The organism is Sphaerospermopsis sp. LEGE 00249 (assembly GCF_014299995.1).
Taxonomy (GTDB): domain Bacteria; phylum Cyanobacteriota; class Cyanobacteriia; order Cyanobacteriales; family Nostocaceae; genus Sphaerospermopsis; species Sphaerospermopsis kisseleviana.
The window spans coordinates 1-57,671 of the sequence record NZ_JACJUZ010000019.1 but is presented as its reverse complement, the minus strand read 5'-3'; the positions used below and the strand labels follow the sequence as shown (position 1 = coordinate 57,671).

54 protein-coding genes (1 of these 54 running past the window's edge) are annotated in these 57,671 nt (G+C 37.0%); 18 read left to right on the top strand and 36 right to left on the bottom strand.

Annotation, left to right across the window (positions count from 1 at the left end):
- The 17 genes from H5968_RS09105 to H5968_RS09025 form a co-directional block, all read right to left on the bottom strand.
- On the bottom strand, nucleotides 1-360 hold the start of the coding sequence (locus tag H5968_RS09105; protein ID WP_187039685.1) for a PP2C family serine/threonine-protein phosphatase. 1,383 nt of this gene lie to the left of the window's left edge; only the first 360 of its 1,743 coding nucleotides appear in the window; the start codon lies at nucleotides 358-360; its stop codon lies off the left edge, out of view.
- A gap of 148 nt (nucleotides 361-508) precedes the next feature.
- Nucleotides 509-1,087 (bottom strand): FHA domain-containing protein, encoded by a 579-nt coding sequence (locus H5968_RS09100; protein ID WP_187039684.1) that lies wholly within the window; start codon nucleotides 1,085-1,087, stop codon nucleotides 509-511.
- 101 nt (nucleotides 1,088-1,188) lie between these two features.
- Entirely contained in the window at nucleotides 1,189-2,583 is a 1,395-nt protein-coding gene (locus tag H5968_RS09095; protein WP_187039683.1) for a VWA domain-containing protein, read from the bottom strand.
- 79 nt (nucleotides 2,584-2,662) lie between these two features.
- Nucleotides 2,663-3,046, bottom strand: coding sequence for a hypothetical protein (locus tag H5968_RS09090; protein ID WP_187039682.1), 384 nt, complete (start codon nucleotides 3,044-3,046; stop codon nucleotides 2,663-2,665).
- A gap of 10 nt (nucleotides 3,047-3,056) precedes the next feature.
- A complete protein-coding gene (locus H5968_RS09085; protein ID WP_187039681.1) occupies nucleotides 3,057-4,535 on the bottom strand; it encodes a vWA domain-containing protein in 1,479 nt (492 codons plus the stop codon).
- A complete protein-coding gene (locus tag H5968_RS09080; RefSeq protein ID WP_137666797.1) occupies nucleotides 4,532-5,902 on the bottom strand; it encodes a serine hydrolase in 1,371 nt (456 codons plus the stop codon). The genes H5968_RS09085 and H5968_RS09080 overlap by 4 nt, the downstream gene beginning before the upstream one ends.
- Nucleotides 5,899-6,918, bottom strand: a complete 1,020-nt coding sequence (locus H5968_RS09075; RefSeq protein WP_222620619.1) for an ARC6/PARC6 family protein — start codon at nucleotides 6,916-6,918, stop codon at nucleotides 5,899-5,901. The genes H5968_RS09080 and H5968_RS09075 overlap by 4 nt, the downstream gene beginning before the upstream one ends.
- Nucleotides 6,919-7,014: 96 nt before the next feature.
- The gene (locus H5968_RS09070) at nucleotides 7,015-7,824 is read right to left on the bottom strand and encodes a hypothetical protein (RefSeq protein WP_222620618.1); all 810 of its coding nucleotides are present in this window, start codon (nucleotides 7,822-7,824) and stop codon (nucleotides 7,015-7,017) included.
- Between the two features lie 4 nt (nucleotides 7,825-7,828).
- Nucleotides 7,829-8,896 carry a hypothetical protein gene (locus tag H5968_RS09065; protein ID WP_187039679.1) on the bottom strand — a complete coding sequence of 356 codons (1,068 nt, stop codon included), beginning with the start codon at nucleotides 8,894-8,896 and terminating at the stop codon, nucleotides 7,829-7,831.
- 71 nt (nucleotides 8,897-8,967) lie between these two features.
- Complete coding sequence (locus H5968_RS09060) at nucleotides 8,968-10,236, bottom strand: VWA domain-containing protein (RefSeq protein WP_187039678.1); 1,269 nt, start codon at nucleotides 10,234-10,236, stop codon at nucleotides 8,968-8,970.
- A 166-nt stretch (nucleotides 10,237-10,402) separates the two neighbouring features.
- A complete protein-coding gene (locus tag H5968_RS25615; RefSeq protein ID WP_255427090.1) occupies nucleotides 10,403-11,689 on the bottom strand; it encodes a hypothetical protein in 1,287 nt (428 codons plus the stop codon).
- A gap of 91 nt (nucleotides 11,690-11,780) precedes the next feature.
- Nucleotides 11,781-12,011 (bottom strand): hypothetical protein, encoded by a 231-nt coding sequence (locus tag H5968_RS09050; protein ID WP_187039677.1) that lies wholly within the window; start codon nucleotides 12,009-12,011, stop codon nucleotides 11,781-11,783.
- A gap of 189 nt (nucleotides 12,012-12,200) precedes the next feature.
- On the bottom strand, nucleotides 12,201-14,510 hold the full coding sequence (locus H5968_RS09045; RefSeq protein ID WP_187039676.1) for a hypothetical protein: 2,310 nt from the start codon (nucleotides 14,508-14,510) through the stop codon (nucleotides 12,201-12,203).
- Nucleotides 14,511-14,704: 194 nt separating this feature from the next.
- Nucleotides 14,705-15,580, bottom strand: coding sequence for a GTPase domain-containing protein (locus tag H5968_RS09040; protein WP_187039675.1), 876 nt, complete (start codon nucleotides 15,578-15,580; stop codon nucleotides 14,705-14,707).
- A complete protein-coding gene (locus H5968_RS09035) occupies nucleotides 15,573-16,397 on the bottom strand; it encodes a hypothetical protein (protein ID WP_187039674.1) in 825 nt (274 codons plus the stop codon). The genes H5968_RS09040 and H5968_RS09035 overlap by 8 nt, the downstream gene beginning before the upstream one ends.
- 74 nt (nucleotides 16,398-16,471) lie before the next feature.
- Nucleotides 16,472-17,218 carry a hypothetical protein gene (locus H5968_RS09030; RefSeq protein ID WP_187039673.1) on the bottom strand — a complete coding sequence of 249 codons (747 nt, stop codon included), beginning with the start codon at nucleotides 17,216-17,218 and terminating at the stop codon, nucleotides 16,472-16,474.
- A gap of 606 nt (nucleotides 17,219-17,824) precedes the next feature.
- The gene (locus H5968_RS09025; RefSeq protein WP_222620617.1) at nucleotides 17,825-17,992 is read right to left on the bottom strand and encodes a hypothetical protein; all 168 of its coding nucleotides are present in this window, start codon (nucleotides 17,990-17,992) and stop codon (nucleotides 17,825-17,827) included.
- Nucleotides 17,993-18,014: 22 nt separating this feature from the next.
- Between H5968_RS09025 and ilvD the strand changes: the two genes are divergently transcribed.
- Nucleotides 18,015-19,709, top strand: a complete 1,695-nt coding sequence (gene ilvD, locus H5968_RS09020; protein ID WP_187039671.1) for a dihydroxy-acid dehydratase — start codon at nucleotides 18,015-18,017, stop codon at nucleotides 19,707-19,709.
- 288 nt (nucleotides 19,710-19,997) lie between these two features.
- Here ilvD and H5968_RS09015 read toward each other — a convergent pair whose 3' ends face one another.
- The gene (locus H5968_RS09015; protein WP_187039670.1) at nucleotides 19,998-21,167 is read right to left on the bottom strand and encodes an FAD-binding oxidoreductase; all 1,170 of its coding nucleotides are present in this window, start codon (nucleotides 21,165-21,167) and stop codon (nucleotides 19,998-20,000) included.
- A gap of 31 nt (nucleotides 21,168-21,198) precedes the next feature.
- On the opposite strand from H5968_RS09015, the gene H5968_RS09010 reads away from it, so the two are divergent.
- Nucleotides 21,199-21,708, top strand: coding sequence for a GNAT family N-acetyltransferase (locus H5968_RS09010; RefSeq protein ID WP_187039669.1), 510 nt, complete (start codon nucleotides 21,199-21,201; stop codon nucleotides 21,706-21,708).
- A 58-nt stretch (nucleotides 21,709-21,766) separates the two neighbouring features.
- Here H5968_RS09010 and H5968_RS09005 read toward each other — a convergent pair whose 3' ends face one another.
- The 6 genes from H5968_RS09005 to H5968_RS08980 all read right to left on the bottom strand — a co-directional run bounded on the left by H5968_RS09005 (nucleotide 21,767) and on the right by H5968_RS08980 (nucleotide 27,443).
- Nucleotides 21,767-22,867, bottom strand: coding sequence for a hemolysin family protein (locus tag H5968_RS09005; protein WP_096565408.1), 1,101 nt, complete (start codon nucleotides 22,865-22,867; stop codon nucleotides 21,767-21,769).
- Nucleotides 22,868-23,249: 382 nt separating this feature from the next.
- Entirely contained in the window at nucleotides 23,250-24,632 is a 1,383-nt protein-coding gene (locus tag H5968_RS09000; protein WP_187039668.1) for an AtzE family amidohydrolase, read from the bottom strand.
- Nucleotides 24,629-24,817: a DUF4089 domain-containing protein gene (locus tag H5968_RS08995; protein WP_096565405.1), complete on the bottom strand. Its 189-nt coding sequence runs from the start codon at nucleotides 24,815-24,817 to the stop codon at nucleotides 24,629-24,631. Before H5968_RS08995 ends, H5968_RS09000 begins: the two co-directional genes overlap by 4 nt.
- 81 nt (nucleotides 24,818-24,898) lie before the next feature.
- Entirely contained in the window at nucleotides 24,899-25,258 is a 360-nt protein-coding gene (locus H5968_RS08990; RefSeq protein ID WP_137667716.1) for a hypothetical protein, read from the bottom strand.
- A 70-nt stretch (nucleotides 25,259-25,328) separates the two neighbouring features.
- Nucleotides 25,329-25,772, bottom strand: coding sequence for a KGK domain-containing protein (locus tag H5968_RS08985; RefSeq protein WP_187039667.1), 444 nt, complete (start codon nucleotides 25,770-25,772; stop codon nucleotides 25,329-25,331).
- A gap of 192 nt (nucleotides 25,773-25,964) precedes the next feature.
- Complete coding sequence (locus H5968_RS08980; protein WP_187039666.1) at nucleotides 25,965-27,443, bottom strand: thioredoxin-like domain-containing protein; 1,479 nt, start codon at nucleotides 27,441-27,443, stop codon at nucleotides 25,965-25,967.
- 57 nt (nucleotides 27,444-27,500) lie between these two features.
- On the opposite strand from H5968_RS08980, the gene glsA reads away from it, so the two are divergent.
- On the top strand, nucleotides 27,501-28,415 hold the full coding sequence (gene glsA / locus H5968_RS08975; RefSeq protein ID WP_187039665.1) for a glutaminase A: 915 nt from the start codon (nucleotides 27,501-27,503) through the stop codon (nucleotides 28,413-28,415).
- Here the strand turns inward: glsA and H5968_RS08970 are convergent.
- The gene (locus H5968_RS08970; protein ID WP_187039664.1) at nucleotides 28,412-29,956 is read right to left on the bottom strand and encodes a hypothetical protein; all 1,545 of its coding nucleotides are present in this window, start codon (nucleotides 29,954-29,956) and stop codon (nucleotides 28,412-28,414) included. The genes glsA and H5968_RS08970 overlap by 4 nt on opposite strands.
- Nucleotides 29,957-30,578: 622 nt before the next feature.
- Here H5968_RS08970 and psaA point away from each other — a divergent pair.
- The 5 genes from psaA to H5968_RS08945 all read left to right on the top strand — a co-directional run bounded on the left by psaA (nucleotide 30,579) and on the right by H5968_RS08945 (nucleotide 36,818).
- Nucleotides 30,579-32,834, top strand: a complete 2,256-nt coding sequence (psaA, locus tag H5968_RS08965; RefSeq protein WP_137667720.1) for a photosystem I core protein PsaA — start codon at nucleotides 30,579-30,581, stop codon at nucleotides 32,832-32,834.
- A 109-nt stretch (nucleotides 32,835-32,943) separates the two neighbouring features.
- Nucleotides 32,944-35,175, top strand: coding sequence for a photosystem I core protein PsaB (gene psaB / locus H5968_RS08960; protein ID WP_096565394.1), 2,232 nt, complete (start codon nucleotides 32,944-32,946; stop codon nucleotides 35,173-35,175).
- Between the two features lie 215 nt (nucleotides 35,176-35,390).
- A complete protein-coding gene (locus tag H5968_RS08955; protein WP_187039663.1) occupies nucleotides 35,391-35,555 on the top strand; it encodes a hypothetical protein in 165 nt (54 codons plus the stop codon).
- Between the two features lie 64 nt (nucleotides 35,556-35,619).
- Nucleotides 35,620-36,189: an STAS-like domain-containing protein gene (locus H5968_RS08950; RefSeq protein ID WP_370569760.1), complete on the top strand. Its 570-nt coding sequence runs from the start codon at nucleotides 35,620-35,622 to the stop codon at nucleotides 36,187-36,189.
- Nucleotides 36,183-36,818, top strand: coding sequence for a hypothetical protein (locus H5968_RS08945; RefSeq protein ID WP_255427089.1), 636 nt, complete (start codon nucleotides 36,183-36,185; stop codon nucleotides 36,816-36,818). Before H5968_RS08950 ends, H5968_RS08945 begins: the two co-directional genes overlap by 7 nt.
- Before the next feature lie 73 nt (nucleotides 36,819-36,891).
- Here H5968_RS08945 and H5968_RS08940 read toward each other — a convergent pair whose 3' ends face one another.
- Nucleotides 36,892-37,371, bottom strand: coding sequence for a hypothetical protein (locus H5968_RS08940; protein WP_187039696.1), 480 nt, complete (start codon nucleotides 37,369-37,371; stop codon nucleotides 36,892-36,894).
- 184 nt (nucleotides 37,372-37,555) lie between these two features.
- A complete protein-coding gene (locus H5968_RS08935) occupies nucleotides 37,556-37,813 on the bottom strand; it encodes a hypothetical protein (protein WP_187039662.1) in 258 nt (85 codons plus the stop codon).
- A 281-nt stretch (nucleotides 37,814-38,094) separates the two neighbouring features.
- Here H5968_RS08935 and H5968_RS08930 point away from each other — a divergent pair, with 281 nt between their 5' ends.
- The 3 genes from H5968_RS08930 to pyk all read left to right on the top strand — a co-directional run bounded on the left by H5968_RS08930 (nucleotide 38,095) and on the right by pyk (nucleotide 41,338).
- A complete protein-coding gene (locus H5968_RS08930) occupies nucleotides 38,095-38,412 on the top strand; it encodes a hypothetical protein (protein WP_096572548.1) in 318 nt (105 codons plus the stop codon).
- Entirely contained in the window at nucleotides 38,409-38,771 is a 363-nt protein-coding gene (locus H5968_RS08925) for an aspartyl protease (RefSeq protein WP_096565386.1), read from the top strand. Before H5968_RS08930 ends, H5968_RS08925 begins: the two co-directional genes overlap by 4 nt.
- Before the next feature lie 797 nt (nucleotides 38,772-39,568).
- On the top strand, nucleotides 39,569-41,338 hold the full coding sequence (gene pyk, locus H5968_RS08920) for a pyruvate kinase (RefSeq protein WP_187039661.1): 1,770 nt from the start codon (nucleotides 39,569-39,571) through the stop codon (nucleotides 41,336-41,338).
- Nucleotides 41,339-42,052: 714 nt separating this feature from the next.
- Here the strand turns inward: pyk and crtR are convergent.
- From crtR to H5968_RS08895, 5 genes are all read right to left on the bottom strand, one after another.
- The gene (gene crtR, locus H5968_RS08915; RefSeq protein WP_096565382.1) at nucleotides 42,053-42,943 is read right to left on the bottom strand and encodes a beta-carotene hydroxylase; all 891 of its coding nucleotides are present in this window, start codon (nucleotides 42,941-42,943) and stop codon (nucleotides 42,053-42,055) included.
- A 165-nt stretch (nucleotides 42,944-43,108) separates the two neighbouring features.
- The gene (locus H5968_RS08910; RefSeq protein WP_187039660.1) at nucleotides 43,109-43,873 is read right to left on the bottom strand and encodes an energy-coupling factor ABC transporter ATP-binding protein; all 765 of its coding nucleotides are present in this window, start codon (nucleotides 43,871-43,873) and stop codon (nucleotides 43,109-43,111) included.
- A 114-nt stretch (nucleotides 43,874-43,987) separates the two neighbouring features.
- Entirely contained in the window at nucleotides 43,988-44,638 is a 651-nt protein-coding gene (locus H5968_RS08905; protein ID WP_096565378.1) for an energy-coupling factor transporter transmembrane protein EcfT, read from the bottom strand.
- Nucleotides 44,631-45,554, bottom strand: coding sequence for an energy-coupling factor ABC transporter permease (locus H5968_RS08900; RefSeq protein WP_187039659.1), 924 nt, complete (start codon nucleotides 45,552-45,554; stop codon nucleotides 44,631-44,633). Before H5968_RS08900 ends, H5968_RS08905 begins: the two co-directional genes overlap by 8 nt.
- Before the next feature lie 400 nt (nucleotides 45,555-45,954).
- A complete protein-coding gene (locus tag H5968_RS08895) occupies nucleotides 45,955-46,404 on the bottom strand; it encodes an FkbM family methyltransferase (RefSeq protein ID WP_187039658.1) in 450 nt (149 codons plus the stop codon).
- Between the two features lie 500 nt (nucleotides 46,405-46,904).
- Here H5968_RS08895 and H5968_RS08890 point away from each other — a divergent pair, with 500 nt between their 5' ends.
- The 4 genes from H5968_RS08890 to H5968_RS08875 all read left to right on the top strand — a co-directional run bounded on the left by H5968_RS08890 (nucleotide 46,905) and on the right by H5968_RS08875 (nucleotide 50,859).
- Nucleotides 46,905-47,918 carry a multicopper oxidase domain-containing protein gene (locus H5968_RS08890; RefSeq protein WP_187039657.1) on the top strand — a complete coding sequence of 338 codons (1,014 nt, stop codon included), beginning with the start codon at nucleotides 46,905-46,907 and terminating at the stop codon, nucleotides 47,916-47,918.
- A 213-nt stretch (nucleotides 47,919-48,131) separates the two neighbouring features.
- Nucleotides 48,132-49,151, top strand: coding sequence for a helix-hairpin-helix domain-containing protein (locus H5968_RS08885; protein ID WP_187039656.1), 1,020 nt, complete (start codon nucleotides 48,132-48,134; stop codon nucleotides 49,149-49,151).
- Between the two features lie 170 nt (nucleotides 49,152-49,321).
- Entirely contained in the window at nucleotides 49,322-49,756 is a 435-nt protein-coding gene (locus H5968_RS08880) for a bacterioferritin (RefSeq protein ID WP_187039655.1), read from the top strand.
- A 155-nt stretch (nucleotides 49,757-49,911) separates the two neighbouring features.
- Nucleotides 49,912-50,859, top strand: coding sequence for an FTR1 family protein (locus H5968_RS08875; RefSeq protein ID WP_187039654.1), 948 nt, complete (start codon nucleotides 49,912-49,914; stop codon nucleotides 50,857-50,859).
- Nucleotides 50,860-50,975: 116 nt separating this feature from the next.
- On the opposite strand, the gene H5968_RS08870 is transcribed toward H5968_RS08875, so the two are convergent.
- A complete protein-coding gene (locus H5968_RS08870) occupies nucleotides 50,976-51,902 on the bottom strand; it encodes an ABC transporter substrate-binding protein (RefSeq protein WP_255427088.1) in 927 nt (308 codons plus the stop codon).
- A 100-nt stretch (nucleotides 51,903-52,002) separates the two neighbouring features.
- The gene (locus H5968_RS08865; protein WP_187039653.1) at nucleotides 52,003-52,590 is read right to left on the bottom strand and encodes a molybdenum cofactor guanylyltransferase; all 588 of its coding nucleotides are present in this window, start codon (nucleotides 52,588-52,590) and stop codon (nucleotides 52,003-52,005) included.
- Between the two features lie 203 nt (nucleotides 52,591-52,793).
- Between H5968_RS08865 and H5968_RS08860 the strand changes: the two genes are divergently transcribed.
- Nucleotides 52,794-53,150 (top strand): tetratricopeptide repeat protein, encoded by a 357-nt coding sequence (locus tag H5968_RS08860; RefSeq protein WP_096565363.1) that lies wholly within the window; start codon nucleotides 52,794-52,796, stop codon nucleotides 53,148-53,150.
- Between the two features lie 180 nt (nucleotides 53,151-53,330).
- Nucleotides 53,331-53,852, top strand: a complete 522-nt coding sequence (locus H5968_RS08855; protein ID WP_137667677.1) for a DUF29 family protein — start codon at nucleotides 53,331-53,333, stop codon at nucleotides 53,850-53,852.
- 249 nt (nucleotides 53,853-54,101) lie between these two features.
- Here H5968_RS08855 and H5968_RS08850 read toward each other — a convergent pair whose 3' ends face one another.
- Nucleotides 54,102-56,159 (bottom strand): thioredoxin domain-containing protein, encoded by a 2,058-nt coding sequence (locus H5968_RS08850; RefSeq protein ID WP_187039652.1) that lies wholly within the window; start codon nucleotides 56,157-56,159, stop codon nucleotides 54,102-54,104.
- A 137-nt stretch (nucleotides 56,160-56,296) separates the two neighbouring features.
- Nucleotides 56,297-56,452 (bottom strand): hypothetical protein, encoded by a 156-nt coding sequence (locus H5968_RS08845; protein WP_187039651.1) that lies wholly within the window; start codon nucleotides 56,450-56,452, stop codon nucleotides 56,297-56,299.
- A 530-nt stretch (nucleotides 56,453-56,982) separates the two neighbouring features.
- Between H5968_RS08845 and clpP the strand changes: the two genes are divergently transcribed.
- Nucleotides 56,983-57,588, top strand: a complete 606-nt coding sequence (gene clpP / locus H5968_RS08840; RefSeq protein WP_096565355.1) for an ATP-dependent Clp endopeptidase proteolytic subunit ClpP — start codon at nucleotides 56,983-56,985, stop codon at nucleotides 57,586-57,588.
- The last annotated feature ends 83 nt before the right edge of the window (nucleotides 57,589-57,671 follow it).

Sequence of the window (57,671 nt, the reverse complement as noted above, 5' to 3'; positions counted from 1 at the left end):
ATCTGCTAAAGTTTCTGTTTTGAAAATTTCTGATTGTGTATCTATTTCTGTGTTATCAGCAATTGGTAAATGAGAAACTTGAATATTTATAGGATCTTCTATGGTGTGCGCTAGGAGTGGAGAAATTAATTTATAATCTCCTAATTGGTTTCTTAATTCTAATTCTCGGTTGAGGGCGCTGTCAGTTCCACCTATTCTGAGTAACCCTGGTTTTTCAGCATCTATGATGTTAACTTGAAAGTAATCAATCTCAGGTGTGATTTGTCCTAAGTAGGAGATGATTTCTATTTGCAGGTTTTGGATTTGACAACAGATGTTTTCTTGAATTATTAATGGCGATGGATTTGTAATTTCACTCATTTTTTTTCACGCGCCAGACGCAGAGTTACAAAGAGAATAAGAATAAATACCCGATTTTTAGGTTATTAAATTTTGCGGGTATTTAGGTGGTATTTTTAGGGTTTATTTAGTTTTAAGCTGAAAAAGGAAGTTTGATTTTTCATATTTTTCATAAGGTTTGAAATAGAAATCTAACTTTACCAAATGCTATTTCATCACCAGAGTTTAAGGGGGTGGGTATGGTAATTCTGGAACTAAAGCGCGTTTGTCCTTGGGATTTGATAAATATACCATTGGTAGAACCTAAATCTTTGACTTTCCATGTTCCTAGTTCATGATAAATTTCGCCATGATTACGAGATACTGTTTCTCCTCCAAAAAATGTTTCTAAATCTATATCTACTGGTCCAACGTCAGGATCAAATATACCTACTATGGCGTTATTCTCTATGAGAAATTCTGGAATGGGGGCGTTAATTTGTTTGCATATTATTTTAGCATTGGTGGATGTATTTGTAGTGAATGTATTAGTAATTATGGGATAGTTAGGTTGTGGTAGGGGTGGTTGAATGACTGTAGGTGCTACGCTTGGTTCTATGATTGGTGAGGGTTTGATTGGTGAGGGTGTGATTGGTGGGGGTGTGATTGGTGGGGGTATGATGATAGTTTGCAGTTCTGAACCGCAAGCGTTACAAAATTCTGAGTTGTCTGGGTTTTGATCATAGCCACAAGCTGTACAAGTAATCATGGTTTTTTCTCCTGATTTTCAATTATTAATTGTTTTCGTGCAAGGTTTTACAGTCACCCCTAACTTTGAATTAGGAATTATCAATTATCAATTATCAATTACTATGTTCCTGTGAGTTTTCGCATTTCTTCTTCTGATGGCATTTCATTAATATCGTCACCCATTTTCACGGTTTTACCTTTTGCACCCATTTTCACGGTTTTCCGAGTTCCTGGTGAGATTTTTCGGGTTTTACGCAGTTCTGCTTGGGCGTTATTTAAGGATTCTGTCATGTCTGTGTTGCCGATTTTAACTGTCATGCGTCGGGCTGTTTCTAATATCTGTTCGGCTTTTTCTGGGTCTTTTTCTGCTATTCTAGTAGCTTGATCAACTAAGTTAGATATGTTGCATTGTTGTACATAATCCATGACTTCTTTATTAACTTGGGCTACATTTTGTTCTCCGGGAATAAATTGAATAATTAGGTTTTGTGGTGGTAGTTCACCACGGATTTTTTGCCCAGGAATGTCATACGTTAATCCTAGTTGGGCAATACGTACACGAGAAGCAGGGCGGTTATTAATGGTAAATTCTAAAATAAATATGGTTTCGTCATTAGCGATCGCATTTCCCAATGGATAAGGATCTTGATTGAGAGGAAATTCTGCTTGGGTAGGATAAGCACGAACTACGCGGGTTAGTTCTACTCCTTTGACTGTTTTTACTGTTAAGGCTAAATTAGTGATAACTTCTTGTTGGGCTTGGCTATATTCAGCGATGATTTTATGAGGTAAATCTAAAATTGATGTTTCTGTACCTTTGGCAATTCCTGGTACTATATATAGTAATGTTCCTCCTGTAAAATCGCTAAGATGAGTCAGTAAATCTTCGTTAAATTCTTCCCCTACTCCTAAGGCTGTAATTGGTATATTATTAGTGGCTAAATTATTAGCAATTGACCGACATTGATCTTCATCAAATGTTTGTCCATCGGTAAATAATAGGATACGTTTGACTGTCATTTGTTGTTCACTTAACAAATCAAATGCACGCCGTAATCCTAAACCCATGCGTGTACCACCGGAAAATTCTCTCAGGTTGTTAATGGCGGTTTCTAGTTTTTGGACTTCTGTAGCACTGGTTAACCCAATAATTTGGGAAGCATTATCATCAAATTGGACTATGGCAATGCGATCGCTTGTTGTTAATTTTCCTGAATTGACTAATGCTAATAAGGATTCAATCACTATATCTATTTTTGATTTTCCCCCTGTGACTTGTTGATATTGTTTCCCATCTTGTTGATAAGTAATACCTGTAGGTTTGACATCTCCTGCTACTACTTCATACATTGATCCACTGGTGTCAATCACAAAGGTAAATGTGGTAGGTGGGCGACTTGTAGCTACATCTTTAATGGGGCGTAATTTCAACATCACAAATAATTTTTGTGCTGTGCTGTCTGCTGGCATAAATTCCCGATGGGGAGTAATATTAACGTTAATAGCGTTCTGCATTTTTATGTCCTAATTGAATGATTATTGAATGATTATTGAATGATTATTGAATGATTGTTGAATAATTAAATAAACATGATTACACAAAATTCAAAGGTGGTAACATCCCAAATTGTGGTTCTATATCTGATATATCTGGGTTAATAATTTTCGGGGTTTCTTGATTGCCGGTTTCTTGTAATTTGTCAATGTTCTCCTCTATCAATAATCTTAAATTGAGAGTTAGGGAACTAAATCTATAACCCTCTCTAATATCTTCTATCCAGGTTTGAATAATGTTATTAAGTTGGTGATCCTTGATTGCTGATAAGCTGAGATTTTGTAATGTTGTACGGATAGTTTCTTTTATGGTAGGAGTAAAAACCTGTTCTGGTGTATCTTCTTGCATGGGGTTTAAATCTAGGGTGTATTCATACCTTTCGTTGGAGTTTTGGATTTTGAGGTAAAATGTATATTTAACCATTATTAGTTAACTATTGATTAGCGGTTTTATCCTTGACTTCTATGGTAATTTGTCCTAGTTTCCGAGTATCTCCAATCTTTAAATCTTGAGTTGTTTTCTTCATTTTTTTCATCATCGCATATTCTTGATTAAATTCCATAATAATATTTTCTCCTTCTTTGAAGATTTTAGCAGTAATTGGTGTAAATCCATCAGTAGCATTTACAGGAATTTCCACATTTAAAGATGTACCAATTAAAATTGGTTTTGTCCCTAATAAATATGTTGTTTGTTCCGTGGGTGTCCAATGTACCAATAAATATGGTGCTGATGCTAATTGTTTTTGTTCTATCCACGCTATCATTAAACCAATAAAAAATCCCAGGATAGATGCACCGGATAACCGCCCCAAAATATCACCAAAAATACTAGCAGTAATTAAAAAACCACTAGCACCAATTCCCCCGCCAATTGTTCCTCCTATTAAGGCATTTTTGAGGTTTAAATTAGGAACGAAAAATTTTGTACCTCCTCCTACTAACGCTCCTAAAATTACCCAGCCGGCAATTCTACCAACTTCTAATAATGCTATATTAGATAGAGGTGAAAATATTAAAAATAATAATTGTCCTGTTGTACCTGCTATTGTTCCTGCTATTAAACTACCACTGACGGCAATAATTCCTTTTTTTGTTGTTAATAAAGGTAAACGCATATAGCGGTTTTGTCCCATAATTAAAGCTAGGGATATTCCCATTGCTAAAAATGCTGTCCAACCACTCATACGTAATAATAAATCACCAATACTATAGTTTTCTCTAGAATTAGACTCAACTAATTGTTGATAAATTACAGCTTCTGCGTTGCGAAATGCTTGATCAAATTGACCGGAATTAGCATAAAATACTAAAGAGCGATCGCCTGTAATTTGAGTTAAATAATTAATATCCGCGTCTCCAGTAGCGACTGCAATTAATTTTATTCCTGCGTTTCTAGTTGCTAAGGCTGAATTATAAGCAAAATTGGGATCATCTGGTATACCATCGGTAAATAAAATGATATTATTATTGATGTTCTGATTTAATGTAGTTGTTTGTAATTCTCCTAAAGCTGTATCCATACCTTGAGCCATTGGTGTAGAACCTTGTTCTGATAAACTACTAATGGCATTATTTAAAGTATTAATGTCGTTTGTCAGAGGAGTAACAGTTTTAACGTCTATACCAAAATTGACGACTGCTATTTGATCCGTCTGTAAATTACGACGTTCTATAAATTTACTAGCTGCGGTTTTGACTTCTGTTAATTTGCCATCACTCATACTTGAGGATGTGTCAATTAACAAAACTATTGCTTGGGGTTCGTTTTGGGTAGGTGTATCAGATTTAGTTAAGGCTAAAAATGGTTCTCCTAATAAAATTGCTGCTGTCAAACATCCACCAGCGCCGTATATTGCAAATAGTAGAGGTTTGTTGTTTTTTAAGCGATTAAGTAGATTAAAAGTTGTCATGGATTTAATTCAGATATTGTATTGGGACTATTTAGCATTTTTTCGTAAACTAAACGCGAGATTTCTGGAAATAAAGTTTTATCTTGAAAAAAACTTGGGTCATCTCCAAAAACAACTAATATATATTTACATTTTCCATCAGGACTAATTATGATAGCTGCGTCGTTACGAGTTTTAGAGTTCCAGCCCATTTTTGAATAAAACTCAACATCTTCAGGTAGTCCCTGACCCAAAAAACCCTCAATAGCATTAAATTGTTTATTTTTCCAAGCTGCTGGCGCTAAATCTCTTTTCATTAATTTTTTCATTTTTCTACTATATTGTTTAGAAATTGATTTTTCGGTATATATTTCATATAATAATCTTGCTACATCATAAGATGTAGTATAATTGCGAATAGGGTTTGTTTCACTACGACGAATTTGTAAATCTCTGCCTACAGGTCCATCATTTTTTTTATAAGAAGTAGGAAACACTTTTTGGCTGATATTAATTATATAATAACCAGCATCTTGAAAAAATAAGTTCATGGCTAAACGCTTTTGCAGCCAGTCTTGTAACTCTTCATCTGATAGAGATTTACCTGATTCTGTTCCTGAGATTTTATCTACAATCACACTAGAAGATTCGTTATCTGAATCCTGAATCATTTTCTTTACATCTTTATCAGAAATGATTCCTTGTTGTAACTGATTACTGTTGTAATTTCCATACAAATAAACCATCCAAAATAATTTTACTACACTTGCAGTAAATCTAGGTTCTTTTGATAAATACCCAGAATAAGTAGGAAATTCTGGCTGATTTATTTGTAATAAACTAACAGATAGTTTATCACTCGGCAAACCTTTATTTTCTACATAATTTACAATTTGATTAACTATGTTGTCTAGATTTTCATTACTTTTAAATTCTGGAGACTTGACATTATAAACTAGACTAGCATATTTATTTGGTAGATTTTCTAAATTATAATCATCAGGTTGAATCAATCTTGTTTCGTTCAGTCCTATACTTGGTGGTGTAAATTGTATAGTATTTTCCATTATTAATGGAGAAGTAGTTGACATTTGTTCTGTTTTTTCTGTTGTTTTTTCTATTGTTTTTTCTGTTATATTTTCCTTTGATAAAGAAACAGGAATTTGACTCTTACTAAAAGGCACAGAAATCTCATTTTTACCACTAATACTAGGATTAGAAGTAACATCTAGTTGAACTGTAGGTAGAGATTTTTCAGATTGATTCGCAATCAATTTATTAACAATAATTATTAACAAGGAAATAGGTAACAAGAAAAGGAAAATCAACCTTTTCAATAATACTTTTTTATTGACTTTATATTTTTTGATCCGAGTTTTATTATTCATCTTGCTACCTTCCTATAATCATAAATTTTCCAAGTTCCGTTTTCTTTTTCAAAAACGTAGATAAAATTATTAGTGTAAGATCCTGAATTTTGTCTATCAATTCCTCTTTTACCGTATAAATACAGTTCCTCGGATACTCTAACTTTTATGTAAGGTAATTTTCCCGAATTAGAAAAATCAATAACTCTTTGTATTTCTGAAGAATTGTATTTGTAATAAGCATCATTTTCTTCTAACCACGCTACTGGTCCATCAGGTTTAGTTGTAAATGTATGTAGTTTTCCTGTTGCTAATTGATCTACCAAGCTAGTATCAAAAGGAGGTCCAAATATCTGAGGTTTTGCTGCATACCATCTTTGGACTAATTCTAATGCTTCTTCTTGAGAAATATCATGTTGTGGCTGTACAGGTGTAGGAGTATATTCAGGTGTAGGAGTATATTCAGGTGTAGGAGTATATTCAGGTGTAGGAGTATATTCAGGTGTAGGAGTATATTCAGGTGTATTAGCTCTAGTAGTATTAGGTCTAGCAGTATATTTAAGTGTAGGACTAGATTCAGGTGTAGGAGTATATTCAGGTGTAGGAGTAGATACCGCAGTTTCTAAATTTCCTAAACTTATTTTTAAATCAAAAGTTTTTACCCCTTGGGGTGCAGCTACTTGAATAATATATTTACCATTTTTAGGCAATTCTCCACCGTCGATAATTTCATTATTTGGAGTAAACACCCAAAGACAAATATCCGCATCAGTGCTGTAACTTAATTTTTGTCCTGTGGTTGCTGTAAAAGTATATCCAATATGTTTATTAACACTAACTTGACCAGATTTGGTAATTGTACTTTCATCTAATGCAACTGCTTCTACATCTTTTCCACTCAAGGAAACTGTAGGTTTATCACCACAACCAGAGGAGGTAACAACATTATTCTGAAAAATAGAGTTAAGTGGATTTACGTTTGTTTGACAACCAAGGATAGATAGACAGGTACAACACACAATTAACTTTTTGATCATATCATGTAGTTTCCCTAAAATTATTTTTTCAGATAAGTCTCAGATAAGTCTCAGATAAATCTCGGATAAATCTCGGATAAATATTAACTTGGATCATCATGGTTCAGACTTATCATTAATTAGCCAGGTATTATTATTTTCGCTCCATATTAAATAAATACGATTGCGAGTATCTTGAAACTCTCTACCATCGTTCATATAATACCATAACTCAGCATCTATACTAGCAGTATTGTTACTAATGTTTACAATCTCAATGTTACCAATTTTGATTTCTTTAACACTATTCCACCATTTTTGATATTCAGAATAACTACTAGAATAATTTTTAAACTGATCTGATAAATTACTCCATGTTTGACTATACTCGCGGTTGTTTAAAGATAAATAATAATTTCTAATAAAAACAGCAGGATCTTGTCGATTTGAATTTTTTGTCTGTTTTGTTTCTAAGAGACTTGATTGAGTTAATGATATTGGAGTTTCTGCATCTTTTTGTAATTGTAATCCTAAATCAAAAGTAGTTGCACCTTCCATAGCACCAATTTGGATAATATATTTACCATCAACAGGTAAAACAGGATTATTCATTAATTTATTATCTGGTGTATAAACCCAAATACAAATATTCTGATTTGTTTGATAAACTAACTTATTACCAGTTTTACCCATAAAAGTGTAACCAACTGATTTATTAATGCTGACTTGACCAGATTTTGTAATTGTACTTTCATGTAGTACCATAGCTTCTACATCTTTTGCATTCAAAGAAACTTTAGGTTTTTCACTACAACCAGAGGAAGTAGTAAAATCAGGTAAAAAAGAATCATTCTGACAAGCCATGAGTGATGTGATAAAGGTTACAATGGTAGAGTAAATAAATAAGTTTTTTAGGTATATTTTCATATTTTTATGAATTAATTAGCTTAATTTTAGTAACGTACCAATTCTCATTTTCTTGATTCCAAACAAGATAAAATTTTAATCTCACAGGAATTGATTTACCATTTTTCATTTCATAACGACTTCTAAAATTGACAATAGCAGAATCATTATTCTCCGATGCAATACTAACATTATTAACATTGACATAATTAACTTTTGTCCACCATTCAATAAAAGAATCATAACCATTAGGGTGTAATTCTTTGTCTTCTTTAACTTCTGTGGGGTAAATATCCCAAGCTGAATCATACTGTTGATTATTAATCATAGTATAATAGTTCTTTATAGCTTTTGCTGGTGATATTCTATTTGGTATTGTTGATACTGATATTGATTTTTCAGAAATATTTTCTTTTGGTGAGATATTATTAGTTGTTTTTTGTGTCTGAGTTTTTTTGATCTTAGTTGTTGTTACAGGTTTAGGAGAAGATGGTTTTTTGATCTTAGTTGTTGTTACAGGTTTAGGAGAAGATGGTTTTTTGATCTTAGTTGTTGTTACAGGTTTAGGAGAAGATGGTTTTTTGATCTTAGTTGTTGTTACAGGTTTAGGAGAAGATGATAAATTAACAGCTTGGGTATTATCTTCTAGTTGCAATGCTAAATCAAAAGTAGTTGCACCTTCCATAGCAGCAATTTGGATAATATATTTACCATCAACAGGTAAAACAGGATTATTCATTAATTTATTATCTGGTGTATAAACCCAAATACAAATATTTTGATTTGTTTGATAAACTAACTTATTACCTGTTTTCCCTATAAAGGTGTAACCAAGTGATTTATTATTTGTCACCATCCCTGACTCTGTGATGGTTTGAGAATTGAGAGAAACAAGTTTAACATCGTTGGTTTTTAAAACTGTGGTTGGTTGGGTAGAACATCCAGAACTATTCTGAGAATTATTCTGAGAATTATTCTGAGAACTATTCTGAAAAATACCCATTTCATTAAGTGGTTGAATTGGTAAACAACCAGTCAGGAAATAAAAACTCAAAACACTTACATAAAATCTAAGAATTTTCATCAAGTTCATTCCTTTGTATTCCTTAAATGCACTCTTTCAATTCATTCTTTAAATTCATTATTTCAATTCATCATTTCAATTCATCTATTACCTTCTGCTTTGAGATATTTTCCCCAATAGTGAAAAGGAACTATCCCCCCTACAATAACGATAAATAACACCGTTATAACCATCATTAAACGAACTTCCCAAGGAAGCGATCGCCCAAACACAGGCATAATATATTCTACCTGTTTTGAATCCACAGATTTACCTTTTTCAGTTACCCTCACTTTAATATTGTGTTTAGAACCCCGTTCTGCATTGGGTTGGGTATAGGTAATTTCATATTCTCCCAATAAAGCATTTAAAAATAATTGTAAGTTCTCTCCTATTGTTTCTGCATCACCAGAGAACTCCGCAATACCTCCCGTTAAATTGGCAATTTCCGCTAATCTTTTTTGGTCTACAAATTGGGCTTCAGGAACTTTTTTTGTATTGATATCACCACGGGTAGCAGGTCTACCTAATTTATATTTTATACCTAATTCCTGTGGTGTCAATCCATAACCTAAAGTATGTACTGTAATGTTTTCATAACCTTTAAGTAACTTTTTTAAAGCCTCAAAATCAGCGTATTCATTCAGTGCATTATGATAACCATCAGACAAGAGAATTATTGATAGTCTTGGTTGTGGTTGGGAAGAATTTTCTGGCAAGTTAAAACGGGAGTCTTTTTCATTACCTAAAAACTTCACAGCTTTGGTTAAAGGTTCATATAAATCTGTAGATGCACAGGGAGTTAAACCAGATAAATAATCTAGAAGATTTCCTAGTTTAACATCATCGGCTGATAGAAATTTATCTAAAGTTTCTTTATTGACAGGATATTCAGGACAATTATTGCCAGACTTACCAAAAGGAACTATAGAAATTTGTGTATTTCCTCCCCTCTCTCCAGAAATTTTAGTAAATTGCCGAATCGCCTTAATTGCACCAGTGACTTTTTTGATTCCCCTACTATCTACCTGATTCATACTACCACTAAAATCAAGTAAAACTATAATCCAAGCAGGAGGAGGTACACTTTCTTCTGGACTTTTCCAATCTTTAGGTTTAAATTGGACTGTCCGATTATCAACTGTTAATTTAAAATTAGTATCTTGTAAACCCATAACAGGTTTATCATTTTTATCTTTGACCTTAATTCTAACTGTTACTTTATCATTTTTAATTGTAGGACTACCCACAATTTCAGCTTGTTTAACTGCTGCTAAAGTAGGATTAAATGAAGCACCAAGCAACAACAAAAATACAGCTAAAGACTTACCAATAAAACAATTTTTAATCAACTCTTGTGGAACAGGCATCTTGCCTGTAATGCTGGTAATGCCTGTAATTGATATGATTTGTTTACTGATAATTTTTGATTTTCGATGGGCGGGCAGGACCTGTATTGAGCTTGTCGAAGTATGCCCACCCGACAATATTTGATCATCTGGAAATTCTGTTGTAAATTCTGTTTTTACCATGTCTTTAAGCCTGGGGATCTAAAAAGCGGTTATAGTAGACAAAACGATAATATTTCTCTTCATTAATACCATCGACACTTGTTGTATAAAAAGTTAAAACATAATTATGTTTTAAAGGAATACTGCGTCGAGACTTCAACCTAGTTCCATTTACTTCTATCGCATAAAAAAACTGATGATCTGGAATGAGAGTAGCTGTCCTTTTCTCTAGTTTAATATCAGCAACATGGAGCGGTAGACCAGGAATAGAAATATGTGTATTTTCAACAGTGCAGCCTATTCTGATTGTACCATTACCAGGTAACTGAATTGATAAACCTTCTTCAATTTCATCATCATTAATATTGTCAGTTTCTGTGATAAATGATAGGTAAGACTTATCAATCGCAGGATAAGATTGATTGATATTTGGTATTGGTGGATTTTGAGCATCATTTTTAGACTCTACAGACTCTACAGACTCTACAGACTCTACAGATTCTTTAACATCATCCTCAGACTCTACAGACTCTACAGACTCTACAAATTCTTTAACATCATCCTCAGACTCTACAGACTCTACAGACTCTACAGACTCTACAGATTCTTTAACATCATGATTAAATTCTATATATTGTCGAGGAACATCTTTAAATTCCACATATTCAAAACCTCTACCCGCCCGCAAAGCTGCAATATAACTAGGGGAGTTAGTGAGACTAAAAGCAGCACCTAATAAAAGACCTAAAATGCTAAAACCAATGGGATCTTCTATACCTTTAAATTCCGCCGGCATTGTCCCCCAACTTAATCGCATTATTTCAAACAAAACTGCTGCGGTAAAACTCGCACCAATACCAGCAAGAACGCTAGTTTTTAATCTTTGTTGAAAGCGTTTTTTACTTCCCGCTTCTATACTATACCACCGCCAACTTAAACCTTCCGCAATACCTACAGAACTACCAATTAATAACCATCCTAATGTTCTGACTATAGGTGTAGGTACACGAATAATTGGCAAAAAGAGAATTTGGGAAATAATACCAGCGATTAAACCAGAAAGTGTACCTAATCCCAAGGCGATTAATAGGGGTTGTTTGGCAGTTTGCAAACTGCGTTTTGGTCTGGTAGGGTTGCTGATAAATATTTCATTTATCACCATACCAAATGCTAAGGAAATTGCTATACAAGGAAATAAGACAATTTCGGGAAATTGTGATAATAACCCTAAATCTGTGAGGAAAAATTGACCTATATTCCAGCCTAGTAAGGCTGATGTAATGCCGGCTATGATGTAAAGGTAGATTCTCATGGTTGGTGGATCTTTTGATTGCTTAAATATTAATTTTTAGATTAATTTTTAGGGATAAGGGTGTAAATTAAGTTCCTTAATAAAGCGGTAATCACTTTTCCACTTTCCACTCATTTTGTCTTAACTGACGTAACCATTGATTACTATCTTCCATATCTTTTCTATCTTTCCACATTCCGATAAATGGTTCATTTTCTAAATTGATAGAATTATTTTGCTGCACAGGAAACGATGTAGTTATATTTTGAGAGATGATCTTTTTTTCTTCATCACTTAGAGAGTTAATAATTTTAATCAGGGAATCAAGTAATTTAGTATTCATTTTGTTATCCTCTTATTGTCAGTAAGTAAACCCAGAAATGTACAAACTTTGTTCGGAGAGCATTCCGCAGGAAGTGATCGTTTCTCAATGCAGTATTTATATTTTACAACAATAGGGGAGGGTTAGGGTGGGGTAAAAGGGTAACACAAGCGATCGCGCTCATTATTTGTAATCCTTAAAATACCCTCCTTAGTCCCCTCTTGTAAAGGGTTTAGCATTGACTTTGTCTTTAATATCTTCTGTCAATTTTTTATAAAGCTTAGAGTTTTTTACCTGAACAGTTTGGTTATTAGAATTATCGTTCTTAGGCTTAGAACATAAAATCCACAAGAAACATTTAAGTTTTTCACTATTATTAACTGCGATTTTTTGATATGGTATCTTGTTGTTAATTTGATAAATATAAATTGCTCTCACCCATTGCTGTTGAGTCGCTAAGTCTGTTGATTCTTTATCAGGGGATAAATCCGCGTATTGAAGTTTAGGTTCTCCTTCTGATATTGATTTTTCTAAGATTTCCTCTAGCTTGCTTGAGACTTTTTCTTTTATCTGGTTTTTATTTACTGATGTTTGTGTTGATGTTGATGATGTTGTTGTTTGTGTTGCTGTTTGTGTTTGTGTGTTAATTTTTTCCTCAACAACATCATTTACAATCGCTGGAATTAATGTCTTGATTTCATTAAAAGGATAAATGCCACTACCTGTCAATTTGTCATTATTTCGCAATATAACCTGACAGTCTTTGTTCTCTTGAGGATCGTTAAAAGTCTTACTACACAAAGATTTTTCAATATCAGTTGCACTAGTAGAAGATTGCCAAGTTTTTGTACCGATAAACCAACCACTAACTAAGATTACTAGGGAAAGAGGAACAACCAATCCAAGTTTCATATCATACTCCACAATAAAAATAATAAAATCAAAGGCATGATCAATTAAATTCTTTTTTCGTACAAGACTTAAACCAAAAACAACAGATGAAGATCGGCGACGGTATGGTGCATCAGTTACTAGATCAAATAAATCTTTTTTAACTTCTCCCTCTTGGATTTGATAAAAATATGCAGCTAAATCATATTCTTTGAAATTTTCAAATAATTCAGCTAAAGGTTGATATCCTTCAATTTTCCAGTTGCGATATTGAATACTTTTCCAATAGCGTATTAAACCTTCCCAAATTTCCTTTTCACATTTCAAATTATTTTGCCATGAATCATTTTGAGTTTTAATTTGAGTTTTAAGAACAGAATTTGGGTATAAGTTATTAGAATTATAACAATGATCATGAATTAATTGTAAATCATATTTAATATCATTAAAAAATTCCTTTTGAGCATAAACCCAAGCACTACCTTCCATCGCTAACAACCAACTAAGACTATCTACCGATATTTTCTCATCTAATAACTTGGGTAATAGATATTTAATTCCTGCTGATAGTTGTTCTTTAGGGAATGATTTCCGAATAGCTTTTTGCAACTCTAAAGACATCATTTGATTTTCATCAGGTTTTTTACCAGGTTGAATCTTCAACCATGCCAAAAACTGCGGTAAAGTCTCTGGTAAAACCATCGCTCTTATTGTCATCAATCTTACCATTTGCGGACTATAAATTTTTTGCTTGATCGCTTTATCCGCACCTTGACCATTAAATAAATTCTCCCAATATTCATCAGTAACTTCCTCATTTTCTACAGCTTTAACAATTTCCTCCACTGCTTCCGGTTTGACTTGGGAACTATTCATTAAACTGCGAATCCCGGCCTTTAACGCTGCTTCATCAAAATTTACTGCTGAAACAATCTGACTAGCATTGGCAATGGCTCGTGTTAGTCCGTCATAGGCTTTTTGTGATGCTGGTTGAATTATTTGGAAACGTTCCGGTTTTACCAGTGCTTCTACATTAAACGCCCAGGATACAGGTAAACCATTTTTAGATTCATTAGGTTTTCTAATAGCTAAACTGTTAAGAGTATATAAATCAATTTGCCGTTCTACTGGTAAAACTATCGGTTTTTGTTGTGCAAATGGTAAAGATTTATATTCATTTATTTGATCATGATCAGGTTTAGGAGTTTCTCCTGTAAATAAATGAGGACTATCTTTAACATCTAAAGGGTTAAATCTTGGTTTTTGATTTTGTTCCCACCAAGCCAATATATACCGTAAATAACTGTTATCTCCCTTACATAAAAAATAACGATAAAAAGCCGCACTGCGTCCCACTTCATCCTCTCCTCGTGTAACAACAGCGATTACACACCAAGCATCATCACCACTTCCTACTACCCGCCCAATAATTGCCGGTTTTTCACTAGATGCACCTTCAGTTAAAGCAAATTCTTGATTAGCGATCGCCCTTTCTACAACTTGAGGAATAGGGTTAATAGTAGCGTTCATATATTGTCCCGTAAAACCAAGGGACACCCAACCATTATCCCGTTTTTGAATGTGAATACCTGTACTAAATTCGTGGATTTCAATGTTTGGTGAACTCATATTTTTTATCATGTTTTTTATTTTTACCTACAAGGAGAGAGGCTTTGAAATTTTGGTTTTAGTAGGGGCGAAGCATTCGGCTGATAACCTATCGCTAAAACCATTGATATTCTGTCTGAATGCTTCGCCCTTACAATTAATGAATCGGTGTTCTAGGAGAGGGTGAGGGTAAGATCAAAAATGGCTAACTTCTTTCATACATGATCTAATTCTGGATGACGTGAACCTTTAGCCAGCCAATAAATGGGCGCAACTAAACCAAAAGGCCGCCACAGTTTAGGATTTTTAATTACCGCTCTCACTCCTCCTCTACTCCTATTTAATAAGTTAACATTTGGTTCGGGATATTTATTACCTAACATCCCAAAAGCAGAAGCTGTAAAAAATTCTATCTCTCCTCCTCCCATTTGTTGCCAAGCTTGTAATTTGCGGCAAACTTGGGGAAACCGCGCTGATGCTAAAAATCCTGGTTTATCTCGATTTACCCATAAATCAGATTGTTCACATTTATTCAATACTAAGGCAATTCGGCGCTTACTGCCATTGATATCATTCCGATCCAGTGCTAACAACAATTTATCTAAACCATTGGCATATTCTAAGTCTTTACGGCGACTGCTACCATCAACTAAAAACATAATACCATTAGCTTGTAAACAATCTTCTAAATATTCCTCTAACTGGGGATTTTGACTTTGATGTAATAAGTCACTAAAAAATTCTCCTGAATAGTCTCTAGAACTGATATTCAGGTTAAACAATGGAGAACCTATTTTTTTTTCTTTTAGACTTATTTGCAAAGTGCAATTTGTAACCTCTGAAATATTCTCTAACTTATTTGGTTCTAGTTGTAACCCTTGTTCTAAGATATTCTGAGCTTTATTGATCAAGTCTTCTCCACCTTCATCTACAGCAGTTACAGCTTGCACTGGACTGTCAGGATCAGCATTTGGCCACCGTGCTAAGGAAGCCATATATGTGGTTTTTCCAGAAGCGCGATCGCCTATCACTCGTAACACTACACTACTTTGTAATGGGGTCTGATTTTTACTTTTAAATAAATTAAGCATCTTCTTTCATCTTCTTACCTGTACTCAACCAATAAAGAGGGGAAATCATTCCATAGGGAGACCATTGTTCAGGTTCTCTTAAAACAGAATATCTGTTCTGTTTTCCTAATTCTTCTTTGCGATTTGGTCGTGGATCTGTACGGTGTAAAACCCCAAAGGTAGAAATGGCATAAAATTGTAAATTTTTACTGGGAATATTGTCTTTTAAAAATGTCAGGGTGTCTGGAAAATGAATGGCAAATAAATCATTTTCTGGATCTAACCTACCAGGCCACAGTTCCCCTCTTTCACATTTACTCATGGCTACTGCTAACCGTAAATCCTGCAATCTTTCTTGTTTATCCATTAAGTCTATGAACCTTTTGAAAACTCGTTTATAAAATTTATCTGTTCCTTGTTTCCACTCAGTTAACAAAATTAAACACCCTTGAGTATCTTTACTTAAACACTCATTCATAAATTCTTCATGGACTGGATCAGCAGATACAGATTCTAATTCTTTAAAAACTTCTCCTGGATAGTCACGGACAGCTAAATTAATTTTTTCTGGTTTTTGCCATTTTTTCTGGATTTCAATCAAAAATGAGTAAACTTTTAAATCATCAATGGTTGTAACATAGGTCTGAGTAGGCTCTAAAGATGCACCTTCTACAATAATATTTTCTGCCTTATCTGCTAGTTCTTTGGTTTCTTCATTTAATGCTTGAACTTTAAAATTTTTGGCTTTCCAAGCTGCTGTGCTTGGTTTATAAGCCAAAGCTGCTAAATAAGTAGTTTTTCCTGAAGCCTGTGGTCCAATTACGTGAATATTGCCCATATCACACCCTTGTAATGATTTTTCAAATCTTTGTTATCGTTGAATAATATCCATAATATCTACATAATTTACACCTATTTAGCTAAAAAACTACCTAAATAAATCCACGGTAATTCTAGGAGACTCCGATGGTAAATAGATGTAATGAAACACCGCACAGAAGCGCCATCAATACCTTGATTTAATTTTTCTATCTGGGAATAAATCGGACGAAAATATTTTTGTAAAACATAACTATGTCGTTGTTGCCAGTTGAGGGAACTACCATAGGGTTTATAAGCTAGTTTTCCTCCTTCTGTGGATAAATTACAAAATAAATCAGCTTTGTTCATACAAATAGCCAAATGTCTGACTTTTGGACATTGTTGATGGAAAAATGTTACCCATCTCTCAAAACGATTACACCATTGTTTCTGTGTGGGGAACTGTTCTACATCCACACCACTTTGAAAACTCATCCCCCGATGGGGTGGGAGAATAAGTAATAGTCCTTCACTATTGCGAATAGGATCTAAAAATTGAATCCACCGATCAGTATTATCTTTTTGCCAACTTTTTCGCCATACCTCCCCCCCTGTATCAACCCAATTTACTAAAACCTGCTTATTCCCAGATGGTAGCCGCACATTCATATCTAAATAATATTGATATGGTGCTACTGCATCCGTGGGCTTGCCTTGGTAATTTTCATCCAGCAATGACAATCTAAGATTGTCATAGTCGAGATTACTAACTTTGACATATTCACCATCGGGGTTGGCTAACTCTAGTGCTAGGTGAGTCTTGCCTGTTGCGCGATCGCCTATGTATACTACTCCCACACAGATTACTTTGATGACACTATATATATTTGAATCTAATTATACGATAATAGTTGTGACACAGTTTTGAAATGAAGTATATTTTTTTTATTTTTTTTATTTTTTTTATTTTTTTTTGTGTAGCAGTTTGTTAAAAAAGTATAAAGCAGAACTAATAATCTACGAGAAACTAACATCTCTACACTTGTTACATAAGTCATTACATAACTACGTAAAAGGTTTTTTAAGGTTTTTTTAAAGCATCTCACCTTGTAAGGGAGAGGTTTTAATAGGAGTTAATTTATACCTAAAAATTTTTTTTTAACAATTTCTAAAGATTTGTAAACTAAGTAATTTAAAGTGATAAGCTGTTGTTCATTTAATTTGTATAAGTGGAACAGGCATCTTGCCTGTTAAACAAGAGTTCAGAATATTAGGATTATACAATTTAGCTGTGTAACAGCTTATACCATGATTTTAATTACATTACTTCACGGAATAGCACTTTTAAAACATCGTTTAACTATAAAATCTAACTATAAAATCTAACTATAAAATCTAACTATAAGATTTAACTATAAAATTTAACTATAAAATTTAACTATAAAATTTATTTTACACGACTACTTATTTGATACATAAATAATCACCAATGATTAATAAGCCAATCATTAATAAATCAATAACTAAGAAACTAATAACCAATGACCACTTTTTGAGAGAATAAATATCTACAAAATCTACAAAATCTACAGAGTCTACAAAACCCACAAAAATCGCCATAATAGCGATCATGGTACAGAAGGAATCAATAAAAATGGCAGAAAATTTAAGAAGTAAAGTAGTTACTCAAGGGGTGCAGCGATCGCCTAACCGGGCTATGTTACGGGCGGTTGGTTTCCAAGATGAAGATTTTAACAAAGCCATTGTCGGTATTGCCAATGGTTACAGCACCATCACCCCTTGTAATATGGGCATTAACAAACTCGCCCAAAGAGCAGAAATTGGTGTAAAAGAAGCCGGTGCAATGCCCCAGATTTTCGGTACTATTACCATCAGTGATGGCATTTCAATGGGAACAGAAGGAATGAAATATTCCCTAGTTTCCCGGGAAGTCATCGCCGATTCTATCGAAACCGCTTGTAGTGGGCAAAGTATGGATGGTGTGCTGGCCATTGGTGGTTGTGATAAAAATATGCCCGGTGCTATGTTAGCAATGGCACGTATGAACATCCCCGCCATATTTGTATATGGTGGCACAATTAAACCCGGAAAATATGACGGTAAAGACTTAACCGTTGTCAGTTCTTTTGAAGCAGTAGGTCAACACAGCGCCGGTAAAATTGATGAAAATGAACTATTAGCAGTAGAACGTAACGCTTGTCCCGGTGCTGGTTCTTGCGGAGGAATGTTCACAGCTAACACCATGTCCTCAGCCTTTGAAGCAATGGGCATGAGTATACCCTATTCCTCCACCATGGCCGCAGAAGATGAAGAAAAAGCCGAAAGTACCGCCAAATCAGCAGCCGTTTTAGTAGAAGCTATCCGTAAACAAATCTTACCCCGGCAAATTATCACCCGTAAATCTATAGAAAATGCCATTTCTGTGATTATGGCCGTGGGTGGTTCTACCAATGCAGTTTTACATTTTCTGGCGATCGCCCGTGCTGCTGGTGTAGAACTGACATTAGACGACTTTGAAACTATTCGCGGTCGTGTTCCCGTCATCTGTGACTTAAAACCCAGTGGTAGATATGTAGCCACAGACTTACACAAAGCCGGTGGTATTCCCCAAGTCATGAAAATGCTCTTAGTTCATGGCCTGTTACATGGTGACTGTCTTACCATCTCAGGACAAACTGTAGCCGAAGTTTTAGCAGATATCCCTGATGAACCATCACCCGCTCAAGATGTGATCCGTCCTTGGAATAACCCCATGTACGCCCAAGGACACCTAGCTATTCTCAAAGGCAACCTAGCTACTGAAGGTGCAGTTGCCAAAATTACCGGGGTGAAAAAACCAGCCATTACCGGACCTGCGAGAGTATTTGAATCAGAAGAATCTTGTTTAGATGCCATTTTAGCAGGGAAAATCAAAGCTGGGGATGTGGTAATTGTCCGTTATGAAGGACCTAAAGGCGGTCCAGGAATGCGGGAAATGCTCGCTCCCACCTCTGCTATTATTGGTGCAGGTTTAGGTGACTCCGTGGGTTTAATCACCGATGGGCGTTTTTCCGGTGGTACTTACGGGATGGTAGTTGGTCACGTTGCCCCGGAAGCCGCAGTTGGTGGTAATATTGCCTTGGTAGAAGAAGGTGATAGCATTACCATTGACGCTAATGCGCGGTTATTACAGATCAATGTATCTGATGAAGAATTAGCCCGTCGTCGTGCCAACTGGCAACCCCGTCCACCCCGCTATACTAAAGGTGTGTTAGCTAAATATGCTAAACTCGTAGCCTCTAGTAGCGTTGGCGCAGTTACAGATTTAGATTTGTTCGATCATCATTAATTAGGGCTTGCTGAATAAACCTAAAACCTTGATAGATCAAAGGTTAGAGGCTGATAAACACAGAAATTAGTGCAAGGGTTTTGAAGGGTATACCGGAAAAAGTGTGCATTTTTTGGGATTTTAAGAGATGGCAAAGAAATTTTCCAATCTCCTCCTGACTCCTGACTCCTGACTCCTATGCCCTCACGGAAAGACTTTCTCAGCAACCCCTAATTAGACCTGTCCGAAAAAGATGTAGGGACAATTCATGAATTGTCCCTACCATTGAAACAAGAATCCCCGTCCTTTTCAGGCGGGTAGCGTCAACAACTGATCAATAATCTTATCTTCCTGTCCAGATAGAAATTTAGCAAAGCGTTGTGCTAAAGGTGGAACAAAAACAAACGGACTGCTAAAACCAGAGAAAATATGAATATGTTCAAATTCGGGAATAGTACCAATTAAAGGTAATTTATCTTTGCTAAATGCAACTAAACAATGATGCCAAGTTCCTGGTAAATTTCCCAAAGCTGGTAATATGTGCGTGATACTTGTTCGCAACCATTTTTCACTTTCCTCTGAGTTAATTTGTTCATGGGGATCTGTAAGAATACGACTAATTTGACCTAAACGCAAACTACCATCAAGAAACTGGACTGCACCTGCATCTAAAATAGGTGGTACTATTTCACCAGGTTGATCCCATAATTGATCATTTTGAGTTGATGCAATTTCTAATTGAAGGCGTTGTAAAATCGCCGGTGTGACTAAGGTGCGTAACCGCAGATCCACTGATGGAGTTTCAATTATTTCTGCATGAGAAAAATAAATCTTCACAGAAATACCTACTGATTTTAATAATTTTCGGCTCATTCCACCAGTACAAATGGCTATATCAGCACTGTGGAAGGTGTCCGTGGTTGTTTTTACACCTCTAAAACTTTTGTCAGCGACAAAAATATATGTAGGTTCTAATACTTTGGTAAACTGTATTTCTCCCCCCAGACGTAGAAATGCTTGAATGTATGCTTGCCTTAGTTTTTGCGGATGGACATGACCATGTTTGACAGTTAAAGTACCAGAGATAGCATTTTTATTGAGTAATGGTTCTAACTCACAAGCTTCTTGAACACTCAATAGCTGGGGTGGTGTGCTAAGATGAGAATAGGATGCTGCTGCTACCTTTGGTTCAGTATCATTAGCGATAGTTAGTAATAAATCTAATTCTCGGAATTGGATATCAGCATCTAATTCTGGCGCTAGGATTTGATAACGAGCGATCGCTTCTTGACATAGTTGTTGTGTCACAGGTGTTGTACCAGACCAATAAGCAATTCCACCATAACTATAGCGAGTAGCATTTTGTGGTGTTTTGTCTTGTTCTAGCAGCAGTACCGAAAACCCCGTTTTTGCTAATTCATAAGCAAGTGCAGCACCTGTAATTCCTGCACCAACCACAATCCAATCATACACTTTCATAAATAATTACATAAATAATTACAATTTGATTATGAAAATCCGTGCTGAAAATATCCTCGACTATCCAACCATAGCAAAAGTCAACACACTAGCTTTTAGGGGAAAAAAAGAAGCTAAACTTGTGGAATTTATTCGCTCATCTAACGCTTACATATCTGAACTTTCTTTAGTTGCAGAAATTGAAGATCATGTAGTTGGTTATATCATGTTTAGCTATGTTGACTTAGTAACAGCACAAGAACAACTACCAGTATTGAGTTTAGCACCAATGGCGGTTCATCCCCAATTCCAACATCAAGGTATTGGAAAAGCATTACTGAAAACAGGCCTAGAACTAGCAGACAATAGAGGAGAAGCATTAGTTGTAGTTTTGGGATATCCCAAACTTTATCACCCCTTTGGTTTTCAAGCAGCCATAAATTATCAAATAGAATGTCCTTTTAATGTTCCTGAAGACTTTTTTATGGTGAAACCACTCTCAGGTTATGAAGATAAATATCAAGGAAAAGTTATTTATCCTCCGGAAGTTCACAATGTTTAATTCCTGGATGTTAAGTTTTTTTCGCGTAGCTTATTTTGCAAAAATTTGGAATTTTAAATTAATTTGTGTTTCCTATTTTTAGATCATAGTTATCATGTTTTTCTTCAGTTTTTTCTCCAGTATGAAGAGTATTGATAGACTGCAACATTTTTGCTCGTTTCTTCCTGGCAATTTCTTGTAAATCGACCGTTTTATCAGTCTCATCTACAATTTCACCAGTTATTACCTCCAGCACATCTTCCAAAGTAATCACACCAGCAACACATCCATATTCATCTACTACTACTGCAAGATGTTCATGGGATTCTATAAAATTTTTGAGCAGTTTGTCAGCACGAATGATCTCAGGAACAAAGCGCACTTTTCTAGCTAAATCAGCAATTTTTTGTTCACCACTTCCTTCCACCATCGCTGTAAGTAAACTCTGTTTTAAAGCAAATCCCATCACTTGATCAATAGATTCATCAATAACAATAATCCGGGTATGTTGGGAAGCAATAATATCTGCTTTTGCTTCAGCCAAGGTCAAATTACCGCGTATATATGTCAGCATAATTTGGGGTGTCATTAAATCAGATGCTGTCACATCATTTAATCTAAATACCCTCTGAATCATTTCTGCTTCATCACTTTGGATAATACCTTCTTGTTGACCAATATTTGCTAAGAGTTTGATTTCTGCTTCGTTGGTTGTTGGTCTTTTTCTCCCTTGAGAAAATGGTGCAGTGACATTTTCTAAAATCCACACTAAGGGTGTAAAAACCAAAGAAATTCCCGTTACAGGTATGGCTGTGAGTATAGCAATTTGTTCAGAATATCTCTCACCAATTGTCTTGGGTATAATTTCTCCAAAAATAATAATCAGAAAAGTTAATATTCCCGAAAATATACCAAGCCATCTATCTCCTAATACTTGAGTTGCAATACTACCTGTGATAATACTTCCAATAATGTTGAAAATATTATTGAGGATTACTATTGTGGCAATAGGCCGATTCATGTTTTCACGAATCGCTAGAAGTGCAACTGCGGCAGGTTTTTTAAATTCCGCTAATTGTCGCACTCTCAATGTGGGAACAGATAACAGCGCCGTTTCTGTAGCAGAACACAATGCTGAACCTAAAAGCAGTACACAAACAGTAATTACTAGCTGTAACATATAATTTCCCAAGTTTGGGAATAGATAGGGGTTACTGAGAAAGTCTTTCCGTGAGGGCATAGGAGTCAGGAGTCAGGAGTCAGGAGTCAGGAGGAGATTGGAAAATTTCTTTGCCATCTCTTGAAATCCCAAAAAATGCACACTTTTTCCGGTATACCCTTCAAAACTCTTGGACTAATTTCTGTGTTTATCAGCCTCTAACCTTTGATATATCAAGGTTTTAGGTTTATTCAGCAAGCCCTAGATAGATGGTTGGAGTTAGCTAAAAGCTGAATCAGCTAATTAACTCATTTAAGCTTTAATGATTGTAACGCGATTTGGAAATTTCTCAATATAAAAATTTTCACAGATTTTCATAATTTATTTGGCGAAACCTCAGAAGTCAAAATTCATGCAGTAAACCACCAGAAACAATTCCCTGTGCTTCCAAAACTGCTGCAACTCTTAAAATCAAAGCTTCATTATAGGGTGCAGCTATTAATTGTACTCCTAAAGGTAGAGAATTTTTCTCCCTAATTGGTACTGATAAAACAGGTAAACCAATAAAAGACAATGGTTGAGTAAACAACCCTAAATGTGGACGGACAAGAATTTCTTCACCATCTAAAATCATTGTTTGTTGTCCAATTAATGGGGCAGAAATTGGGGTTGTTGGGGCAATAATTATATCTACATTTGCAAATATCTCTCTCACTTGATCTCTATACCATCTTCTAAAACGTTGTGCTTGAATATACCAAGAATTAGGAATTAAAGCACCAGCTAAAAATCTATCTCGCGTTGCTGGATCAAAATCTTGAGGACGGGATTTTAAGTTTTCTAAATGCAGATTTGCACCTTCACAAGCTGTAATTACAAATGCCGCAGCACGAGCTATTTTCGCTTCTGGTATTGTGACATATTCAGTAACATTTAAAGCCTTAGCAACTTTTGCCACTGCTGCTAAAGCTGCTGGTTCTGCTTTTTGGGTAAAATAATCATCGGCGATCGCAATTTTAATCCCAGAAATATCATTATTTATTTGTGGTAAACATAAATCAATCGGACGTTTTGTACAAACCGGATCTTGCTCATCTTCCCCCTGAAGAACATCAAATATTGTCGCAATATCTCTCACAGAAGTTGCAAAATGTCCGATATGATCTAAACTACTAGAAAATAATTTTACACCCGCACGGGATAACCTGCCATAAGTAGGTTTAAAACCAAAAATACCACATAAAGCCGCAGGAACACGAATAGAACCATTCGTATCTGAACCCAAAGAGAAAGGAACTAAACCCGCAGCTACAGCAGCAGCAGAACCTCCCGAAGAACCTCCCGCTATTCGTTGTAGATCATGGGGGTTACAAGTTGTACCATAATGGGCATTTTCTGTCACAAACCCATAAGCATACTCGTCCATATTCAACGCACCAACCAACACTGCACCGGCTTTTTTCAACCTAGCAACTGCGGTTGCATCTTGAATAGCTGGTAAATTTTCAGCATTGATTTTTGCCCCTGCTAAAGTTGTTAAACCAGCTATATCAAATAAATTTTTAACAGCAAAAGGTACACCAGACAATATACCAGGATTTTTACCTTGAGCAATTTCTTGATCTATTTTGGCAGCATCTTTTAAAGCTGTTTCTGTGGTAATTTCAGTAAAACAGTTTAATTCTTTATTTTTGGTGGATATTTTATTTAAGGTTGTTTGGGTAATTTCAACTGCGCTAAATTTACCTGATAAGACATTTTGAGATATATTTACAGCGTCATTCATGGTTCAAAAGTAGTTGCTATTTCTATTTCTTCTGGTAAAGGGAAGTTATTGACTACTTCTGCTATTGATTTGATTCTTTCAAAATTGGCAATCACTCCATCTTTATATTCATTATTAATTGGTAATTCCAATAATAACGACATTTGTTTCACATATTCTAGGGTATTTAAATTTTGATTTTCCATGTTTTTGATACTTAATTTGTGATTTGTTATTAATCTTGTTTTATATCATATTTATTAATACTCCTTTAAATAAATATTGAATTAGCAACAATTAGAGAATTTTACATATGTCAGCAAAATAGTCTGTAATTTTTCTATCCAATCTTCAACTCCTTTATGACAAAATTCCCAATCAGCTAAATCAATCTCCCATGTTTTATCTACAGAATTTTCTATTTGTTGAAGAAATTCTTCATCTTCATATATTTTCTGACAAAACCTAGAATAATCTAACTGATATTTTTCTTGATACTTAATATCTCGGTGACGCAGTTCAGCAATTTTTACAGCAATCTTATCAAGAGTATATTGTTTAAGCGCCAAATCCATTGATTCTTGTAAATCTCCTAATGCGGATAAAACTTCAATGTATTCATCTTTAATTGATACTGTTACCATCATTTTTACCTCATCATTAAGCTATTGAGATAGATTAAATCAAAATGGTGCGTTACGCTGTTGCTAATAAACCCTACGTATTATTTATCATTTTTCTCAGATCATCTAATGGTGATTCAGGTTCTTCTGGTTGATCAGGTGAGAACTCAAGGTAAACATTATCTGGGTTGTTTCTATTAGGTGAAATTGATATATTAATTTGCAATTGTCCGGTTTTCCAACCTTTACCGCCAATTTTTAAGAATTGACAATTACTGATATTAATATGGAAATTAATATCATTAATACCTAACTCATTCTCACCGATAAAAATATTCTTCAATGAATTTATCAACAGATAAGTATCAACTATAAATATTTCTCCAAAGGCATTTTGCTGAGTTTTAGTATTTTCATAGTTCAATTTTAATTGAATTTCTTGCAAAACTAATTCTTTCAATCTATCAACCTTAAATGTATCTTTGTTAATCAGCAATATATCATCATCACAGTCTAAAGGAATAAATTTATGTTTCATGTTCATCAACCTAACAAGTAATATACTAAATCATTAAACTCAATTACATCAATAATAAATATATCATATTTATTATTTAACTAATCATGCCGTAAAAATACGTAACATTGTTTTCAGATAAGATTACATAAAATCATCCATTATCATCTGCGTTCATCTGCGTTCATCTGCGTTTAATTATTGTTTAAATCCTCAAGATGGAAAACACACACCAGACGCACATAAACCAGCAAACTCCATTATTATCACCTCCAAAGTTTCTAAATTTACCCTTCTAATTACATGATTATTTGTATCACAAACATAGAGAAAATCACCAAAAAAACTCAACCCTGAAGGTTCAGAAAAAACCCAACTTTCCCCACCTGATAAAATCGTTTTACACTCCCCATTGCTCAGATTCACTAATTTGATTTTATGATTATATGTATCTGCAATAAAAAGCTGATGATTAAAATATTCTACACCCAAACAATGCTGTAGACGAACCTCCTCACCTATTCCATCTACATCACCAAAACCAAATAACATCCCACTACCGCAAATAGTTCTCACCTTACCATTTTCTGATATTTCCACCCCCCTAATAGAACTTGTTTCACTATCAGCAATAAACAACTCTTCACCATTTGTAGTTATCCCACTAGGTTGAGCAAATGCACATTCTTGAAAATTCCCATCTACACAACCTTCTGCGCCACTACCAGCATAGCTATGAATGGTATTTGTTAATAAATTCATTTCCCAAATTTGATGATTTCCAGACATTGTAATAAAGAGAGAATTTCCGACTTTAACTAGATCCCAAGGTGAATTTAATTCTATTTCCAAGGCTTTACCACCATGAGGATAGATGATATTACTTTGTTTCCCTGTTCCTGCAATAGTTTCTACAATTTGTTTTGGTAAATCAATTTTTCTTAAAAGATGATTTTCTGTATCAGCAATGTAGAGACTTTTAGTGTCACTATCATAAGTCATTCCTTGAGGTGCAGAAAATTCACAACTTTGAAAATTACCATCTTTTACACCCCGTTTACCTGTTCCCATAACCTGAATAAATTCCCCTTGTAAACTACTCATAATTACGCGATGATGTCCAGAGTCAGCAATAAATAAACTGTCTGGTGTAGCTAAAACTTTACCTGGAAAAGCTAAGGGTGTAATTAATGTTTGATGCTGTTTTTCTAAGGTGAATTTTAATGGTTGAATATTAATGTGATTTGGGATTTTACTCAAAATCTGAATGATCATGTTTTCAATCTTTTGAAGATGTCCTTCCCCTGCAAATTGCCCGATCACATATCCTTGTAGATCAATAATAATTAAAGTAGGCCAAGCTTTGATAGTATAATGTTCCCAAACGCGAAAATCACTATCAACTAAAATCGGATGTTCAATGTCATAACGCAATATCGCTTGACGGATATTTTCAATTTCTTTCTCGTTGTCAAATTTCCCAGAGTGAACACCAATCACTGTTAGACTATCTTGATATTTGCGTTCTAAATATTTTAAGTCTGGTAAAATGTGCAAACAGTTAATACAACAGTATGTCCAAAAGTCTAAAATGATAATTCTCCCTCTGAGTGCTTTTAGAGATAAGGGTTTATCTGTATTTAACCAAGGGTAATTTTCTGGTAATTCTGGCGCTCTAACACGAGGAATCATAGTAATTTTAGATTATTGTAGAAGATTATTGTAGATTTTAAGATTGAGATCAGCATTTTGATACAACTCCAAGACATCAATATAAATAATTTATCTCTCTGGGTTCAGCAAGGGAAAAACCAAACAACACAAGGAAGTGTGATGCAACGGATACCCCTTTTAGCTTTAGCTAACCCTAGTTGGGTTGCTGTTCATATCTATTGTCAGTCAGGAGAAAATTACACTTTAGGAGATAACGCTTGTATATTTCCTTTAATGAGTGTCATTAAACCTTTTTCTTTACTATATCTGTTGGAACATTTAGGAACGGCAAATGTTTTAAACTCGGTTGGTGTTGAACCTTCAGCAATGCCTTTTAATTCTTTAGAACAGTTAATAGCTGATCATGGACATCCCCGCAACCCAATGATTAATAGTGGTGCTATTACTTTAGCTGATAAGTTACCAGGTAAAAATGGAAATCATCGCACTCAGTTGTTTTGTCAGTGGTTGAATAAATTAGCCGGTAGTCAACTATATTTAGATGTAGAAATGTTGGCTTCCGTGCGTGCTACTCGTTCTCAGGTAAATGTGGCGATCGCTCAATATCTCTACCAAACTCAACACATTGAAAATATTGAATTGGCTCTTGACACTTATGAACAAATATGCTGTATTTCTGGTACTGTGGAAGATTTAGCGAAATTAGGAAAATTATTAGCCTGTAAAAGTAGTTTTATAAATTCCCAACATCGCCAAATTGTTAACGCTTTAATGTTAACTTGTGGACTATATGAAGCTTCTCCTCAGTATGCAGTCAAAATTGGTTTACCCATGAAATCGGGTATCAGTGGGGCTTTGATAGCAATAGTACCAAATCAAGGAGCTATAGCCAGCTACAGTCCTGCTTTAGATAGTATAGGTAATTCTGTAGCTGGTCTGACTTTGATGGAAACTTTATCCCAAAATTTGCAACTGAGTATTTTTAGTTAATTTTTCTCTTCGGGTTTAATTACATTTCGATTCTTAAAATACTCACTTAATCTGTTTAACCCTGTTTTTTCTGTTGTTTCTGGTTTCAACTCCTCTGTTTCTAATGAGTCAGCGGGTGTTTTACGAATTTCAATTTCTGGAGTAGGAGTTATTTCTACTTTAGGTTCTACCTGTGGTTGAGGAATAGGAGAAACTTCAATTTCTGGAGTAGGAGTTATTTCTACTTTAGGTTCTACCTGTGGTTGAGGAATAGGAGAAACTTCAATTTCTGGAACTGTGGGTTTTTCTACTTTAGGTTCTACCTGGGGTTGAGGAATAGGAGAAACTTCAATTTCTGGAGTAGGAGTTATTTCTACTTTGGGTTCTACCTGGGGTTGAGGAATAGGAGAAACTTCAATTTCTGGAGTAGGAGTTATTTCTACTTTGGGTTCTACCTGGGGTTGAGGAATAGGAGAAACTTCAATTTCTGGAACTGTGGGTTTTTCTACTTTGGGTTCTATCTGTGGTTGAGGTGCTGGTGTTATTTCGACTTTGGGCGTTACAGTAGGTGTAGGTTCAGTAACAGGAATCTCAACTGTGTAATTTGGATCTACAATACCACGCACTTCATCAGCCGTAACTTCCCCTCTTACCATTCTAGAAAGAGTATCTTTACCACCCGGTTGGTAATTAATCACTCTCACTGTACTATTAAAGACATTTTTTACTGGGTTGCCTTGGTTATCAAGAAATTCTAGTTCTATCCAGTTTTTACCAGGTTTAAAGCCTTTGAGGTAGACTGTTTGCCATGTGTCAAAAATAAAACTTTCACCATTAATTGTGCAACGAATACGCCAATCGCTCATTGTGTCTTCAGGATGATCTTCAGCCATAAGATGCAAAGGCGCGTTAGTTAGGTAAAAATCCAACATAATTGGTTCAGCACCATAACTACCATTAGGACGACTATAGGTGAGAAGAGGTAAATTAGGGTCAGGGTTGTTATCGTCGGTTTTAGTAAAGACGTGAAATGTGGCTTGGGCATAAGCACCTTCATTTTTAAAGCTTTCATGCCAAGGACGAGACGCAAATACGCGTAAAGTATGAGTACCTGCGGACAACTCTGGGAATACTAAAGGCTTATTTAAATCGTAAACAGCTATATAAGGTTCATTGTCAAGAATTACGTGCAAATGTGGTCCCAGTTGCCATTTGGGATCTTTAAAAATTGGTAAGTCCTTAACCTGAAAACGGACTGTAACAGTATTATCTTCAATTATCTCATCTGCTGTAGGCGTAAGTATTGTTACTTGTGGTTGATAATTTTCCAAATCTCCTCTTAGTTCTTGTATTAGCTTTGGAGGAGCAGTTTCCGAAAATTTACGATCAACTTGGGCAATTTCAGCAACTGGTTTTTGCTTATCAATAAATACGTCTTGTCCACCAGCTTTATCAGCACAACTACTTAAAACTAAAACCAGTACCAAAGTCAAGAGCCACTTAAAAATAGGTAAACTATTATTTAAGGATTTATTAAGAGCTTGTTTTTGCTTATATTTCATGCTGCTATACCTATGATTTTATTCAGCAAAATTTATTAACTACACTTTACACCCTACACCCCAGATACCATAAACCCAGACTGGGGTATACAGCAAATTGCAGTTTACTTAGTTACAAATTTACATCAAAAAGCCTTACATATCAAAGGTTATGCTGCTGCAAGCTGACTACTGAAAACGGCAAGCTGTTGTAACTTTGTGATTTACAGAAAATTTGGTTCATCTCTTTACATAAAGATGAAAAATATGAAAATTAAGTAATATTTATCACTAAATTTACAGATTTAAATTTCAGCATAAGCAACATATCCAGTTACAACATGATGATTTATAGCTGTATTAGAGATTAACCATAAATTTTAAGAATTGTTATAGTTTGTAAATTTAATAGAAAAAGTATTGACTTTTTTACAATAGCTTTGAATATAAAAAGGCAGATATGACAATAAATCTGGCGATTTTGAATTATTGTTAAAATGTCTCCAACAAAGTACAAGTACAGACTCTATAATTCAACAGAAACAACAAATCCACAGGTCCCCAAAAAACATCTGGGGACAAAGAGTGAAATTCACTCTGTGGTGTACATGATTCCTCATTCCCTATTCACAGAGGAGGTCGAATGACGATTAGTCCTCCGGAGCGAGAGGAGAAAAAAGCAAGAGTCATCGTTGATAACGATCCTGTACCCACCTCATTTGAGAAATGGGCTAAACCAGGACACTTCGACAGAACCTTAGCTAAAGGACCAAAAACCACCACCTGGATTTGGGACCTGCACGCCCTCGCCCATGACTTCGATACACATACAAGCGACTTAGAAGACATTTCTCGCAAAATCTTCTCTGCTCACTTTGGCCACTTGGCTGTAGTGACAATTTGGTTAAGCGGAATGTTATTCCACGGCGCTAAGTTCTCCAACTATGAAGCTTGGCTGGCTGATCCATTAGGAGTCAAGCCCAGCGCCCAAACAGTTTGGCCTATTGTGGGACAAGATATTTTAAACGGTGATATGGGCGGTGGTTTCCACGGCATTCAAATCACCTCTGGCTTGTTCCAAGTATGGCGTGGCTGGGGTATCACTAGCTCTTTCCAACTATACGTAACTGCCATTGGCGGCTTAGTATTAGCGGGCTTGTTCCTGTTCGCTGGTTGGTTCCATTACCACAAACGCGCTCCCAAACTGGAATGGTTCCAGAACGTGGAGTCAATGTTGAATCACCACCTATCAGTATTGCTAGGTTGCGGTTCTTTGGGATGGACAGGTCACTTAATCCATGTGTCCGCACCAGTTAACAAGCTATTAGACGCTGGTGTTGCCATTAAGGACATCCCCTTGCCCCATGAGTTCATTTTGAACAAAGACTTAATCACAGAGTTGTATCCCAGCTTTGCTAGTGGTTTAGCACCTTTCTTCACCTTGAACTGGGGAACTTATGCTGACATTCTGACCTTCAAAGGCGGCTTGAACCCCGTAACAGGCGGTTTGTGGATGACTGATATTGCTCATCACCACTTGGCGATCGCAGTGCTGTTCATCATTGCCGGTCATATGTACCGCACCAACTGGGGTATCGGTCACAGTATCAAAGATATCCTAGAAAACCACAAAGGTCCTTTCACAGGCGAAGGCCACAAAGGACTTTATGAAAACTTGACCACCTCTTGGCACGCTCAGTTGGCTACTAACCTGGCCTTCTTGGGTTCCTTGACAATCATCATCGCGCATCATATGTACGCGATGCCCCCCTATCCTTATTTGGCAACTGACTACGCTACTCAGTTGTGTATCTTCACTCACCATATTTGGATCGGTGGCTTCTTGATTGTGGGTGGTGCTGCTCACGCAGCAATCTTCATGGTGCGTGATTATGATCCCGTTGTGAACCAAAACAACGTATTGGATCGCGTGATTCGTCACCGTGATGCAATCATCTCTCACCTCAACTGGGTTTGTATTTTCCTAGGCTTCCACAGCTTTGGTTTGTACATCCACAACGACACCATGCGTGCCTTGGGTCGTCCCCAAGATATGTTCTCTGATGCTGCAATTCAATTGCAACCAGTGTTTGCTCAGTGGGTACAAAACTTACACCACTTAGCACCAGGAACAACCGCACCTAACGCTCTAGAAGCAGTAAGTTATGTGTTTGGCGGTGGTGTGTTAGCTGTAGGCGGAAAAGTAGCTGCTGCTGCAATTCCTTTAGGTACAGCCGACTTCATGATTCACCACATTCACGCCTTCACCATTCACGTGACTGTGCTGATTCTGCTCAAAGGTGTATTGTACGCTCGCAGTTCTCGTCTAATTCCAGACAAAGCCAACTTAGGCTTCCGCTTCCCTTGCGACGGTCCAGGCCGTGGTGGTACTTGCCAAGTTTCTGGTTGGGACCATGTATTCTTGGGACTGTTCTGGATGTATAACTCCTTGTCAATTGTAATTTTCCACTTCAGCTGGAAAATGCAGTCTGATGTATGGGGTACAGTAGATGATGGTGTGGTAAGTCATATCACAGGTGACAACTTTGCACAAAGTGCTATCACCATCAACGGTTGGTTACGTGACTTCCTGTGGGCGCAAGCTACACAAGTAATCAACTCCTACGGTAGTGAACTGTCCGCTTATGGACTGATGTTCTTAGGCGCTCACTTTGTTTGGGCATTCAGCTTAATGTTCCTGTTCAGTGGTCGTGGCTACTGGCAAGAATTAATTGAGTCCATCGTCTGGGCGCATAATAAACTGAAAGTAGCTCCTACAATTCAACCCCGTGCTTTGAGCATTACTCAAGGTCGGGCAGTAGGTGTAGCTCACTATCTACTCGGAGGAATAGCCACCACCTGGGCATTCTTCCACGCACACATCCTTTCAGTAGGTTAAAAAATTTCAGTGAATATTTTGGGTTTTGGATCAATCTCCAACCCAAAATCCAAAATTTCACTGGTAGCAGTGATAGCAATGGCTAAAGGTCAGAGGAATCATCAACCCTATGGCAACAAAATTTCCAAAATTTAGCCAGGATCTCGCACAGGACCCAACTACGCGGCGCATTTGGTATGCGATCGCCATGGGCAATGACTTTGAGAGCCACGATGGCATGACAGAAGAAAATCTTTACCAAAAGATTTTCGCCACTCACTTCGGTCACTTGGCAATCATTTTCTTGTGGGCTTCCAGCCTCCTGTTCCACGTAGCCTGGCAAGGTAACTTTGAACAGTGGATTAAAGATCCCCTTCATGTCCGTCCTATCGCCCATGCGATTTGGGACCCCCACTTCGGCGCACCAGCAGTTGACGCTTTCACTCAAGCTGGCGCAAGCAATCCTGTAAACATTGCTTACTCCGGTGTTTATCACTGGTGGTACACCATCGGGATGCGGACAAACCAAGAACTGTATGTAGGTTCTTTAGGCTTGTTGCTGTTGGCTGCATTGTTCCTGTTCGCTGGTTGGTTGCACTTACAACCCAAGTTCCGTCCTAGCCTCTCTTGGTTCAAGAGTGCTGAACCCCGTCTGAACCACCACCTGGCTGGTTTGTTCGGTGTTAGCTCCTTAGCTTGGACTGGTCACTTGGTTCACGTTGCTATCCCCGAATCCCGTGGTATCCATGTAGGCTGGGATAACTTCCTGTCCGTTGCTCCCCACCCCGCAGGCTTAACCCCCTTCTTCACTGGTAACTGGGGTGTTTACGCTCAGAACCCTGACACTGCTGGCCATCTTTTTGGTACTTCCACTGGTGCTGGTACTGCGATCCTCACATTCTTGGGCGGTTTCCACCCCCAAACAGAATCCTTGTGGTTGACTGACATGGCTCACCACCACTTGGCGATCGCTGTGATCTTCATCATCGCTGGTCATATGTACCGCACTAACTTCGGAATTGGTCACAGCATCAAAGAAATGCTCAACTCCAAGTCCGGTTTAGTTCCCGGTAGCAAGAGCGAAGGTCAGTTTAACCTGCCCCACCAAGGTCTGTACGACACCATCAACAACTCCTTACACTTCCAATTGTCTTTGGCTTTGGCTGCGTTAGGAACAATTACTTCCTTGGTTGCTCAACATATGTACGCTCTGCCTCCTTATGCTTTCATCGCTAAGGACTACACCACACAGGCAGCACTGTACACCCACCACCAGTACATCGCTGGTTTCTTGATGGTTGGTGCTTTTGCACACGCCGCAATCTTCTGGGTTCGTGACTACGATCCCGAACAAAACAAAGGCAACGTATTAGACCGGATGTTACAGCACAAAGAGGCGATCATCTCTCACCTCAGCTGGGTATCCTTATTCCTTGGTTTCCACACCTTGGGCTTGTACGTTCACAACGATGTAGTAGTTGCTTTCGGTACTCCTGAAAAGCAAATCCTCATCGAACCAGTATTTGCTCAATTCATTCAAGCGGCTCAAGGTAAAGCTCTGTACGGATTGGATGTACTGTTGTCTAACCCCGACAGTATCGCCTACACCGCTTACCCCAACGCTGGTAACGTTTGGCTACCTGGTTGGTTAGATGCTATCAATTCTGGAACAAACTCCCTGTTCTTAACAATTGGTCCTGGCGACTTCTTGGTTCACCACGCTTTCGCCTTGGCTATCCACACCACCACCTTGGTACTTGTTAAAGGTGCTTTGGATGCTCGTGGTTCTAAACTGATGCCCGATAAAAAGGACTTCGGTTATGCGTTCCCCTGCGACGGTCCAGGCCGTGGCGGTACTTGCGACATCTCCGCTTGGGACGCTTTCTACCTGTCTATGTTCTGGATGTTAAACACCATTGGTTGGGTAACATTCTACTGGCACTGGAAACACCTGGGTATTTGGCAAGGTAACGTTGCTCAGTTCAACGAAAACTCCACCTACTTGATGGGCTGGTTCCGTGACTACCTCTGGGCGAACTCTGCTCAGTTGATCAACGGTTACAACGCCTACGGCATGAACAACCTCTCTGTTTGGGCTTGGATGTTCCTCTTTGGACACCTGGTTTGGGCAACTGGTTTCATGTTCTTAATCTCCTGGAGAGGTTACTGGCAAGAGTTAATTGAAACCTTGGTTTGGGCCCACGAGCGTACTCCTCTAGCTAACTTGGTTCGCTGGAAAGATAAGCCCGTTGCTCTCTCCATCGTTCAAGCTCGTGTGGTTGGTTTAGCTCACTTCACCGTTGGCTATATCGTCACCTACGCAGCGTTCCTCATTGCTTCTACTGCTGGTAAGTTCGGTTGATCTTGACTACTGGTTTTAGGTAAGTAACTAAAAAATCCCCTGCCGCAAGGTGGGGGATTTTGGTAGTATCTGACTATGCAAAATCAAAAGGAATAAGCTATTAGCAACAATAGATTTGCTAGAATTTTAGTAAATCACTAGAATAAATTTTTGTAAAAAACTATTATTTTGAAATTGTTGTAAGTTTTAAATTGTTTTAATGCTTTAGGAGCAATATGACAGAACTGCAAATACCAGAAGAATTTAAGCCTGGTTTTAAGCTACTGATAAGCATTGATGAAAAAACTTTACAGGGTTTTATTGATGCTTTTCAACAAGCACAGCCATTACAGATTAATGATTTAGTATCAGCAGTTACTTCAAGGGTTAATACTTTGTAATAGTAAAGTTAAAGTATTTACAAAATATGAAGTTTTCGACCTAGTAGGTAAAACCTGTATTACAGTGAACGATGGACAAAAAATTTATGATTTGGTTCATCGACAATTACAAGCTAACCAACCTGTAGAATTAGACTTTGCAGGAGTGGAAGTTTTTGCTGCTCCATTTTTTAACTTTGCTATCGGACAATTATTGAAAGATATACAGCCAGAAAACCTCAGCAAGTTATTAAAAATAAATAATATTAAACCTCTTGGCAATCAAATAATCAGTTTAGTAATAGAAAACTCCAAGCGATACTACTCGGATCCTATTTTTCGTAGTAGATTAGACCAAGTAATAAATGAAAAATCTGATTTCACCACACTTGTTGAAGAATGGCGTGAAGAAACTCGTGGTGTATCATCAACAAACCAAATGTGTATGCACCCTGCCTATCAACAAATTATAGGTATGGGTGAACCTGTAATACCTTTATTACTGAGAGAATTAGAGAAAAAATCTGGAAGATGGTTTTGGGCATTAAAATCTATTTCTAGAGAAGATCCTGTGCCTCCAGAGTACAGAGGAAATACAAAAGAAATGACTAAAGCATGGCTTGATTGGGGAAGGGAAAGAGGCTATAAGTGGTAGGAAATAACGCCTGGACTAAATATGTAAAAAACTTTATTGAGCGTGATTTTCCCAATTTAGCGATCCACGGATATAAGCTCACCAGTCCAGATACAACAGATTATAATTGTGTAGCTTGGGCAGCAGAAGATGATGAAAAGTGGTGGTGGCCAGATGCTCAAAATGAAGAATACTGGCCACCAGGTGTTCCTAGAGAAGAAACTCTTGAAGCTTTTCAGCAAGCATTTAAAACAATTGGTTATGAAATTGGTGAGAATGACGTATTAGAAACAGGATTTCAGAAAATTGCTATATATGCCAACTCCAATAAAATACCAACCCACATTGCTAGACAATTACCTGATGGCAAATGGACAAGTAAACTTGGTCAAGATGAAGATATAGAACATAATAATTTACAAGGTTTAACCGGAAATCCTGGTTATGGCGAGGTTGCCTTTTTGATGAAAAAACCGCCTCAAACCTTTAATTTCTCTAGGTTTTACATTTATTCAGCAAGCTATAACTATTCGCAGTTTGGCTATAATGTGAGCGCAAACATGATCGCCCCATCTCACTTGCTCTACAAGCAGCCAAAAAATAACCCAAAATATTTTATATTTTGGGTGGAAGGTTTAAAATATCTTTAAATTCCTACTAATTATAAATTAATTGTCCAAAATGGTCAAATATCTCCCCACAGGAGGGGTAAAAAATCAAAAATCATTGCGATTGACTACAGTATTCATTTAACTGATTCCCAAAGGTATCTGATTCTTTACCAGCACTTTTAGCTGCTGCTGTTAATGCTGAGTCAATATCTGTTCTGGCCTTTTGGATTTTTACCCTACCTGCTGTAGAAGCTTCTGCTGTTTTAGTTGTACCCAGAGCTTTAGCAGCTTTAGCGATCGCTTGACTGAGATTATCAAAAACTTTCGCAAAACTACTTTGAAATTCTTGGAGTTTGGGATCTGCTAATCTTAATTCTTGAATTGATTTAGTGACATTTTGCAAATCTTTGGAGAGTTGCAAGCTAGTTGTTACTTGTGTTCCTTTATTGTTATCAATCAAAGAAGTCCCTTGATTCACAACTTTAACCAATCGTTGACACTGAGAGATTTTACTCTCATTACAACCAGTCATCAACAAAGCAATACTTAGGCTCACAGGAGCAATTACTGTATACTTACGCACGATGAATATAAATATGCTAAAAGTAGTAAAAACCCATCCAGGGTAATCCAATTCTACACCCAAAATAAAAACCACTCTTAATTGAGTAGCTTTTTGAAAAATTATTGATACATCCTTACTAATGCGGATTTTATGAACACAGAACAACCACCGATGAGTAATGAAAGGGTGATGATGTTGGTAACGCTATTGACTATTTTGAGGGTGAGAAGGGGATTAAATTCTGTAACCACTCTGGCATTCCAGGTAATGGTATAGTACCAGAACTAAACATAGCCAGACCAATAATAAATGCACTGACTAAAGAAATAATATTTGCTTCTAATATATAACCAATAAAGAAACCAAAGATGGCAAAAGGAATAATCCCTAAAATTAGGCTGAAGAATAATATTACCCAGTCTAAAAAAGGTTGATTAATACCAACTTTGAATATTCCCAAGCTAAACATTAGGCTTGTGCCTAAAGTAGAGACAATAAAAGCAATAATAACCTATAGTTGAATAAGATTCAAAAATTTGGTTCTTGCGGACATTATATGGAATCGAATAACAAATAAAACTCTGCTCTAGCCTATAATCCTTGCCACGCAATGGTTTTTAGTTTTTTATATTTCCTATAACCCTTTGATTTTAATGCCCTACCATAAAACCAACGCAAGAGCAAAAAATTTTAATGATAATAGTCGGAAATATTAGACAATATAAATTTTGCACTAAGGCAGAACCAACCATGAGTGAAGTTAAGTCTACGAGTACACTACGCAGGGGAAGAATCTTCCCAGAAATTCAGTGGACCCAAGAACAGAAAGCTCAATGGCTTGCTGAACGCGAAAGATTGTACCAACGCTGTAAACTCATTTTTGACCAAGTACAACCAGAATTAATCAAAACTCACTACAACTGGTACATAGCAGTTGAGCCTGACAGTGGCGAATATTTTCTTAATGAAGATGCTTTTTTTGCTGCACAGAAGGCACATGAAAAATACCCAAATGTCAAGCTGCACGTTTTCCGCATCAACGAAACTGGGGTGTGTGGCAGAATATGATTTCGGGTAAATTTGGTGATGAGGATGAATTATTTTTTGAGATAGAGTTAATGGCTGCTGACGGTTTAGAACTACCAGTAGAAGCACTTTTTGATACAGGTTTTTCTTGGTGGCTGGCAATTAACAACCAGGATTTAGAAGCACTAGATTGGATGTATCTAGAACAACAAACAATGCTCACAGCCCAAGGAAATGCGGAATTTGACATTTATTTAGGAAAAGTGCGAATTGACGGACAAGATTTTGATATTCCCGTTCATGTAGGTCAAGGAATTTCAGAAATTTTACTAGGTCGTCAGTGGTTAAAAACTAGACGATTAGTAGTAGATATATCCTCTGGGCTGTTAACTTTGGGTTGACAGATAGAATATTGCAAGCAAATTTAATTACTGGACTTTAGACTAAAAGAAGAGCGATCGGTAAATAGTCAGTAAATCGAGAGACAGCAAAAAATCAAGGGATGCCTGTAAGAACAGACACCCCAATAGCGGAAAATGAAAAAAGCACAACCAATTCTCATATAACCGCTATGGATGTTTTTACACAACTTATGGAATTCCGTCAAGCAATCGAATTATGGCGGCATACACTCTGTATCTTGCCTTTGCTTGTTTACCCAGGCTACGGTCAAAGCCGAGAGAGATAAATCAGGGGTTTCTCCTGATCAAAATACTTCTTCGTGCAGATGGTTATTCTTACTCGCCCCTTGATTATACCATCACGGCGAATTAATTCGCCGTTGGAACTTCCTCCACTGTAAGATAGCCAAGTGGCTTCCGTGCCTTTCGGCAATTTTCTTGTGATTGCTGCTAATCACATCCAAGATTACAGGTTAGACAAGCTGGAAGTGTCTATCAGGTCTGTTGAGAAGTAAAATTAACTCTTGACTTGTCTATAACTTAATCCTGAGTTATTTCTAACTTTTTTCTGCGGATTCTGTATAGTAAGATTTAACCGAAGTCTTGCTGATTAGAGGAAGTGGCTTGAGGAGATTTTTCTATAAAGTTACTAACTGTACGAAATCAAATCTATACTTCACCCCCACTTTCACTGCTTTTGATATTAATTGACATTGATATAGCAGTGACTGAAAAGAATTGACTGCTTAATTTACCATTATTTCCCAGATAGAACCAAAAAATTCTAAAATCCGCCCATGACGCAACTAAGAGATTCTCTGCGCCGAACCAAAATTGTTGCTACTGTTGGACCTGCTACCAGTAGTCCAGAAATGCTGAAAGCAATTATTGAAGCGGGTGCAACGACACTGCGATTAAATTTTTCCCACGGCACTCATGCTGACCATCAGCGCAGTATCCGGTTAATTAGACAAACCGCTTTTGAACTGAATAGACCTGTAGCAATTTTACAAGATTTGCAAGGTCCAAAAATTCGCTTGGGACAATTTGAAAATGGTTTTATCATGTTGTCTAAGGGCGATCGCTTCACTTTAACAAACCGCCCAGTGGTAGGAACTCAAGAAATTAGCTGCGTTACCTACGATTATTTAGCAGAAGAAGTCCCCGTCGGTTCCAAAATTCTCCTCGATGACGGCCGGGTAGAAATGGTTGTTGAGGAAATTAACCGCGATAAAGGTGATTTACATTGTCGGGTGACAGTTGCAGGTAAACTTTCTAACAATAAAGGCGTTAATTTTCCGGGAGTTTACTTATCCATCAAAGCCATGACCGACAAAGACCGCGAGGATCTGATGTTTGGTCTAGATCAAGGTGTAGACTGGATAGCACTTTCCTTTGTTCGCAATCCCCAGGATATTATCGAAATTAAAGAGTTAATTACCAGTACCGGGAAAAATGTTCCTGTAGTTGCCAAAATTGAAAAACACGAAGCGATAGAACAAATGGAAGCGGTTCTATCTTTGTGTGATGGGGTGATGGTGGCTAGAGGTGATTTAGGGGTAGAATTGCCAGCAGAAGATGTACCTGTGTTGCAAAAGCGGTTAATTGCTACTGCTAACCGTTTGGGTATTCCCATCATTACCGCTACCCAAATGTTAGATAGCATGGTCAGCAACCCCCGTCCTACCCGTGCAGAAGTGTCTGATGTGGCTAACGCGATTTTAGATGGTACGGATGCGGTGATGCTTTCCAATGAAACTGCTGTAGGTAGTTATCCTGTGGAAGCGGTAGCAACTATGGCGAGAATTGCTGAACGCATTGAACAGGAAGAAGCAGAACATCCTTCCCGTTTGACGCGAGATGATAAACGTTCTATTCCTAATGCTATCAGTCAAGCAGTTGGTCAAATTGCTGAGAATTTAGGTGCAGCAGCAATTATGACTTTGACACAAACGGGAGCAACTGCGCGGAATGTTTCTAAATACCGTCCGAAAACGCCAATTTTAGCCATCACACCCCATGTCAATGTGGCGCGACAGTTGCAGATGGTTTGGGGTGTAAAACCGTTGTTGGTGTTAGATTTACCTTCTACTGGTCAAACCTTCCAAGCTGCTATTAATGTAGCCCAGGAAAAAAACCTGTTGAGTGAGGGTGATTTGGTGGTGATGACTGCTGGTACACTGCAAGGTGTTTCTGGGTCAACAGATTTGATTAAAGTGGAAGTGGTGACAGCGGTACTAGGTCAAGGTATTGGTTTAGGACAAGGTTCTGTCAGTGGTCGCGCTAGGGTTGTGCGTACTGGTATAGATGCGACTCATTTTAATCATGGTGATATTTTGGTGGCATCGAGTACAGGCGTTGATTTTGTTGATGCGATTCGCAAGGCTAGTGGGATTATTACTGAAGATGAAAGTCTCAATAGTCACGCAGCAGTAATTGGTTTACGTCTTGGTGTACCTGTTATTGTTGGTGTGAAGGAAGCGACGCAGGTAATAAAAGATGGGTCAATTTTGACTTTGGATATGCAGCGGGGTTTGGTTTATTCTGGTGCGGTGGGAACACCGTAAAGAATTAAAAATTGAAAATTGAAAATTGAAAATTAAAACCCAACAATTATCTGTTTTAATTTTTAATTTCTACCGCTTTTTTGAAGCTTTCTGTTCTTGTAATTTGACTGATTTATAAATCTGACGATGAAGAATTTGAGAGTTAGCAAATGCTAGGTTGAAGATTCTGTTTTGATCGTCAGATTCATTTTAATATTGAGAAAAATCAACATTGAATTTATTTAGGGCTTGCTGAATAAACCCAAAATACTCGTAAATCAAAGGTTTGAGGCTGATCAGGAGGAAAGAAAGTGCAAGATTTTTGAAGGGTATACCTTAAAAACTGTGCATTTTGGGTCTGATAAATTAGAAAATCTGGGGATAACAGATAGCTAGGGTTTGCTGAATAAACCTAAAACCTTGATATATCAAAGGTTAGAGGCTGATAAACACAGAAATTAGTGCAAGGGTTTTGAAGGGTATACCGGAGAAAGTGTGCATTTTTTGGGATTTCAAGAGATGGCAAAGAAATTTTCAAATCTCCTCCTGACTCCTGACTCCTGACTCCTGACTCCTGACTCCTATGCCCTCACGGAAAGACTTTCTCAGCAACCCCTAGCTAAAACTATTCCCTATTCCCTATTCCCTATTCCCTGCCTCAACGAAGGGACTTTTTCAGCAAACCCTATTTATATTAGTGGGTTAAACAGTCGTTAACCCACCTTAAAAATTTACCTATTCTTTGTGGTGATGAAAGCGAATACCTATGAAAATATCATAGACAAACTCAAAGAAGTCCTTTTTCTGCAATAACCCTGAAGTCTGAGGACTACCTTTTTCATCTAACAGCGGTTTCATCAAATAGTAAGTGGGTTGGTAATTATACCAAGGAATTGAAGGCCACAAATGATGAATGAGGTGGTAATTCTGTCCTAAAATCAGGATGTTGAGAATTTTACCAGGATATACGCGGGCATTTTTCCAGCGATCGCGTTCTACAAAGGGACGATGGGGTAAATAATCAAAAAATAACCCTAGTCCTATTCCCACTATAAACGCTGGAATAAACCAAAAATTGAGAATATAGCCCAAAAAGTGATATTGGACGGAAATATAAACAATAGAAACTACAATCAAACGGCTAATAAACCATTCTAGTAGCTCATATTTGCGCCACAATCGCCGTTGAAAGAAAAATACTTCATGGTACAAAAACCTCACCGCTATCAACCATAATGGACCACCCGTAGAAACGTAATGATCTGGGTCGTCTTTGGGGTGATTGACGTTACCATGATGCTGAAGATGTACTCGTGTAAATACTGGAAAAGCAAAAGCCAAAATCAGGGCGCTACCATGCCCTAACATCGCATTAATCACCCGGTTACGATGGGCGGACTGATGACAAGCATCATGAATAATCGTCCCAGAACAGTGTAAAGCCAGAGTGTTAATGCTAAAACATAGCCAATGCGGCCATTCCCATACCCAATAACCAAAGTTGGAAAATACCAACATTGTCACTACTGTAAAAAATAGCAACATTGTGGGATTAAAATCCCCAGGAGGTGCTAAAAGTTCTTTGGGCGGAATTGTCAGCGGCTTTTGTGCCTCCGACGTAAGCATTATTAACTCCTTTTGTGTCAAATATTAAAAATATACGACAATTCTTAGTAAAAAGTAAACTTATGTTAATTTCATAGTTCCAAAAAGCATAGACAAATATCTCAAGCAAATTCTGACGTAGAATGTAGAATCTCCGTGGCTTTAGCCCGGAGAGTGTCAACCTCATCACCAGTCTACTGGTAAACCTAACTGATCCAAGGTTTTGCCATCTTGTAATAGCGGATGGATCTGGCTGTCTATATGAATTTGACCACCTGAAAGGACTAAAGCACGTTGGGTCACTTTCCCTAACCACTGTAAGTCATGGGAAGCAATTAATATTACCTGCACAGGCAACTTTAGTAATACTTGGGCTAAATGTCGTCGCCATGCAGGATCAAGTCCGTTGGTTGGTTCATCTAAAATCAGAATTGCTGGGTCTAGAGCTAATATTGATGCTAGGGCAGCTAAACGTCTTTGTCCTCCAGAAAGTTCGTGTGCGGAACGGTGAGCATATTCTTCTAAACCAAAATCAGCTAATAATTGTCGTGCTTTGTCCGTTGCTACTGCTGGTGAAATACCATAGTTGCGTGGTCCAAAGGTAACATCTTCCAAAATTGTCGGCATAAATAATTGATCATTGGCATCTTGAAAAGTAAAACCGATGTGTCTGCGTATTTGGGGGAACGTATTTGGTTCTACGGGAATGCCGTTAATAGAAATTGTGCCACTTTGAGGGTGTTTTAAACCAATGAGATTTTCTAGGAGAGTGCTTTTTCCTGAACCTGTTGCACCCATCAAAGCGACGCGATCGCCTGCATTTAAGGTAAAGGAAATATCTTTTAATACGGGTTGCTGGTGTGAGTAGGCATACACCAGATTTTTCACCTCAACGACAGAGGTATGAGGATGAAAGATAAAAGTTTGGGGATGAGAAGTTAAGGATGTCAAGATTCACAACTCAAATATAGGTGATTGGTGATTGGTGATTGGTGATTGGTGATTGGGTTATTAACTTCCCTTTCCTCCCCATCTACCCATCTCCCCTTCCTGTTTCCTGGTGTATTAAAAATAGGAACTGACGGTGATACAAGCAGCAATAATGACGACTAAGATTAGTGTAAAACGTTCTTTTGGGTTAAGGGTAGAGTCTATAGGTAGTTGACCATTGTAACCACGAGTGATCATTGCCCCATAAACTCGTTCTGCTCTGTCTAAAGTACGCAGATACAAAGAGCCGATCATAGCTGCACTGGCATAACGTAACCATCCCCCAGCACCATTTAAACCTCGTAGTTGGGCGCTACGCTGCATTCTGGCTAATTCTGAGAGTAAAATTTCTAGATATTGCCCAGCTAGGAGCAAATTTTCCTTTAATGGGGCGGGTACGGGTAAACCTTTAAGGGCGATGCCAAAACTGTGGGGGGGTAAGGTGAGTAAAAAGCTATTCATGACTATTAAACAAATTAGCGATCGCACCAGTAAAAAACTTGCTTTTTCCCACCCCAAGGGTAACGCTACCAATGACAGAAAAATCAATTCTGCACCTAGTAAACTCCCTAATTTGCGAATAGAAACCCGGAATATAAATACCCACAAAAGTGCGATCGCACCATATACCAGCAAATTTGACCAGCTATGAGGCTTTAAAAAAGCTGCCCCAATCACAATGATCAGGGATAATTGCAAGCGTAATGCCAAGGAAATGTTAAGCATTTTTAGGTTTCATCACTTTAGCAATGCCAAAAGCCACAGCAAAGCAAGCTGTCGCACCTACCCAACCAGTAATACTTGTACCAATTGGTCCTAAACCTTGAATTTCATAATCAGCTAAGGGTGTTGGTACTACAACTCTGACTTCTTCGGCTTTGTTGATAAAATCCAAGTTTTCTGCTACTCTTTCTAACCCATCTGGCCAAGCGGAAGCAAATAAAGATAAAACACCTGCAACTAGGAAAATACTCACCACTGGTATCAACCAGCCTCCAAATTTCTCTTCTTCTCCTGGTAACAAGTCTGGACGTGCTGTGGCTAAATAGGCTAACACACCACCAGTAATTAAGCCTTCACCTACACCGATCAAAATATGTACACCTGTCATTGCAGGTAAAACTATATTCGCTGGTGCTGTCCCAGAAAGGGCTAACTGAATAGCACAAGCTATAGCTGCTGCAACTACACTAACACCTGCTGCTATACCTGCGGCTAGGGGTAAACGCCCTTTAGAACCACCCAGTAGTCGCTGTAAGGTCTGGGTTAAGAACCAAGCTACCCAAACACTGATTACTCCCAAGTTTAAAATATTTGCACCCAAGGCAGTAATACCACCATCAGCAAATAGCACTGCTTGAATTATTAAAACTGTTGCTATACATAACATTGCTGCCCAAGGACTACCTAACATAATCACCGCTAAAGCACCGCCGCACAGGTGTCCGCTAGTACCTCCCGCTACGGGAAAATTAATCATTTGGGCGGCAAAAATAAAGGCTGTGGTTAATCCTAATACGGGAGCGCGACGAACACCAAAAGCTGTTTGCGATCGCCCAAAGGACACAAATAAAGCTGCTCCACTGGCTAAACTTGTAGCTGCTGCTACTGGAACAGAAATAAATCCATCTGGTATATGCATGAAAATCCTTGTTTTTCGCTTTTTTTTACACTAATTTCAGCAATAGAATTACAACTGCAAAAGATAGCATGACAATTCTAAATTTATAGGAAACTAAATTTCCCCTATATTTACAATGCCCCATTGGAGGATGTTTTGGCAGGGATTTGGAAAATTTTTATAATAAAAAATACATCCAAATTTGTATTTATTTATTAAATTATGAATATTTGTATATTTATTGTTTATTTTTGTAAATGTTAATTCCTGATTGATTTAATCAGTCAGGAATTTGCAGTGTTTATGGTTAACTATCTGGAAACTAACTGATGAACCAAAAGATCAATCAGAGAAGCTTGATAAAAAGGTTGACAAATTGTGTGAATTTTGGCTGGTGAAATATTGCCATTTTTCACGGTAATTATGTTACCATAAACAGATTGAGGATTTTCTCTTGTTTTTTTACCATTGGATACACTGTTTCACATAGTTGAGTAGTTGGTAAAATAGAAGAAGATGGATTAAAATATAAATGACTGTAAATTTCAACAGGTTGAATACTATCACCCAAAGCTAGATTAAAAGCGGTAATTTTTTGAGGATGGTGATTTGCTAATTGGGATAACTGTTGAAAAGGAATATTTAAAGGTTCAAATGAATAAATATACGCATCAGGAAAAATCTTGATAATTCTGCGGGCAAATTGACCTTCATTTGCACCAATATCAATCACAGATTTAACCGGAAGTTGGGATAAACCTAACAGTCTTTTATCCCATTCTTTCACTAACAATTTTCCCATTAAGTTAAAAATTTGATTACTTATTTGATAAAGTAATTTTTGATAACTATTTTTCCCTGATGTTTGCATTGTCCAACCTACAAATTAACCTGATCAATAGACTGAAACCAGACGTTAAAAAAGACAATTTCAGAGGATGTTTGAAAAGTCTAACTTGGGTGATGATAAAGATATAGATAATTTCTCACAGCCCCCTGTGGAAATCACTCATACTAGCTTACCTGATAGTGAGTGATTTGTCTAGAAGTTAACCTGAACCAATAGTGAAAATTAGTAAAATATGATATCATTTTCGGGTATATCGGTATTCTTCATCACGGGTGGCAAAAAGCTGTCTTGCAAAAGGCAAGAGTTAAAAATTACCAATCAAAATTACCCAAAAAGGGTAAAAAGCATAGTAGCGAATTATATTCGCCAAATTTCTTGATTTTCACCTATGCCCTGTATTTCTCGATAGTTTACATAATTATTGACAATAATTCCTGATTCCTATACTATAACTAATGGTAATTGCAAATAATTTGCAATTTCTTGTTTGTGTTCCCTCCTCATCACCTCATGTCTGAAAAATGTCTGAAAACTTTAGTCGGAGTAAAAATATACTTTTAAATCGCCGCCAACTGATAACAATGGGCATATTTGGCGGTGGCGTAATTGGTGCATCTGCATTATTACAGTTTCTAAATGCCAAAAATAATGCCCGTGTTAAATTTCCCCCAATGGCAATGGAAGCATCTAATCATGCTGCTAATAGTGCTACTCAACCCATGCAGGTGCTGAGAAACTTTGATTATGGGACATTAAAGCAGGAAAATGGGCGGACTATTCGAGAATTTGAGTTAATAGCAGGTACTTCCACCATTCAGCTAAATAATGCGGTATCTTACAATATTTGGGATTTAAATGGCCGTATTCCTGGACCGACGTTAAGAGCAAAAGTAGGGGAACGAATAAGAGTATTATTTCTCAATAAGGCTGGACATTCCCATTCTCTGCATTTTCATGGAGTGCATCCCGCAGAAATGGATGGTGTAAAACCTGTGAGTAATGGTAAAGCAACTATCTATGAATTTGATGCAGAACCCTATGGTGTGCATTTGTATCACTGTCATATTGCACCTGTAACTCGTCACATTGCTAAGGGTTTATATGGAATGTTTATTATTGATCCGCCTCAACCCCGTCCTCCTGCTGATGAAATTATTTTAATTATGTCTGGATATGACATAAATGATGATAACAAAAATGAGTATTACGCATTTAATGGCTTGCCTCATCATTATATGCACCATCCTATTCAACTTTATCAAAATCAATTAATTAGAGCTTATGTTTTGAATATTATTGAGTTTGATCCTGCTGTCACCTTCCATTTACACGCTAACTTTTTTGATGTTTATCGTTCGGGGATGACGATGACTCCCAGCGAAAAGACAGATGTTTTAACAATGGGTGTAGCAGAAAGACACATTTTAGAATTTGCGTTTCGTTATCCGGGTAAGTATATGTTTCATCCCCATCAAGATGCGATCGCTGAAAATGGATGTATGGGACAGTTTGAAGTTATCGCAAGTGACAGGTGACAGGTGACAGAAATTTGTAAGTCATGGAACTTACCTAACACTTGGTTAAGAAATGATTAAACTATACTTTTGCTGGTTAAAAATAGTTACTATAATTTGTCATTTATGCTAAAAAAAATATAATTACTAATGCAAATTACTTTTAATTATACTCACCAGTCAATTCTGTAAATTTGTCCATTATTGGGTTTTAGCCTCTCCAGGAGCAAATCAATGATTAAATCACGTTACATATTATTATCAATAGTGGCTTGTGTGATTGTTACCCTTGGTTCTTGTGCGGGGAATACCCCCACCGCAGAAACGACTTCAACCCCAGCAGTGACGCAAGCCAGCGCCCACAGTAGTCATAGTGGGAAAGCCAAAATTAATATTAATGATGCTATTTTGTCCGAGTTAGACAAATTTGAAGCTCAACTTGGTGTACCCGCTTTATCTAATAAAATACAAGCCAGTCGTCCCTACAGTTCACCAGAAGATTTAGTCACCAAAAAAGTAATTACTCAAGCACAGTTTGAGCAAATTAAAGACATGGTGACAGTTGAAGAAGTTGTACTCACAGGAGAAGCCAAAGATGTAGATTACATGACAAAATTGGCATTAATGAAAGGACATCTTTTAGTAGCACAAGAATTGTTAGCACAAAATCAACCCAAACAAGCCGAACCCCATATAGGACATCCAGTTGAGGAGATTTATGTTGATGTAGAAGAACAACTTAATGAACGCAAAGTCAAAGAATTTAAAACTAATTTAGTGAATTTGACTAACTTGGTAAAATCTAATTCTCAAGATGCTAAAATCAAAGATAATTTTACCAATTCTATGGCATCTGTGGATAGTGCGATCGCCGCATTACCAACTCAAGAACGCTCAAAACCAGAATTTGTGTTAAAAGTAATTAATGGTTTATTAGACGCAGCTAACGCCGAATATGGAGCAGCAGTAGCAAAAGGTAAAATTACCGAACCAATAGAATATCAAGACTCTCGTGGTTTTGTTGTCTATTCCCATGAACTATATCAAGGAATTTCTGGACAAATGGCTCAAGCAAACCCAGAAGCACACAAAGCCATAGATACAGCTTTCACAGAACTATTAAAAGTTTGGCCTACTGTTATTCCACCTGCACAAGCAGTCAAAAACCCTGAAGATGTTACCAAAATGGTAAAAACCATAGAGGAAAACACTCAAAAAGTGCTATCTCAAACTAACACCAAAGCACAAAGTTAGTATTTGCACACCATTGGACATCCACAAAAAACAGCTTAAAATAAGTGAAAATAGAGGAAATAGTGAAAAGTGAAACACTAAAAAAATTATCTACATTAAACTAAGATAAAAAGTGTATAGCTACTCACTAAAATCCTCTCCAAATTTAATTTTGCTCATCTTAACAACTGATGCGAGAACTCGACCACCAAAAAACCATTGACATCCTCAACGCCATCATGGAATTTGAACTAGCTGGCGTTGTTCGCTACACTCATTATTCCCTAATGGTAACAGGACCAAACCGCTTACCTATTGTCGCTTTTTTCAAAGCCCAAGCCAGTGAATCATTACTTCATGCCCAACAAGTAGGAGAAATTCTCACCGGTTTAGATGGACATCCTACCTTGAGAATTGCCCAAATGGAAGAAACTTTCAAACATACAGTCAAAGACATTTTGGAAGAAAGTTTATCCCATGAAAAGAAAGCATTGGATATGTATAAAACTCTACTAAATACAGTTGAAGATGCTAGTATTTATTTGGAAGAATTTGCCCGTGGCATGATCGGACAAGAAGAGTTACATAATTTAGAACTCAAGAAAATGTTACGCGATTTCAGCTAATATTTCGAGGAGTCAAGATTCAGCTTTTTAGTTTCTTTTCTTTCGTTCGTTTCTATACTATGTGTAGGAACGAGCAAAGAAAAAAGAAATTTGATAGTTCTCAATTTTTTACACAATCAAGAATAGTGATCAAGCGTTCATAACCACTAATAAAAATGAATTTTAGTATTGCATTACCTACTTTTGTTATTACTCTCCGAGAAGGTGTAGAAGCTGCCCTAGTTGTGGGTATTGTCCTCGCTTTATTGCAAAAAGCCAAACAATCTCAACTCAACTCATGGGTATATGCAGGTGTTGGAGTTGGTATTATTGTTAGTGCTTTAATTGGCGTTTTATTCACTGGAATCATTAAATTTTTAGGTTCTATAAATCCTCAATACACCTCTGTAGTTGAACCAACATTAGAAGGTGTATTTAGTATTTTAGCAATCATTATGCTGAGTTGGATGCTAATCTGGATGACAAAACAAGCCAGATTTATGAAATCTCAAGTTGAAGGTGCAGTTAACGAAGCATTAACACAAAATTCAAATGCTGGATGGGGGGTTTTTAGTTTAATTTTAGTTGCTGTAGTGCGGGAAGGTTTTGAAACAGTCTTATTTGTAGCTGCCAATTTTCAACAAGGTTTATTACCAACTTTAGGCGCACTTGGTGGTTTAGCAACAGCAGCAGGAATTGGGGTTTTATTATTTAAATGGGGTGTGAAAATTAATATTCGCCAATTTTTCCAAATTATGGGCGTTTTATTAGTTTTAATTGTCGCTGGTTTAGTAATTTCGGCTTTCAAACATTTTGATGATGCGATCGCTAGTTTAGCACTCAGCAACCGCGCCTCGGAAAATCTTTGTTTTTATTATGAACACTTTACTAAAATTCACTCTTGTATTTTAGGTCCAATGGTTTGGAATACTGCTAACATTTTACCTGATAGCAAGTTTCCTGGTATTATTCTCAAATCTTTATTTGGCTATAGAGATAAACTTTATATAGTGCAAGCTGTGGGATATTTAGTGTTTTTAATTAGTATTGGTAGCTTGTATTTTCGCAGTATTATGGGTGGAAATATGCAAAAACAAAAAAATATTCCTGTCGCTGAAAAATAGCATTCTATATCAACCCAGATCCCCGACTTCTTGAAGAAGTCGGGGATCTATTTCATAAACAAATATTCTGACTCCTGACTCCTGACTCCTGACTCCTGACTCCTATTAAATACAACTCAAAAGATTTTCTTTAATTCCTGAGCAGATTTTTCAATTGCAGCTATACTGCCAGGATTCACCATTCCGTAATAATCAAAAACATAAACTTGATTATTTTGAGTAGCTTTTAATTTCTGCCAAAACGGCTCTTTTTTCAAAGAATCTAACAAAGTTGCTTCAGCACTAACCACAATTAAAACATCAGGATTTGCTGCTAAAACTTTTTCGGCTGAAAGTGTTACATAACCACCAATAGGGCTATTACCTTGTAATTCTGCGGCGACATTTTTCGCACCAAACAGAGAAACTATATCACCTGCCCAACTGTTTTTATTTGGTGCTAAAATTGGTTGACGACTTACTAAAACTAAAGTCGAAAGATTCTGATTTTTTTGATTTTTCTTTTCCGGTAAAAAAGTTTGATATCTATTTAATAAAGGTTGGGGATCTGCACCTATTTTTTCTGCAATATTTTTAGTGAGTTCTTCCAAAGCTTCCCAGCTATATACTTTTGTGGATAAAGTTTTTATTCCTAGCTGTTGCAGTTTTTGTAATGGTACATCAGAAAAACCTGCTACACCAATTACTAAATCTGGTTTTAATGCTACAATCTTTTCTAAGTTTGGTGCATTTTGTCCTTGACTAACTTGAGGAATATCTTTAAATCGAGGATCATCTTTTAATAACTTACTACCAACAATTCCTACTAATTTTGTTTGATCTAGTTCAGCAATAATATCAGCAGACAGCGAAGAAAGCGCAACCACTCTTTTCACAGATGTGTTAGGTGATTTTTGTGCAATGGTAATATTAATATCTGGTGTAATTTCTGGTTTTACTGCTTGTGTTTGGCTGGTTTCTGTAGCACAAGACAACAAAAACAAACTTAAAAAAATTGATACTAAAAATGATTTATGACGCATAATATTGTTTTGATTTCTCATTTCTTATTTTTTGGGAATCGGCAATTTTATTTTTTCAAATTATAGCAACTTCTAGCAACAAACAAGGTTTTTACCTCTGTTACCTGTCACCTATCACCTGTCACCTATCACCTGTCACTTCATCTAAATCTTCAGGAGTATTACAATTAAATAACATATCCGATTTTGACAAAGGTAAAGTTTCCACAGGATGTAATTTGAGAAACTGTTGAAAAGATCGTCCTCCTTGATTAATAAAATCTAAAATTAGGGGTAAACAAGAACTGCGATAAAAACCACAAAGCGGTTCCCAACCTTGGGTATTTTTTACCAAACAAGCAATATTTTCTCCTTTTATATTATCTAATCTTTTCACCCAATCTTGCAACACTTCAACTTGCAAATTTGGTAAATCGCAAGCTAATAATAACACCCATTCTGTGTTTACTTTCTCTAAACCTTTTACAAAACCCACTAAAGGTCCTTGTGTGTTATGGGGGTTTTCTTGTATAAATTCACATTCTGGTAACGGTAAGTGTTGATATCTTTCTGGCCAAGGTGTAACTATATATATAGTATCCGTGCAACTTTTAGCGACATTGCCAACTTTTTGTAATAAGGGTATTCCCTGAATAGGAATCAAAGCTTTATCCTTTCCCATCCTCGAACTTTTACCACCTGCAAGAACTATGGCGCTTAATGTAGTCATAGGAACAAAATCTTTATTGATACGTCTCATCATCAAGTATTAATAAGTATTAAATTTATATCAATATATTTATTGATACCTTAAATAAGGTTCAGTAAAATGTACATTTTCTATGAACAGGTATCAAAATAGAGCCATATTTTGCGGATTCTGACATTAAAAGATGTATTATTTATTATCCACTAGGAAATTATATCACCGCTATGTCTGATTATAATCAAGCAGTTGCTATAGATGTCAACAACTTAGCAGCTATCAATAATATAGGGTTCATTAAATATGAACAAGGAGACAAAGAAACAGCGATTCAACAATGGCAACAAGCGATTAAAATTAACAATAAATCTGCTGAGGCCTCCTTAGCTTTAGCTGTAGCTTTATATGGTAAAGGAGAACAACAACAGGCTTATAAGTTAGCAGAAACAGCATTAAAGTTAGATAGAAAATTTGCTGATTTTCACTGGATGAAAAAGCATTTTTGGGGTCAAAGTATGATTACTGATGCTCAGAAATTTCTATCTACTCCTCAAATGAAAAATTTGTTATCACAGTTGCGTTAATGTTAATATTTACTTCTTTCTAATATTCTCATTCCCATACTCTGTGTGGGAATGAATTTATTTTGCAGTCACATCTCTGATTAAATATCTCCTGATTTCTTGAAACTTGTGACTGCTGACTAATGCTGTATCACCTTTATGTTAAAATATAAAACATAGCTAGATGAGAGGTTAACAAATATGACCCAAGAATTAATAGACCTCAGAAATAGTATTTTACAAGGACGTTACGCAGATGCTTTGGCAATTGTGGACGAGTTAGAAGGAATGAGTAAACAAGCTATTTTGGGCAATATCCAGTCGTATGTAAGGATTTTGTTAATTCATTTAATTAAAAATCAAATCGAACAGCGTTTAACAAATTCTTGGTCTGCATCTATTCGTAATGCTATCCGAGAAATTAAAAAGATCAATATTAAAGATAATAAGAAATCCTATTACATCAATCAAGATGAATGGGAAAGTTTTATGGAGGAAGAGGTGATTGAAGATGCGATCGCTGATGCTAGTTTGGAAGTGATGAATGGTATTTATAACCAATTCCAACTAGGAGAAATTATAGATAGAAAACAGTTAATTGCAACTGCTTTACAATTCCTTAATTTAACTTATTCCTATTCACCTAAAGAATTACCTGCTATGGTTGCAGAAACTTTAACTCAGTTACCTGGTGGTGAAGATTGGAAGATTGGAAAAAGGTAAATACCGCAGGAGTCAGGAGTCGTAGGGGCGAAGCATTCGGACAACAATATTGGGGAAAAATCGAGAATTGATCACCCGAATGCTTCGCCCGTACAGGAGTCAGGAGTTATTAATTTTGGATTTTGGATTGTGGATTTTGGATTGTTTTTCTTAACTCCAATCTAAAATCTAAAATCTAAAATCTTCCTCCCTATTCCCTATTCCCTTCTTACTGTCACCTGTCACCAATCACCAGTCACCAGTCATCAGTCACCCTCTATTCTGACTTCTTTGCACCTGTAACAACAACTCCTCTAAACTCCCTGGTGCGGGAAGACATTTCAACCCTTGACACACTAAACCCACACTTCCATCTGGTAAATCTGATACAACTGAAAAAGCGGTAGTGGGTAGATATTTAGGCATTAATGACTTAATTTGCTCAGTGTTACTACGAATCAATGTACAATTTCGATACCAATCTAAAGCAGTAAATAAACTAGGACAACCTTGAGGAGATTCATTCATTACACCTTTAAAGGCTTTTAATCCTGATTCAGCTAAATCAAGATAATGTAAGTTATCAGTAAGTAAAGATAACCTGACTAAATTGGCGATCGCCACCCCATTAGCTGAAGGTGTAGCATTATCCGCAAAACTCCGCTCCCTGATAATTAAATCTTGACTATTATCGCTAGATGTGTTGAAATACCCTCCTAATTCTACACTCCACAGAAAATCATTAAACTCATCTTGGAGAGCGATCGCTTTTTCCAACCAATCAGCATTTTCTAAATCCGCTTGCTGTAAATCCAACAATGCTTTAATAAACAAAGCATAATCTTCAGATTGAGCTAATACCGTCGCTTCACCCTCATAATTAAGTCGGTGAAAACGTCCATCCACAAATTGATGATCTAAAATAAACTTAGCCGCTGTTGTTGCTAACTCCAAATAACTAGGTTCTTGAAAAACCTCCCCTGCTCTAGCTAAACCGGAGATCATCAAACTATTCCAAGCTACAATCATCTTAGTATCAGTCACTGCCGGAATGCGACCAGGCCAGTTAGTGATTTTCGCTTCCTGATTATCTCGCGCTGGGGGAAAAGTTGCTAGTGCATCAGGAGTTGCACCATAACGCACAGTAAACAACTTACTCAAAGCAACTTCTAAAGTTTCACTCAGTTCACCAGGATGTAACCTTTGTAAAACATTTTTCCCTTCAAAATTGCCATTAACACTAACAGTAAACTGTTGTTCTAATTCCGTTAATTCTTCAGTTGTTAACAGTTGTTGTAATTCCTGATAACTCCAGACATAAAAAGCACCTTCCTCCGGTTCTGTATCTATGGGGTTAGTGAAACTATCCGCATCTTGAGCAGCATAAAAATAACCGCTAGGTGCTGTCATTTCCCGTTGTAACCATTTTACAGTTCCAGCCACCGCTCGCTTAAAAGCCGGTTCTTCAATTCCCGCACTCCACAAATCAGCCAGATATTCTACAATCTGACCATTATCGTAAAGCATCTTTTCAAAGTGGGGGACAGTCCAAGTCGGATCAACAGTGTAGCGATGAAAACCACCAGCAACATGATCATAAATACCCCCCAAAGCTAAATTTAAACCCCGTTGAGTAGAAACTTGTAATCCATCATACCGAGATTGATAATTAAACCGAGAACCCCGCAAAACCAACTCACCATAGGGGATCATCGGAAAACTATTACCAACCTGCTTAGGAGAAATGATCCCCGTGCAAACTTCCCAACCCCTTTGTAATAATTCTTGATCAGCTACTTCCTGACTGCCATCATTTTGTAACACCGCAGATGTCAGTAAAGCTTCGAGAATTACAGCTTTTCTTTGACGTAACTCCTCTTTTTCAGTATCGTAGTAATTGCGTAAAGCTTGTAAAACCTGCAAAAAACCCGGACGACCATAGCGGGGATCAACAGGAAAATAAGTACCCGCGTAAAAAGGGACTAAATCATCAGGAGAGAGAAAAGCATTAAGAGGCCAACCCCCTTGACCAGTCATCATTTGTAAACTTTGCATATAGATGCTATCAAGGTCAGGTCTTTCTTCTCTGTCTACCTTGATGGGGAGAAAATTGGCATTCATATATTGGGCGATCGCCAAATCAGAAAACGCCTCACCTTCCATCACCGTACACCAGTGACAACTAGAGTAACCAATAGAAAGAAAAATCGGTTTATTTTGCGCCCTTGCAGTTTCCAATGCTTCATCACACCAAGTCCACCAGTCAATTGGGTTTTCAGCGTGTTTTCGGAGATAAAGGCTTTTTGTGTCAGCTAGGCGATTCGTCATAATAAAAGTTTTCCACCATTTTCTGACAAGTCTAGCGTTTTTAAAGTTATTAGTTATTAGTCATTAGTCATTAGTTATTAGTTATTAGTTATTAGTTATTTTTACCCAGTCACCAATCACCAATCACCAATCACCTTTTATTTGGAAAAACGAATAGTTGAACCGAGAACAGGGGCTGGAATTTCCGATACAGGTGATACAGACTTGCGAGGAATTTGGGTACTGGGGTTTAGTGCTGCGATCAGGTGCAGCAAAAAAGTGATTAAAGCAGCTTGCATAAGTCTTTCCAGCATAGCACTCCTCTCTTGAAAAATAGCATTTAAATTTAGATTGGTTAATCTAAATACACCAGATAGTCCCGATTTACCGGATTTGCAAAATATGTCCGGAAAATTAACCAGGTTCAGGTTAAAAATTGTGAAAAAATTTACTAATACCTGAAAAAGAATTTCGACCAAATAATATAGATTCGCCAACACAAGGCAAGCTAAAGTTATAGGTCAATAAATAGGCACGCAGACAGCTAGTGTCAGAATGTAAGTTAATCATCTGTTAATAATGATGAACTTTTGAATTCTCCCACTTTTGACATCGCCACAATTCTTGAGACTGCTATCAGCCGCTAAAAGTGCCTGTTAAAAAAAATTTTGGCGATGAGATATTTGATTCTAGAGTATTGCTATTGAAAAATCTGTTTGCTCAGAGCAGATGATGAGGAGATCAAAAATTTATCTGTTATTGTCGAGATATCCAAATTTGACAATCAACACAATCAGCCTCTCTCATAGATAGAATAAATAGCAAATAGATACAAATACGCTCAATGATTCCTATCGTTATTGAACAATCGGGTCGAGGCGAACGCGCCTTTGATATCTACTCACGGCTGTTACGTGAGCGGATCATTTTTTTGGGACAACAGGTGGACAGCAGTCTGGCTAACCTGATAGTTGCCCAATTGTTGTTTTTAGATTCTGAAGACCCGGAGAAAGACATTTATATGTATATCAACTCTCCTGGTGGTTCAGTGACGGCGGGGATGGGCATTTTTGACACCATGAAAAATATCCGCCCCGATGTCTGTACCATTTGTACTGGACTAGCAGCGAGTATGGGCGCTTTCCTATTAAGTGCAGGTACTAAAGGTAAAAGGATGAGTTTACCTCATTCACGGATTATGATTCACCAACCTTTAGGCGGCGCTCAAGGTCAAGCGACTGATATTGAAATTCAGGCACGGGAAATTTTATACCACAAGCGCAAGCTGAATGAGTATTTAGCCGAACACACTGGTCAGCCTTTTGAACGTATTGCCGAAGATACAGAACGCGACTTTTTCATGTCTCCAGAAGAAGCCAAAGAATACGGCTTAATCGACCAAGTGATTGACCGTCACTCCGCCGGTAGCCGTCCAATGGTTGTAGTGTAGGTGATTGGTGTAGGTGATTGGTGATTGGTGATTGCTGATTGGTGATTGGGAAAATACAAATAATTTCTCCCAGTCCCCAGTCC

Bases quoted from the DNA above. Each gene is read 5' to 3' on its own strand.
- H5968_RS09100 (WP_187039684.1), bottom strand. From the start codon at position 1,087: ATGATTACTTGTACAGCTTGTGGCTATGATCAAAACCCAGACAACTCA.
- H5968_RS09095 (WP_187039683.1), bottom strand. From the start codon at position 2,583: ATGCAGAACGCTATTAACGTTAATATTACTCCCCATCGGGAATTTATG.
- H5968_RS09090 (WP_187039682.1), bottom strand. From the start codon at position 3,046: ATGGTTAAATATACATTTTACCTCAAAATCCAAAACTCCAACGAAAGG.
- H5968_RS09085 (WP_187039681.1), bottom strand. From the start codon at position 4,535: ATGACAACTTTTAATCTACTTAATCGCTTAAAAAACAACAAACCTCTA.
- H5968_RS09080 (WP_137666797.1), bottom strand. From the start codon at position 5,902: ATGAATAATAAAACTCGGATCAAAAAATATAAAGTCAATAAAAAAGTA.
- H5968_RS09075 (WP_222620619.1), bottom strand. From the start codon at position 6,918: ATGATCAAAAAGTTAATTGTGTGTTGTACCTGTCTATCTATCCTTGGT.
- H5968_RS09070 (WP_222620618.1), bottom strand. From the start codon at position 7,824: ATGAAAATATACCTAAAAAACTTATTTATTTACTCTACCATTGTAACC.
- H5968_RS09065 (WP_187039679.1), bottom strand. From the start codon at position 8,896: ATGAACTTGATGAAAATTCTTAGATTTTATGTAAGTGTTTTGAGTTTT.
- H5968_RS09060 (WP_187039678.1), bottom strand. From the start codon at position 10,236: ATGCCTGTTCCACAAGAGTTGATTAAAAATTGTTTTATTGGTAAGTCT.
- H5968_RS25615 (WP_255427090.1), bottom strand. From the start codon at position 11,689: ATGAGAATCTACCTTTACATCATAGCCGGCATTACATCAGCCTTACTA.
- H5968_RS09050 (WP_187039677.1), bottom strand. From the start codon at position 12,011: ATGAATACTAAATTACTTGATTCCCTGATTAAAATTATTAACTCTCTA.
- H5968_RS09045 (WP_187039676.1), bottom strand. From the start codon at position 14,510: ATGAGTTCACCAAACATTGAAATCCACGAATTTAGTACAGGTATTCAC.
- H5968_RS09040 (WP_187039675.1), bottom strand. From the start codon at position 15,580: ATGCTTAATTTATTTAAAAGTAAAAATCAGACCCCATTACAAAGTAGT.
- H5968_RS09035 (WP_187039674.1), bottom strand. From the start codon at position 16,397: ATGGGCAATATTCACGTAATTGGACCACAGGCTTCAGGAAAAACTACT.
- H5968_RS09025 (WP_222620617.1), bottom strand. From the start codon at position 17,992: ATGATCGCTATTATGGCGATTTTTGTGGGTTTTGTAGACTCTGTAGAT.
- ilvD (WP_187039671.1), top strand. From the start codon at position 18,015: ATGGCAGAAAATTTAAGAAGTAAAGTAGTTACTCAAGGGGTGCAGCGA.
- H5968_RS09015 (WP_187039670.1), bottom strand. From the start codon at position 21,167: ATGAAAGTGTATGATTGGATTGTGGTTGGTGCAGGAATTACAGGTGCT.
- H5968_RS09010 (WP_187039669.1), top strand. From the start codon at position 21,199: ATGAAAATCCGTGCTGAAAATATCCTCGACTATCCAACCATAGCAAAA.
- H5968_RS09005 (WP_096565408.1), bottom strand. From the start codon at position 22,867: ATGTTACAGCTAGTAATTACTGTTTGTGTACTGCTTTTAGGTTCAGCA.
- H5968_RS09000 (WP_187039668.1), bottom strand. From the start codon at position 24,632: ATGAATGACGCTGTAAATATATCTCAAAATGTCTTATCAGGTAAATTT.
- H5968_RS08995 (WP_096565405.1), bottom strand. From the start codon at position 24,817: ATGGAAAATCAAAATTTAAATACCCTAGAATATGTGAAACAAATGTCG.
- H5968_RS08990 (WP_137667716.1), bottom strand. From the start codon at position 25,258: ATGATGGTAACAGTATCAATTAAAGATGAATACATTGAAGTTTTATCC.
- H5968_RS08985 (WP_187039667.1), bottom strand. From the start codon at position 25,772: ATGAAACATAAATTTATTCCTTTAGACTGTGATGATGATATATTGCTG.
- H5968_RS08980 (WP_187039666.1), bottom strand. From the start codon at position 27,443: ATGATTCCTCGTGTTAGAGCGCCAGAATTACCAGAAAATTACCCTTGG.
- H5968_RS08970 (WP_187039664.1), bottom strand. From the start codon at position 29,956: ATGAAATATAAGCAAAAACAAGCTCTTAATAAATCCTTAAATAATAGT.
- psaA (WP_137667720.1), top strand. From the start codon at position 30,579: ATGACGATTAGTCCTCCGGAGCGAGAGGAGAAAAAAGCAAGAGTCATC.
- psaB (WP_096565394.1), top strand. From the start codon at position 32,944: ATGGCAACAAAATTTCCAAAATTTAGCCAGGATCTCGCACAGGACCCA.
- H5968_RS08955 (WP_187039663.1), top strand. From the start codon at position 35,391: ATGACAGAACTGCAAATACCAGAAGAATTTAAGCCTGGTTTTAAGCTA.
- H5968_RS08935 (WP_187039662.1), bottom strand. From the start codon at position 37,813: ATGTTTAGCTTGGGAATATTCAAAGTTGGTATTAATCAACCTTTTTTA.
- H5968_RS08930 (WP_096572548.1), top strand. From the start codon at position 38,095: ATGAGTGAAGTTAAGTCTACGAGTACACTACGCAGGGGAAGAATCTTC.
- H5968_RS08925 (WP_096565386.1), top strand. From the start codon at position 38,409: ATGATTTCGGGTAAATTTGGTGATGAGGATGAATTATTTTTTGAGATA.
- pyk (WP_187039661.1), top strand. From the start codon at position 39,569: ATGACGCAACTAAGAGATTCTCTGCGCCGAACCAAAATTGTTGCTACT.
- crtR (WP_096565382.1), bottom strand. From the start codon at position 42,943: ATGCTTACGTCGGAGGCACAAAAGCCGCTGACAATTCCGCCCAAAGAA.
- H5968_RS08905 (WP_096565378.1), bottom strand. From the start codon at position 44,638: ATGCTTAACATTTCCTTGGCATTACGCTTGCAATTATCCCTGATCATT.
- H5968_RS08900 (WP_187039659.1), bottom strand. From the start codon at position 45,554: ATGCATATACCAGATGGATTTATTTCTGTTCCAGTAGCAGCAGCTACA.
- H5968_RS08895 (WP_187039658.1), bottom strand. From the start codon at position 46,404: ATGCAAACATCAGGGAAAAATAGTTATCAAAAATTACTTTATCAAATA.
- H5968_RS08890 (WP_187039657.1), top strand. From the start codon at position 46,905: ATGTCTGAAAACTTTAGTCGGAGTAAAAATATACTTTTAAATCGCCGC.
- H5968_RS08885 (WP_187039656.1), top strand. From the start codon at position 48,132: ATGATTAAATCACGTTACATATTATTATCAATAGTGGCTTGTGTGATT.
- H5968_RS08880 (WP_187039655.1), top strand. From the start codon at position 49,322: ATGCGAGAACTCGACCACCAAAAAACCATTGACATCCTCAACGCCATC.
- H5968_RS08875 (WP_187039654.1), top strand. From the start codon at position 49,912: ATGAATTTTAGTATTGCATTACCTACTTTTGTTATTACTCTCCGAGAA.
- H5968_RS08870 (WP_255427088.1), bottom strand. From the start codon at position 51,902: ATGAGAAATCAAAACAATATTATGCGTCATAAATCATTTTTAGTATCA.
- H5968_RS08865 (WP_187039653.1), bottom strand. From the start codon at position 52,590: ATGACTACATTAAGCGCCATAGTTCTTGCAGGTGGTAAAAGTTCGAGG.
- H5968_RS08860 (WP_096565363.1), top strand. From the start codon at position 52,794: ATGTCTGATTATAATCAAGCAGTTGCTATAGATGTCAACAACTTAGCA.
- H5968_RS08855 (WP_137667677.1), top strand. From the start codon at position 53,331: ATGACCCAAGAATTAATAGACCTCAGAAATAGTATTTTACAAGGACGT.
- H5968_RS08850 (WP_187039652.1), bottom strand. From the start codon at position 56,159: ATGACGAATCGCCTAGCTGACACAAAAAGCCTTTATCTCCGAAAACAC.
- H5968_RS08845 (WP_187039651.1), bottom strand. From the start codon at position 56,452: ATGCTGGAAAGACTTATGCAAGCTGCTTTAATCACTTTTTTGCTGCAC.
- clpP (WP_096565355.1), top strand. From the start codon at position 56,983: ATGATTCCTATCGTTATTGAACAATCGGGTCGAGGCGAACGCGCCTTT.